The organism is Rhodococcus sp. FG69 (assembly GCF_057808915.1).
This window is the reverse complement of sequence record NZ_JBMDIX010000003.1, coordinates 1-57416: the sequence shown is the minus strand read 5'-3', so window position 1 is coordinate 57416 and position 57416 is coordinate 1. Positions and strand designations below refer to the sequence as shown.

Here is a 57416-nt window from a genome sequence, read left to right as displayed (position 1 = left end):
TGACCAGGGCGCGCGAGGAACTGGTCACCGAACGGTCGACGAAGACGCTCGTCACCGCTGGGCACGCTGCGCGCACCCTGTACGAACAGCACGAGCGGTTCGACATTATCGACGTCGAGCCTGGCGAACCCGGCTGGCTGGAGAAGTTCCGGGCAGCCGCGAGACGAGGCGGCGTCGTGCGTCAGATCCGCTCGGCGAGCCCCGGGTAGTCCAGGACGAATCCATCGGCGTCCACGGTCACGGAGGAGCTGGACACCGGCGACAACACGTGGATCCCATCGGCGCCGCTGCTGTAGGTGAGTGCTGTTTCCTGAATGCTCAAGTCGAGCAGGTTCACGTAGACCACAGGGACCTGGACGTCGGTCGAATCGGTGTGCAGTCCGAGGCGGCGGATCGGCAGGGTGTTGAAGAACGGGCTCAGCACGACGTCGACGTCGAGTGCACCGTTGTAGGTGGAGCGCTGGTGATTGGACGAGTTTTCGATCATCCAGTAGCCCTCGTCGTCGCGACTCACCGATGCCTGCTTCTCGCCGCCCGCGACCGAAGTGCGCAGCGAGAGCCGTCGGGTGACGCCGTTCTCGTCGGTCACCAGGTCGTACGACGCGCTGAACGCCGGGTGTTCCGAGCAAGCGCCGCCGATGATCCGCCCGGCGGCCTTGATGCGGTTGCCGTTGAGCTGGACGCGAACCGACTCCATCCGGGGAGCATCGTGCGCGCGCCACGTCAGGATCGCCGGCCAAGTCTGCGTGGACGAGGCTGGAGCCGCTGTGGGAAGGCCCGACGGGTCTGGGGTGGAGGCCGTTTCTACACCCGATGTTGGAGTGGTCACTTGACTACGGTAAGCGACAGCGGGGCCGACAGATCAAGCGGTGCTGATTTTTCTCCCGTCAGCGGTCCAGGCTTACCCTGAACGGAGCTCCACCCAACGGCGAAACGACGGGTTTCTCGCCGGGTTCACGTGACGTCCGTTACAGGTGAACATCTGTCTTCAACTCCTCACCCTCACTAGTCTGGCCGTGTGACTGGAGGTGGCTTCGACTTCGCGCACTCCGAGCAGGCCGCGAAAAGTCGACAGGACAAGGCGACGGCACTCGCGCGCTACATCTGGGAGCGAGGCATCGACGGCCCCGAGCTGCTGGCCTTGACCGACGCCGTGCGGCGCAAACTCGCAAGGGCAGCCGACATCACTCCCCCGAGCAGCATGGAGACGTGGTCGATGGCCGCGGAACTGCTCGTCAGCAAGAACGAGTGGGCATCGGCGAACCCGACGCACCCGTCCGCGTCGCCACAGCACGTGGACGAGAAGATCATGTGGGTCAAGCCGCCGATCAAACCCTGGTAGGAACCGCCCGCCGTCACTACTCACGCACGGCAGACGACCTGCGCATCGGCCACCAGAACACCCGCCCTTGCAGCGCCGACAGGCTCGGCACCAGCAGCGGCGCCATCAGCAGAGCCGCAATCGTCACACCCACCGCGACGCCGAACCCCAGCTCGGCCAGGTTCGCCAGCCCCGTCAGCATGAGCGACGCGAACGTCAGCGCCAGGATCACACCGGAAGCGGCAACTGTCGGCGCGTCGTTCGCGACGGCTTCTCGCGCAGCCTCGCGCGGTGAATGTCCGTTCTGGAATTCCTCACGCAAGCGGGACCCGATCAGGATGTTGTAGTCGGTTCCGATCGCGACGACGAACAGATACAGCACGATCGGTATGGAGAAGTCGATGCCGTCGTATCCGACGAACCGCAAGAAGACCAGCACGACGCTGCCGAGCGTCGCGGCGAAGGTGAGAGCAACGCAGACGAGCAGATTCAGCGGTGCGATCACTGCTGTCAGCAACAGCGCAAGAATGATCGCGATGATCACGGCGGCTACGGGGAAGACGAGGCGAGTATCGGCCTGCAACTGCTCGCGCACATCGACGAAGGTCGATGTCTGGCCGCCGACGAGTACGTTCACTCCGGGGACAGCGGCGCTGTGCGCGGCGTCGCGGACCGGCCCCTCCACGAGGTCGAGAGCGTCGTTGGAGTACGGATCGTCCTGCAGCACAGCGCTGATCACCGCAGCAGTGCCGTCCTGACTGATTCTGGGCGGCGACACCGACGACACCCCCGCCACCTGTCCGACGTCCGACGAGATCGCGCCGAGTACCTGTTGGGACACCGGGCCGTCCCCGGTCACGTAGATCTGAGTGGGGCTGAGAGCACCCGCGGGGAACGATTGATTCAACGTGTCGAACGCTTGCTGCGAGGACGTGCTCGACGGCAGCTCGTCGAGCGTGTTGTACGTGGAGGTGTATCCCGAGGAGAACACCGCGAGTACGACGAGCACCAATCCGATGGCCCCCGCGATCAGTCCTGGTCGCCGCGCGATAATTTCACCGACCGAGTCGAACGGTGTTCTGGCGCTGCTGTGTCCGTGCCCGAGCGGCCAGAAGAGATGTCGACCCAGCACGGTGAACAATGCGGGCACCAACGTCAGTGCCGTGATGAGCATGACCGCAACCGCGATGATCAGGCCCGGCGCAAGTGTGCTGAGCGAGCCGAGTTGGGCCAGCAGAAGGGCCGCGAACGCGCCGATCACCGTCAGCGCCGAGGACGCGACGACCTTTCCCACCACCGTCACCGCGAACAGCAGAGCCTCGGTGTGCGTGTCACCGCTGCGGAGCCGTTCTCGGTAGCGGAACAGCAGGAACACCACGTAGTCGGTTCCGATGCCGAACAACACGACCACCAGGATCGAGCCCAGCGTGGTACTGACCTCGAATCCGAACAGTGCCGCGACATCCGCTGTCAACGCGGTGACGACCAGCAACACGATGCCGATGACGAGCACCGGAATGACGGCGATGATCGGACTCCGGAAGATCAGGCCCAACAACACGAGAATGACGATGACCGTCGCGATGGTGATGATCTGGTCGGCCCTGTCGTATGCCGCTGTGGTGTCGACGCCGATCGCCGCGTTCCCGGTCAGTCCGCTCACCAGATCGGATCCCTGCAATGCCGCGTCGGCGTTGTCACGGACGACGGGTACCGCGGCGTCGACGATCTCGTCGCCCGGCTGGCCGGCGAACGACACCTGAAGCGCCGCGGCCCGTCCATCCTGGGACAGCGACTGGGGCGTGGCGCTCACGCTCACGACGCCCGGAATGTTCTCGTTCTGCAGCGTTGTTGCCAATCCTGTCGCGGCCTGTTGATCCTCCGGAGACAGCGCTGCCCCGTCGGATCGCGTCACCACCAGGCTTCCGGTTGCACCGGCCAGCGTCGGAAAGTACTCGTTGCCCGCTGCCTGGGCCTGCGAGGACTCGAACGAACTCGGCAGGAACGTCTGCTGATTTCCCGTCGTGTAGTCCTCGAGGCTGGGCGAGAACACGATGGCTGCTGCGGCGAGAACCAGCCAGGCAGCGATGACCTTCCACGGGTTGGACACGACGAACCGGGCCAAGGAAGCGAACATCATTCCCCGCTTCTGGAGAACATTGCCGGGCATCGAGCGTGGGTGACAGTCCCGGCATGCCTGCCACCGATCGCTGAAGCGCACAATCGAAGCTTGTGCCGTTCGACCAGGTCATTATGCTCCAAGCGCATCGACGCCCGCAGGACTTCGCCTGACGTGACTACCCGCCCGCGGGATGTCCAGCGGCGCTCAGCTCCCAGGCATCGTGAAGACCCGCGAATCGCCCGTGCACCGCGATGAGATCTGCAGGCGATCCGTCCTCGACGATTGCGCCGTCCTCCATCACCAGTACACGGTCCGCGATGGCGACGGTCGACAACCGGTGCGCGATGATCAGCGCGGTCCGGCCCTGCAGAATCGTCTCGAGAGCTCGCTGAACCAGCCGCTCGCTCGGAATGTCGAGGCTCGAGGTCGCCTCGTCGAGCACGATCACCGCGGGCGCCGCGAGGAACACCCGGGCGAATGCCACGAGCTGGCGTTGACCCGAGCTGAGCCGTCCACCGCGTTTGCGAACATCGGTGTCGATTCCGTCCGGCAAGGTCGCGATGAACTCCGTCAGCCCGACGGCTTCTGCGGCAGCGGCCACTCGGCATCGGTCGCCGACGGTTTGCCGAGCCTGATGTTGTCGGCGATGGAACCGGAGAACAGGAACGATTCTTGCGTCACCATGACGATGTGCTGACGCATGTTCTCGTCGTCGAGCCTGCGCAGGTCGATGCCGTCGAGGCTGACGGAACCGTCGGTCGGGTCGTAGAACCGGGCGAGAAGTTTCGCCAGAGTCGACTTTCCGGCTCCGGTCGCGCCGACCATCGCCACCACCTGCCCGGCCGGGATGTGAAGCGAGAACTTGGGCAGAACGACGCGTTCGGCGTTGTACGCGAACTGAACGTCATCGAAATCGATGTCGCCTCGCGCCCTGTCCAGCACTATCGGATCCATCGGCGCCTCCACCGACGGCTTCTCCTCGAGGACACCCGAGATCTTCTCGAGCGCAGCAGCAGCCGACTGGTAGGCGTTGAACACCTGAGCCAACTCGTCGAGCGGACCGTAGAACCGACGAAGGTACAGAACGTAGGCCGCGAGAATCCCGATATCCATGTGACCGTTGATCACCCGATAGCTACCGAACACGAGGATGATCGCGAGAGTGACGTTGCCGATCCATCTCACGATGCCGGTGTAGCTCGCCATTCCACGCAGCGCGGACGTCGTCGCATCCCGGTATTCGGTGTCCTCGGCAGCAAGAATTGCGTTGTTGCGCGTCTCACGACGGAACACCTGTACCGCACGGATGCCGCCCATCGACTCGACGAAATGCACGACGACCTTCGCGATCGCGACGCGTGTTCGCCGGTAACCGGCACGCTGCTGGCGCTGCGACCACCGCGTGACCAGCACCAGAGGAACGAAGCCCGCCAACACGATCAGGGCAAGAGGCACATCGAGATACACCAGGATGATGGCGATACTGACGATGGACAGGATGGCGGACAAGGCGTCGTTGAGGGCACTTTCGAGCAGCGTCTGCAGCGATTCGACGTCACTGGTGAGCCGTGAGATCAATCGTCCCGAGGTGTACTTCTCGTGGAACGAGAGGCTCAACTGCTGGGCATGGGTGAACACTCGGCCTCGGAGATCGAAGAGAATCGCCTGGCTGAGGCGGCCTGACACCATCAGGAACGTGTACGTCGTGATCGCTCCGAGTATTCCGAATGCGATGTAGCCGAACACGGTCCACGCCAGCGGCGCCCAACTCCCGTCGGCAGCCGCCGAGATACCGTGGTCCAGCGCGTATGCGATGAACAGCGGGCCCGCAACGAAGGCGAGGTTGTCGACGAGGATGATCGCGAGTGCGAGCAGGGCTTGCTTCCGATACGGCCGAACGAGCGACATCAGCAGTCGCCTCGACCTGCCCGCGAGAATCAGGTTGCCCGTGGAATCGACGGTGGAATCTTCGTTTCCTACTCCCCGCCAATCATTCTCAGCCACCTCTTTCTCAGCCACCTCTTTCTCAGCCATCGATAGATCCCATCACGTGACGGTATTTCGCCGAGGTCGCCAGAAGACGCTCGTGCGTACCCTGTTCCACAACTCTTCCGTTCTCCAGATACAGCACTCGGTCTGCGAGTGCAGCAGTGGACGGCCGATGCGCGACGAGCACTGTCGTCGAATGCGGTAGGACGCGTCGCAGATCCTGCTGAACCAGCGCTTCGGTACCGACGTCGAGCGCCGACAGCGGGTCGTCGAGCACGAGAATGCGAGGCTTGCCGAGTACCGCACGTGCCAGCGCCAACCGCTGGCGCTGTCCACCGGACAGGCTCATGCCCTGTTCTCCGATACGGGTGTCGAGACCCCATGGCAGCGTCTCGACGAATTCGCGTGCGTGCGCAATACCGAGCGCTTCGTCGACATCGGCGTCGGTGGCGTCGGGGCGCCCGAGTGCGATGTTCTCTCGGACGCTGGCCGAGAACAGAACTGGGTCCTCGAACGCAACCGACACGACCGAACGCAGATCCGCCAGCGCCAGCGTCCTGATATCGATGCCGTCGATCGTCACCGACCCCGACGTCACGTCGAACAGCCGCGGAACGAGGTTCGTCAGCGCAGTCTTGCCGCTCCCGGTGACGCCGACCAACGCGACCGTCTCACCCGGTTCGACCCGGAAGTCGACGTCGATCAGCAGCGGCGACGAGGCGTCGGGAAACGTGAATCCGACGCCTCGGAATTCGAGGACACCGCGGATATCACGGGGCAGTGGAACCGGGTGCTTCGGTTCGGTGATCGTCTCCGGGGTATCCATGATCTCCCAGTAGCGATCTGCTGCGGTTCGAGCGTTGTTGAGTTCGGCGAGAAGGAATCCGAAGGATTCGATCGGCCACAGCAGGAACGCCACGATCGCCATGGCGGCGACGAGCATTCCCGCAGTCATGGTGCCCTGCACGATCGAGTAAGCCCCGAACGCCAGCATGACGCCGATGCCGACAGGCGGGATACCGACGATCAATTCCCACACGATGGCGAGGTAGCGAACCTTCTTCATCTCGGTGCCGCGGAGCGTTGCCGCCTCACGCAGGAACCGCCGCCTCAGATGCGCGCTGCGACCGAAGGCCTTGAGCACCCTGATGCCCTGAATGGACTCCTCGACGGTTGTGGTGACGTCGCCCGCCTGATCCTGCGCATCACGTGCGACGACGCGGTAGAGCGTTTCGAATCGCGCGCAGACGATCACCAGCGGGACCGAGGTGACTGCCATGATCAGTCCGAGTTGCCAGGATTGAACGAACAGAACACCCAGTCCGACAACCAAAGTCACGGTGTTGATGATGATGAACGGGCCGACGAACGCGAAGAACCGACGCAGCGACGACAGGTCGGCAATGGCCCGAGAGAGCAGTTGCCCCGACTCCCAGCTCTCGTGCGCCGAGACCGACAGTCTCTGCAACTTCTCGAAGACCGCTGCGCGAGCCGAGATCTCGAACTGACTCGACGGAGCCGACACCAGATAGCGACGGACCCAGATTCCGACCGCGTCGACTGTTCCGAGAAACAGCACGAGCGCCGCGGGCCACCACACGCCGGCGAAATTGCCGTCGGTGATCGGCCCGTCGATGACGCCCTGCAGTACCAGTGGGATCACCAGCCCTGTCAGCGTCGCGATGAGAGAGATGACGATCGACGCCGTGAAGTGCCACCGGTACGGCCTCAGGAACGGCAGTAGCCGGGCCAGCGAGCTCGGTTGCTTGGTGTCGAGGTTCGACTCATCGAGGGTTGTCGGTCGGTCTTCGAGCACACCCGTGGACACTGACTTTCTCCTCACTTGCTGTGGAATGCATGGTTTCACTCCGACAGCCCTTGGACCAACCGATTTTTCTGCGGTCGCATTCCATCGTCGAACCTCGACCATGGTTGATGTCAAGGTCGAGTTCTTCTGCTGCTGGCCGAAATCGTTGCCGCCGACTCTGCACGGGCGGCACGATGGTGTCGATGAGGCTGCTGATGCTGGGAGGGACGCGATTCGTCGGTCGCGTCGTCGTGGACGATGCGCTCGCGCGCGGCTGGGAGGTCACGGTGCTGCACCGCGGACGCACCGGTGTCGCACCGTCCGGCGCCGACGTTCTCCACGTCGACCGCACCGACCCCGGGGCGCTCGCAGATGCCGTCGACGACCGCCGATGGGACGTCGTCGTCGACACCTGGGCTGGCTCTCCGCTCGTCGCCACCGAGGGCGCCAGTGTCCTGAAAGGCCACGTCGAACGCTACGCGTACGTGTCGAGCGTGTCCGTCTACCGATGGGGACAGCACGTCGACGAACGCTCGCCGCTAGTCGATGCAGAATCGACCTCCGACTCCGACGGCGACTACTCCGCGGCCAAACGTGGGGCCGAACTCGGTGTGCTGGCCAGTTTTCCGGACGCGCTGCTGGCCCGAGCCGGGTTGATCCTCGGACCACACGAGGACATCGGACGCCTGCCGTGGTGGCTGCAGCGCATCGCAGCGGGCGGGAGGGTCGTTGCACCCGGTGTCCCGGACCGTCCTCTGCAGTACGTCGACGCGCGAGATGCCGCGTCGTTCGTTCTCTCCGGACTGGCGTCAGGACTCAGCGGCGCATACGACGTCATCAGCCCATCCGGTCACGCCACGACCGCTGAACTGCTGCACGCGTGCGTCGACGCCACGGCGTCCGAGGCCGAGCTGGTGTGGATCGACGAGGATCGTCTGGCTGCCGCTGGAGCGCAACCCTGGACACACCTTCCGTGCTGGGTTCCGCAGACGGGCGAATGGGCCGGCTTTCTCGAAGGCGACACGACCGAGGCCGCCCGCGCAGGGCTCGACAGCCGACCGATCGGCAGTACCGTCCGGGACACTTGGGAGTGGATGCGGCGTGAGTCGATCCTGCCGGCTCAGCGTGCAGACCGTCCTGTCCACGGGCTTCCGCCGGAGATCGAACGGGCGCTGCTGGACGATTGACCGATAGTGGCGATTGACCGATTGCGATCGGCTGGCCGCGTGGTTGGCGAAACCTGTCGGAGTTCTCGAGTAACGTTCTGCACAGAGTTTTGGCTTCGGGAGAGAAGGATGCGCGTGGGTTCGCGATCGATGGTGGGGCTGTTCGCCGGGATCGGCGGGCTCGAGTTGGGGCTCTCCGGGCAGGGGTGGTCGACGGAACTGCTGTGCGAAATCGACCCCGGCGCCGGCGCCGTTCTCGGCGCACGCTTTCCCGACGTTCCTCTGCATCGCGATGTCACAAAGCTGCGCGGTCTGCCGTCGGGCACCGAACTCGTCGCGGCCGGATTTCCATGTCAGGACCTGTCGCAGGCCGGTCGGACGGCAGGAATCACCGGTGCAAGATCAGGACTGGTCGACGAGGTCTTCCGGCTCGTCAAACGCCGCAACGGCCCGCGGTGGTTACTCATCGAGAACGTTCCCTTCATGCTGCAGCTCGGCCGCGGCGCCGCAATGAGGCACATCACCGACGCATTGTCCGACCTCGGTTACATGTGGGCGTACCGCGTCGTCGACGCCCGGTCGTTCGGGCTTCCGCAGCGCCGCCAGCGGGTGCTCATGCTCGCCTCTCGTACCGAGGATCCACGCGACATCTTGTTCGCTCAGGACGAGGGACCTCTTCCCGACGGCGACCCGTCCGAGCAGCCGTGCGGCTTCTACTGGACCGAGGGCACGCGTGGTCTCGGCTGGGCAGTCAACGCGGTCCCGACGCTCAAAGGAGGTTCGTCGATCGGCATCGCCAGTCCCCCGGCAGTTCGGCTTCCCTCCGGGGAGATCGTGACGCCCGGGATCGTCGGCGCCGAGCGGCTGCAGGGCTTCGATCCCGACTGGACGGCTCCGGCCCTCTCGCTTCCCGGGGTCCGCGCTGGGCACCGATGGAAGCTCGTCGGGAACGCAGTGAGTGTGCGCATGGCGTCGTGGGTGGCATCTCAGCTCGATCATCCGCAACCGCACGACCACTCGGACGACGTCCCGATTCTCCCGGGTCAGGCCTGGCCGGCCGCTGCGTGGGGCGCGAAGGGCACGGCGTTCCGGGTGCATCGGTCGACGTGGCCGGTCCACGAACCGTACGAGAACCTCAGTGATTTTCTCGACGACTCGCGGTTGCTGTCGGCGCGCGCTACCGCGGGCTTCCTCAAACGCGCGCAGATGGGCAATCTGCGTTTCGTGCCGGGATTCCTCGACGACGTCGAATCGCACCTCGACCGCATGGGCGGGCACCCGAACCCGAGAGCCGCATGAGCGATCAGCTGTTTCCCGATCCGCCTGCGCTAGCCAGACCTCTCGCGCTGGCGGGGGTCAAACCTGCGCCCGACGCCGACCGAAGCGACAAGAAGAACTACGCGCAGCGGCTGTCCAATCACCTCGCACAAACCGTCGCCGACGCCCTCCGGCCGCACTATCCCAACATCACTCCCGACGCGATGGGCGTCGGGCAGGAAGCGCAGGTCGACGTCGCGAAGGGCCGCAAGAGGCTCGACGTCAAAGCCTTGGATCCGACTCTCGGATTGATCCTCTGCGTATCCATCAAGACGTACAGTTTCCGCGATTTCAGCCCCCGAACCGGCAAGTTCGGCCGCTGGACCAAGAACATCGTCCGCAACGATCACGAGTTGCGCGGTGAAGCGATGGTGCTGCACCAACGCCAGCCGTACAGCGTGCTCGTCGCCGTCATGTTCGAGCCGTTCTTCACCTGCGACGACGGCGACGCCTCCAAGGCCAGTGACATCGGTAAGTCGTCGTTCGCGCATCACGTCACGACGTTGTCGAAGAGGTCGGGACGCGGCAAGCGGGCCGTCGTCGGCGGTACCGGAAAGATGTGGGTCGATCTCGGCGCCGAGGACACTCGGTACGACCTGTTCGAAAAGGTGTTCATCGGGCTCTACGACACCGACGGTGAAGTCCGGTTCTTCGACGTCGACGAGTCCCCTCCTCGCAACGGTCGACCGACCAACGCCCAGACCCTCTCGTTCGAGGAGTTCACCGCGGTCGTGCATGGGGAGGTCGAGCGGCGCAACAAGTTCGCCCCGACCTGGTCCGAACCCGAGGACAGCGAAGACGGGTAGTTTCGCGCTATGTCCAGGCCCTCGACCGATGCTGCGACCAGTGCGCGGCTGAGCAAGCAGCGCCGCCGCGACACCAAACCGGAGGTCGCGCTTCGTCGTGAACTGCACCGCCGTGGGCTCCGGTACTTCGTGGACCGCGCTCCCTTCAAGGGCCTCAGGCGTCGGGCAGATCTGGTCTTTCCGCGGCGAAAAGTGGCCGTGTACGTGGACGGGTGCTTCTGGCACAGCTGCCCCGAACACGCCACCAAGCCCCGCAACAACGCACAGTGGTGGGCCGACAAACTGGCCGCCAACGTCGCCCGCGACCGCAATACCGACGAACGCCTCGAAGCCGAAGGGTGGGCCGTCGTGCGGGTGTGGGAGCACGAGCCGGTCGCCGATGCCGCCGACAAGGTCGTCCGGGCGCTGGGGTGACCGGGCCTGGCTGGTGTCCGCTTGGTGACCGAATGTCTGTTTCGGTCTCCCGAGCGCAGCGAAAGGCTGTTTCGGTCACTCTGAGTGTGCGAATGTCTCATTCGGTCTCCCCGGCGCAGTGAACGGCTGTTTCGGTCACTCTGAGTGTGCGAATGTCTCATTCGGTCACCTCAGCGCAGCGAATGTCTCATTCGGTCACCAACAAGACCCCCGAGCCCCACTACTCTGATACGCGTGGGTCAGGAGTGGAATACCAGCAGAGCATGGGCACCGCGGGCGGTAACCGTGCTGCTGGTCATCGCCGGAGTTCTGTACTCCGCTTGGGTTGCGGAGTTCTTTCTCGACACCGGCCTCGACCCTGCGGTGTCGTTTCTCAGTGAGCTCGACGCAGCCGACCAACCGTATCGACACTTCTTCAGCACCGCGGACCTGCTCACCGGAATCATGCTGATCGCAGCGGCGGCCCTGGGTCTCGCCACGTTCACGCGCAAACGACTGACGGTTACGGGTTGGATCGCGATCGGAATTTTCGGCGCAGCAACGATCGCAGACTCACAGCTTCCGATCGAATGTGTCGCGGCGAACGACCCGTCCTGCCCTGTCGAGCCGAGTGGATTGTTCCCGCAGCTGCACCACATTCACGCGCTGACCAGCACAATCGCGGTGTTCGCCGTCTTCACCGCGATGATCGTCTTCACCGCTGCGGCATTCCGCTACCGAACGCTGCCGCTGCTCCGAACCGTGGGCCTGACCGTGCTCGTCATCACCTCACTGGCCACTGCCTGGCTGATGATCGCCGACAACCTACCCGGCTCGTCAGGCCTCGGGATCGCGCAGCGAATCCAGGTCTCCGGGATGTCGGCATATCTCGTCGCACTCGGGTTGGCAGTTCGGATCCGCAGAGTGGCGCTGACCGGGTAATTTCCTGAGGTATGTCGGGTAAAGATCGAATTCTGAGCTTTCTGAAGACGCACTGGGTGCCGATTCTGCTGGTGATCCTCGCGGCAGTGTTCATCGCCGAGAATCGATACAGCACCACCATCGAGCTGTTCTGGCTGAGGATCACCTCGCCACTGTGGCTGATCCTGCTCGTGCTGTTCGCCGTCGGCTTCGCGGCCGGACGCCTGAGTGGTCGACGGAAGCCGGTCAAGAAATAGACTCGCCCATATGTCGTTCACCGCTACCGCCCTCGAAGGCACGAAAACCGAGCAGTACGCGCAGCTGACGCAGCAGGCCGCCGCGCTCACCGCTGGCGAACCGAACCGGATCGCCAACGCGGCGAACATTTCTGCGCTCGTCTACCACGCCCTGCCCGAGGTCAACTGGGTCGGTTTCTACCTGTTCGACGGCACCGAACTCGTCGTCGGACCGTTCCAGGGACAACCTGCGTGTGTGCGTATCGCACTCGACAAGGGTGTGTGCGGTGCCGCTGCGACGACCCGCGAGACCCAACGCATTGCCGACGTCCACGCATTCGAAGGCCACATCGCGTGCGACGCCGCGACCCGATCCGAACTCGTCGTTCCGCTGTACGACGGTGACACCCTCGTCGGCGTCTTCGACCTCGACAGCCCGATCCCGGACCGCTTCGACGCCGACGACCAGGCCGGTCTCGAAGCTATCGCCCGGGTCTACTTGTCACCGAGCCTCTGACGCAGCCTCGAAGAACCACGCCATCACCAGCGCACCGGGATCTACGACGCCTCGAGCCGCGTCACCTACGTACGACGCGCGTCCTCTGTTGGCGGTAAGGTGCTCGGTTGCCTGAGCCCCGGCCGTCGCGGCAGCGGCTGCGTCGCGTAGACCTTTGTCCAGATTTGTTGCAGCTTCGAGCGCTTCCACTGCCGGGGCGATGGCGTCGACCATCGTCTTGTCACCGATGCGCGCACCGCCGAGGTCTGTGATGGTGTCGAGACCGCTGCGCGCGGCGGCGGTGATCGATTCGAGGTCCACCGATTCGAGGCAGGTGTAGAACTGTCGGAACCAGATTCCGAACAGCGCGCCGGAGGTTCCTCCTGCGTGCCCCAGGTATGCCTCGGATACTGACTCGAATACCGTTTGTGCGGAGTAGGTTTCGCGGATGCTGGCGAGGTCCAGTTGCTCCAGAGCAGAGACCATGTTGGTTCCGAAGTCGCCGTCGCCTGCGCGCCGGTCCAGTTCGGTCAGCGCGGGTTCTTCGGCAAGCACCCGCTCGGCCCACGAGGCGATCCAGGAGGATACGAACCCGTCCTGAGGTGAATCACTCTCGGTCGGAACGAAACTCGGACCGAACCGCTCCCGTACGCCCAGTGTCGATGCACTCGTGGCGGGGGTGTTGGGCCATGCGGGCGCGTCGGTTTGCGCATCCCACAGCTCGAGGATCTCGTCGTCGACGCGCACGAGCGTGATGGATGCGCCACCCATGTTCAGCGCGGTGACCAAACTTCCCACTAGCGGGCGAGCAATGTCGATTCCTTTGTCGGCCAACAGCTCTGCCAGCTCTCCGTACAGGAGATGCAGCTCCATCGGGTGGGTCGCACCGAGCCCGTTCACAAAGGCGATGACGGACTCGCCTCGTTCGAGGTCCAGCGAGTCGACGACCGGCTGGGCCAGCTCCGCAACGATGTCCTGGGCCGACATCGTCGGGACCCGCGTCGTTCCTCGTTCGCCGTGAATCCCGATGCCGATCTCGATTTGACCGTCCGGCAGGTCGAACGAGAACTCGGTGGATCCGGGCAGCACGGACGGTTGCAACGCGACGGCCATGCTTCGTGCGTTGGCGGCGACCCGTCGACCGATCGCGACCACCTGCTCCATCGTGTCCCCACGCTCGGCGGCAGCCCCGCAGATCTTCTCGACGACGACGGTAGCTGCGGTTCCACGTCGGCCCGGGCCGTCACCGTCGGCGCGTTCGGTGGCGACGTCGTCGTCGACCAGGACGAAGCTGGAGTCGATCCCGTCTTCGTGCAACAACTCTCGCGCAATACGGAAGTTCATCACGTCGCCGGTGTAGTTCTTGACGATGTGCACCACTCCACCGCCGACACTGACCGCCCTGGATGCTCGGTGAACCTGCAGTGCGTTCGGCGAGGTGAAAATCAATCCAGGGCACACTCCCGCGAGCATCCCGGCGCCGATGAATCCCGCGTGCATCGGTTCGTGACCGCTGCCGCCGCCCGACAGAAGCGCGACCTGCCCCGCTGGCAGCGGTTCGCGTCGCGTCAGGAATCCCGGATCTGCGTGCCATGCGATGTCGCCGGTGGAGGCGATCAGGCCGCGAACGGCATCGGATACGAAGGTCGAGGGGGAGTTGACGAACATGCCTCCACCCTAGCCAGGCATCGGCGGTGGCGGCAGCCGGTAGCCGACGGGCGTCGCCGAGAAGTCGATCGGGTTCCGCACACCTGCGCTTGCAGCGCCCGGAACCTCCACGCGTGGCGTCAATCCCAGCGATTCCGCGAACGCGAACGCCTCGTCGAGGGAGTTGACGGGACCCGCAGGGACGTGGCGTTCGGACAGCGCCCGGTACCAGTCGTCGGCAGATCGGGTCGCGAAACGCGCCGTCAACTCCGAGACCAGGGCATCGCGATTCGACACCCGCGCGGAGTTGCCAGTGAAGCGTGCATCGCTCGACAACCACGGCAGCGAGACGACGTCCGCCAGAGCGGCGAACTGCTTGTCGTTGCCCACGGCGAGGGCAAGCGGACGATCCGCGGTCTCGAACACTTCGTACGGGACCACCGACGGGTGTTTGTTGCCCATCGCAGTCGGCACGACCCCGGCGCCCAGGTACGCGGCCGATTGATTGCTGAGCGCGGACAGCACGCACGACATCAAGTTCGTGTGCACGTACTGGCCGAGGCCCGACTGCGAACGATGATGCAGCGCAGCAAGTATCCCCGCCAATGCGTGGAGACCGGTGACGATGTCCACCATCGCGACACCGACCTTGGTCGGGGTCTGCGGGTCGGGGCCGGTGACACTCATCAGACCTCCGACGGCCTGGACCAGCAGATCGTATCCCGGTAGTGCAGCCCCTCCACCGGTACCGAAGCCGGTGATCGAGCAGTAGATCAAACCAGGCCATTCGGCCGACAACGCGGTGTACCCGAGCCCGAGTTGATCCATGGTTCCCGATCGAAAGTTCTCGATCAGAATGTCTGCACCGGAGACGATCTCGCGGGCCTCGATCAGTCCAGCCTCGGTCTTCAGATCGATCGCCCGCGAGGTCTTGTTGCGGTTCACCGACGCGAAATAGGTTGCGGTGCCGTTCGAATCGTAGGGTGGGCCCCAGGATCGGGTGTCGTCGCCGTCACCGGGTCGTTCGATCTTGATCACCTCGGCGCCCATGTCGCCGAGCATCATCGTCGCGTACGGGCCCGCGAGGACCCGCGAGAAGTCAGCGACGACGAGGCCTGCCAGCGGACCTTCGATTCTCGGTGATTCAGCCATTCGGCCATGGTGACACAGAGACCTGTCAGGCCAGGGGAACGCCCGTCGCTGCCTCGACCTGTTCCCTGGTTACACCTGGCGCGAGCTCGGCCAACGCCAGTGTTCCGTCGCCCACGACGTCGATGACAGCAAGGTTGGTGACGATTCGGTTCACGACGCCCTGACCCGTCAGCGGCAGCGTGCACGCGTCGAGAATCTTCGGGTTGCCCTCACGGTCGGTATGTTCCATGACCACGATGACCCGGCGTGCGCCGTGAACAAGGTCCATCGCACCGCCCATCCCCTTGACCATCTTGCCCGGAACCATCCAGTTCGCCAGATCGCCGGCACGCGATACCTGCATCCCGCCGAGTACTGCCGTGTCGATGTGGCCGCCGCGAATCATGCCGAACGACAACGACGAGTCGAAGAATGCCGCACCGGAGTTGACGGTGACGGTTTCCTTGCCTGCATTGATGAGGTTCGCGTCGATGTTCTCCTCGGTCGGGTACGGGCCCGTTCCGAGGATGCCGTTCTCCGAATGCAGTACGACTCGGACTTCGGACGTCAGATATCCGGGAATCAATGTGGGCAAACCGATTCCGAGATTGACGTATTCACCGTCGATCATCTCGGCCGCGGTCCGCTCGGCCATCTGCTCACGGGTCCAGCCTGCTACCGCTGTGGTCATGCTTGTCCTCCTACACTGACCGTGCGCTTTTCGATGCGCCTGTCCTGGGGTCCGGTGTTCACGATGCGCTGAACGAAGACGCCCGGCAGATGCACTGCACCCGGGTCGATCTGGCCGGGCTCGACAAGGCGCTCGACCTGGGCGATCGTGATCTTGCCTGCCATCGCAGCGAGCGGATTGAAGTTCATTGCAGTCTTGTCGAACACAAGATTGCCCTCGGTGTCGCCGATCTCGGCGTGGACCAGCGCGTAGTCGGCGTTGATCGCTTCCTCGAGCACGTAGCGCTTGGCACCGAAGACGCGAGTCTCCTTGGGCGGTGACGAGATCGCGATACTGCCGTCGGTGTTGTACCGCCACGGCATTCCCCCGTCAGCGATGGGGCTTCCCACGCCGGCAGGGGTGAAGAACGCTGGAATCCCGGTGCCGCCGGCGCGCATACGCTCGGCCAGCGTGCCCTGCGGGGTCAGTTCGACCTCGAGTTCACCCGCCAGGTACTGCCGTGCGAACTCCTTGTTCTCTCCCACATACGACGCGGTCACGCGTCGAATTCGACCCAGCGCAAGCAGAATTCCCAGGCCGTGGTCGTCGACACCGCAGTTGTTGGAGAACACCTCGAGATCCGACGCGTAGGTCTCCCCGATCGCCTGGATCAAGGCGACAGGAATCCCGCAGAGCCCGAACCCTCCGACCGCCACACTCGAGCCGTCACCGATGTCCGCCACGGCGGATGCCGCTGACTCGTACACCTTCCCTGCCACTGAAGCCTCCTTCTCTGTCCACACAGCGAACGCGCTGCATCACTGCACTCAGTAGACGCTGAACTGTGGATTGCAGGAAGGGGATAACGAGAATCAAGCCGGAAGTGGTCGCGTGGCGAACCATCGGACTATATGCGTTCACTGGGCGGACGCTTGCTAGAGTCGGGATGTGCCCTCGAATGTCGCGCCGAACGTCATCGCCCGCACGGCGGCGCTTCTGCGTGCTGTCGGTGCGGCCGAGCCCGACGGCGGATCCACCACCGAGTTGGCCCGCGCCACCATGCTGGCTCGCCCGACGGCGCACCGACTGCTGACATCCCTCGCGGACGAGGGGTTTCTCGACCGAGATACCGCAACCGGCAGGTGGACGCTCGGGCCGGAGATGTACCTGCTCGGATCGGCCGCCGCGGGCCGCTACGACATCACCGACCAGGCGCGGCGCGTCGTACACACGCTTGCCGCGGTCAGCGGTGAGAGCGCATTTCTGTCCGCACGCCGCGGCGACGAGACAGTCTGTCTACTCCGCGAAGACGGAAGCTTCCCGCTGCGCTCTCATGTCCTGTACGAGGGCATCAGGTTTCCGCTCGGTGTGGCGTCGGCGGGGATGGTGATACTGGCGCACCTTCCCGACCGCGAGGTCGTCGACTATGTGAAGAGAACCGACCTTCAGTCCGAGTGGGGACCGGAACATTCGTCGGAGGCGTTGAGGCGACGTGTCGACGCGACCCGCGTAACCGGGTACGCCGTCAATCCTGCGTTGCTCGTCGAGGGCAGCTGGGGAATCGGCGCGGCGGTGTTCGATCGCACCGGCAAGCCCGCATGGGCGTTGAGCTTGACCGGCGTCGAGACGCGCTTCCGGCCGGAACGCCACCACGAACTCGGCACCCTGTTGCTCGAGCAAGCACACATTCTGACCGGCCTTCTACGGCCCGAACGCTGAACAGGTAGCGACACCTCCCGCGCACGCACTGGCACTTCCGCTGCGCGAGAGCAGCCTCGGTCCCATACTGAGCTGATCTTGCTGCTCGTCCCACGAAAGGCGTATATGGGGATCAGTATCAGTGCGATGGTCGGGTGGGTTCCCGACGACTCGGGACGCGACGCACTTGCGCTCGCCGCGAGGCTTGCGGCCTCGGGGGACGTCGCGGTCCAGACCTGCACGGTCCTCCCGCAGTCGTGGCCGTTCCCGTCGATGGCCAGGGTCGATGCCGAATACCAGCGCTGGCTCGCCGAGCGGGGCGTCGCCGCGGTGAAGGCTGCGGAGAGCGCGATCGGCGAGTTGGGGCTCACGCCCGCCGACCCCGCTGCGTTCTATACCAGCAACACAGCCGAAAGCGCCGGACTGAACGAGGCAGCCAAGCAGTACCACGCGGACATCGTCGTACTGGGTTCCACCGCAGGCACACCGGGACGATTCGCGCCGGGCAGCACGACCGATTCACTGCTGCATTCCTGCGCCGTGCCGTTGGCGCTCGCACCGATCGGCACCCGCGAATCGGTGAAGGCCCTCGATCGCATCAGCTGCGCCTACGTGGGAACGGCTCAATCGGAGGACGCGCTGCGGACGGCGTCGACTCTTGCCGATGCCTGGTCACTCCCGTTGCGACTCATCGCGTTCGCACCCCGCGCCTCCACCACTTTCCCTCCCCTCGGCGGGTACGGCGCCGAGGACGTGGTGAGCGCGCGCTGGAAGGAACAGGCCGACACTCTTCTCGGGCAGGCGCGAGCCGCTCTCGAATCGTCTCGACCCGGCCTGGTCGTAGAGACTGCAACGGTCGCCGGAAACGGCTGGGAGGCAGCGGTCGATGCCGCCGCCTTCACCGACACCGACCTCCTCGTCGTCGGTTCGTCCCGCCTCGGGCCGTTGGCCCGGGTCTTCCTCGGCTCCTCGGCGTCGAAAATCATTCGGTACGCTCGCGTGCCGATGCTCGTCGTACCCCGCGGCAGTTCACTGCATGCCGGCACCACTACGGAGGATCAATGAGTACACTGCTGCGGCGCAAGCCGATCGGCGACATCGCTGCCCTCGAATCCGACCACGGTGGTACGCAACTCAAGCGGAGCATGAACACGTTCCAACTGACGTGCATCGGCGTCGGGTCGACCGTCGGCACCGGTATCTTCTTCATCTTCAGCAACGCGGTGCCGCTGGCGGGTCCGGCGGTGATCTTCTCGTTCATTCTCGCCGCGATCACGGCGGGACTCACGGCCCTCTGCTACGCGGAATTGGCGTCGAGCATCCCAGCGTCGGGGTCGACGTACACCTACGCGTACACGATTCTCGGTGAGTTCGTCGCGCTGCTGGTCGGTGCGTGTCTCATTCTAGAGTACGGCGTGTCCACGGCTGCAGTGTCGGTGTTGTGGAGTCAGTACCTGAACGATTTGTTGAACCGCCTGTTCGGCTTTCAGATTCCAGACGTGCTGAGCCACGCCCCCGGTGACGGCCTCGGATTCGGGATCAACGTTCCGGCAATCGTTCTGGTCGCCCTGTGTGCGCTACTGCTCATTCGCGGCACCAGCGAATCCGCTCGCGTCAACGCGATCATGGTGGTCACCAAGATAGGCGTCCTTGCAATGTTCGCCGTCATTGCATTCTTCGGCTTCGACATCTCCAACCTCGAGCCGTTCGCGCCCTTCGGAGTTGCGGGCATCGGGGCCGCGTCGGGCATGATCTTCTTCACTTTCATCGGACTCGACGCCGTGTCGACGGCGGGCGAGGAGGTCGAGAATCCGAAAAGAACGCTGCCGATCGCGCTCATCACCGCGCTGATCGTCGTCACGGTCATCTACCTGGTCGTCACGTTCGCGGCCATCGGCGCACAGAAGTACACCGAATTCGAAGGCCAAGAAGCCGGCCTGTCGGAGATCCTGCAGAACGTCACCGGTACGGACTGGCCATCGATCATCCTGTCCGCGGGAGCCGTCGTGTCGATCTTCTCGGTCACGCTCGTCACGCTCTACGGTCAGACCCGGGTGCTGTTCGCGATGAGTCGGGACGGCATGATCCCGGAGATCTTCTCCGACGTGAGCCCGAAAACGTTGAGCCCCATCCCCAATACCATCATCGTGGCCATCGTGGTCTCGCTGATGGCGGGGCTGTTACCGCTCGACTTCCTCGCCGATCTGGTGAGCATGGGGACGCTCGTCGCGTTCACGGTCGTGTCTGCGGGCGTCATCATTCTGCGTCGACGTGAACCCAATCTGGAGCGCGGGTTCCGAGTGCCGCTGTACCCCGTGTTGCCAGTTCTGTCGATCCTCGCGTGTTTGTACCTGATCTCGACGCTGCACTGGCAGACCTGGCTGCTGTTCGCGATCTGGCTGGCCCTGACGACGGTCTTGTACTTCACGTACTCGCGGCATCATTCTCGCCTGAACGTGTAGGGATCCGGGGCTCCTGGCCTCCTGCGGCTCCGCCGCAGTGGCGTGGTCAAGCACATCGGGGTGCACTCAACCGTGCCACTGGGCGCGGAGCGCCCCCACTACACAGGTCTTGCCGATCGGTGCTGCTTCAGCAATTCTCGATACACCGCAGCGTTGAGCCCGTTGTGCCCGACCTCCTCCTCGGTGAGTTCACGACGAATCTTGGCCGGCACACCCGCAACCAGAGATCGCGGCGGAACTTGCGTGCCTTCGAGAACGAGAGCACCAGCTGCGACCAAGCTGCCTTCGCCGATGACCGCGCCGTTCATGACGATCGCGCCCATGCCGACGAGGCTGCCGTCGCCGATCGTGCACCCGTGCAGCACCGCGTTGTGCCCGACGCTCACGTTCTTCCCGACCGTCAACGGGAACCCTGGGTCGACGTGCGCGGCCACGCCGTCCTGAAGATTGCTGCCCTCGCCGATCGTGATGTCCTCGAACTCGGCACGCAGTACAGCGCCGTACCAGATTCCTGACGACGCCTCGACGCTCACGCGACCCACTACCGTCGCGGTAGGTGCAACCCAGGCCTCCGGGTCGACCGTCGGGCGTCCTCCCTCGAGCGCCCAGAGCGGTCCTACGGTCATCCGATCATCCGTCATAAGTTGCTTCCCTTCATAGGCAGAGCACTCCGCAATCGCTAGAAACTGCGCAGTCGACGACACTACCGACCCGACTACCGGCCGGCCTGAGGTATCGGTTCGCTCAACCCGCCCCGCGCCTCGTCGAAGATCAACCACGTTCGAGTCGAGCGCACCCCGTCCAGTGCCTGGAGTCCTTCGAGGACCACATGCCGCAGGGTTTCATTGTCCGGGGTGCGCACCAGGACGAGCACGTCGAAATCTCCGCCGAGCAAGCTGAAGTGATCCACGAACAGCATCGACCGCAAGCGGTCCGACACCGAACGCCACGAATCCTGCCTGATGGACATGGCGATGAAGGCCGACGTACCGAGCCCCGCCACCGCGTGATCGACCTGCACCGTGAAGCGTTCGATTACTCCCGAATCCTTCAGGCGGTCCACCCTCGTATACGTATGCGCGCGAGAGAGATTGAGCCGTTCGGCCAGCACTCGCATCGAGACCCGTCCATCGCTCGACAACTCGTCGAGAATTCGGCGATCCACGTCGTCGAGTTCAACTCGTTTTGCCACGTCGTCCATACGTCCGCTCCCACCCGCTCATTCCGGCATTGCACCGGACGATTGTCATCAGTGCCGACCCAATTTCGACCATACGTCTGCAATGCTACGACGCATCGACTCATCGATCTCCAACTGCGCCAGAATCGCTGTACAAAGTCGATACCAGGAGAGTGTTCTATGACGACTGTCGAGACGAACGCGGCCGCGTCGTACCAGCGGTTCATGCCTGCCGAGCACCCGGTGCAGTATCTGGCGCCCGACGGCACCGGCGTCGAGAGCGCGGCACGATACGCACGCGCGTCAGATGATCGATTGCTCGAGATGTACCGCGCTATGGTGCACGGCCGCCGATTCGATCAGCAGGCAACCGCGCTGACCAAGCAGGGAAGGCTGGCGGTCTACCCGTCTGCGCGCGGACAGGAGGCGTGCCAGATCGCGGCCGCGCTGTGCCTGGGCGAGCAGGATTGGATGTTCCCGACCTACCGCGACTCGATGGCCCTCGCGGCACGAGGTGTGAACCAGGTCGAACTGCTCGGAATGCTCGCCGGCTACTGGCACTGCGGGTACGACCCGAAGCAGTATCACGTTGCACCTCAATGCACCCCGCTCGCAACGCAACTGCTGCACGCCACCGGATTCGCATACGCCGAAGCAAAGCAGGGGCGCGACACCATCGCACTGGCCTTCTGCGGCGACGGCGCAACGAGTGAGGGTGACTTCCACGAAGCCCTCAACTTTGCTGCGGTCTTCCGTGCTCCAGTGATATTTCTGGTGCAGAACAACGGGTTTGCGATCAGCGTTCCGCTGGCTCGGCAGAGCGCCGCGCCGTCTCTGGCACACAAGGGCGTCGGTTACGGAATCGGCAGCGAACAGGTGGACGGAAACGATCCGATCGCGATGATGTCCGTCATGGACGAGGCCGTGAGTTACGTTCGCGCGGGACGAGGTCCGGTGGTAGTCGAAGCACACACCTACCGCATGGACGCACATACCAACGCCGATGACGCCACCAGATACCGCAAGGCCGACGAGGTCGAAGGATGGCTTGCCCGCGATCCGCTCTCTCGCCTCGATTCCTACCTCGACGCCAGGGGCGTTCTCACCGACGACCTCCGCGAGCAGATGACCACCTCTGCCGATGCCGACGCGGCGGCGCTTCGTGCCGGAATGAACGTCGAGCAACAAGTCGATCCCGAGGATCTCTTCCGGTTCGTCTACTCCACCCCCACCCCCAACTTGATCGACCAACGGACTCAGGTTGCCGCCGAAATCGCAGCAGGAGAACTGTCATGACCTCGATGACCATGGCGGGAGCGCTCAACGCCGCACTGCGCGACGCCTTGACCGAGGACGAGAAGGTCGTCGTGTTCGGCGAGGATGTCGGAACACTCGGCGGCGTCTTTCGCGTCACCGACGGGTTGACGCGCGATTTCGGCGACGACCGATGCTTCGACACCCCGCTCGCCGAGTCCGGCATAGTTGGTTTTGCGATCGGAATGGCGATGTCGGGGTACAAGCCGGTCGTCGAGATGCAGTTCGACGCCTTCGCGTACCCGGCCTTCGAGCAGATCGTCTCGCACGTAGCCAAGTTGCGGAACCGCACCCGTGGGTCGTTGACGGCTCCGATGGTGATCCGAATTCCGTTCGCGGGTGGAATCGGTGGCGTCGAGCATCACTGCGACTCGTCCGAGGCGTACTACGCACACACTCCCGGACTGAAGGTCGTATCTCCGTCGACCGTCGCGGACGCGTACTCGCTGATGCGGGACGCCATCGCAGATCCCGATCCGGTGATCTTCCTCGAACCGAAGCGGTTGTACTTCTCCAAGGACGATGTCGAATTGGCGCGCACCGAGCCGATCGGTACCGCTGTCGTCCGTCGCCCCGGCACCGATGTGACGATCCTCGCCTACGGACCTACCGTCTCGGTTGCGTTGCAGGCAGCGGAGTTCGCGGCCGAGGACGGACGGTACGTCGAGGTCGTCGACCTTCGATCGCTCAGTCCGTTCGACGACGCCGCCGTCGCCGCATCGGTGCGCAAGACCGGCCGGTGCGTCGTGGTTCAGGAAGCCCAAAGTTTCGGCGGAGTGGGTGCCGAGATCGCAGCACGGGTGCAGGAGCGGTGCTTCCATCATCTGCATGCACCGGTTCTACGGGTCGGCGGGTTGGACATCCCCTATCCCGCACCGAAACTCGAACACTTCCACCTTCCGTCTGCCGATCGAGTCCTCGACGCCATCGAGCGCCTGCAGTGGAACGACACCCCCGACCTCAGCAAGGCGGTATCGGTATGACCGAGCAGGTCTTCATGCTTCCCGACCTCGGCGAGGGCCTTACCGACGCCGTCGTCCTCGAATGGAAGGTCAAGGCGGGCGATACCGTCACGATCGACCAGGTCGTCGTCGAGGTAGAGACAGCCAAGGCATCGGTCGAGGTTCCTTGCCCGTTCGAAGGCGTCGTCTCCGCGTTGCACGGCGCCGAGGGGGATGTGGTGCCGGTCGGGAAACCGCTGATCAGTGTCGCTGGTGTCGCAAGCACCCCGTCAGCGCACGAGCAGTACCGCGAAGAGGAACGCGCCGGCTCTGGAAATGTACTGATTGGCTACGGAACCGGCCACGGGCCCGCCGGAAGGCGTCGGCGCCGCGCGCACGCACCCGAGGCGGCTCCGCCGCAGGCACCCGAGGCGGCTCCGCCGCAGTGGCACGGCAATGCGTCCCAGAGTGCACTTAACCGTGCCACTGGGCCGGAGGCCCAGACCACCGCGGCAAAAGTCCTCTCACCCATAGTCCGCAAGCTGGCGCTGGACGGCGGGCTCTCGCTGGACCACATCGAGACCGCAGGCACACACGGCATCATCACCCGAGCCGACGTCGAGCGCGCACTCGCCACCTCCGTGGACACGGATACCGGAATCACCCGCATTCCCATCACCGGCATTCGTAAGGTCATCGCCGACAAGCTGACTCGGAGCCGGGCCGAGATCCCGGAGGCCACCGTGTGGGTCGATGTCGACGCCACCGCACTCCTCCAGGCACGCCGTGACCTCGATGCGTCGATCGACGGCGTCAAGATCTCCCTGCTGTCGGTGCTGGCGAAACTGACTATGATCGCGTTGGCCAAGTTCCCGGAGCTCAACAGCACGGTGGACACCGCCGCGGGCGAAATCCTCCGGTACGAGGACATTCACCTCGGCATCGCCGCACAGACAGACCGCGGTCTGATGGTTCCTGTCATCCCCCAGGCCGACAAGGCCGATCTGCGCGAACTCGCTGAACGGCTCACTGAAATGACGGATCTCGCACGCACCGGCTCACTTCCGCCGGCGAGACTGACCGGTGGCACCTTTACCCTCAACAACTACGGCGTGTTCGGGGTCGACGGTTCCGCTGCGATCATCAATCACCCCGAGGCTGCGATCCTGGGTATCGGACGCATCATCGACCGCCCCTGGGTCGTCGACGGCGAACTCGTGGTTCGGAAAGTCGCCCAGCTCGCGCTCGCCTTCGATCACCGCGTGTGCGACGGCGGAGTGGCGGGCGGATTCCTTCGCACCGTTGCCGACTACATCGAAAACCCCGTTCTCGCGCTGGGCGGCGTCCGATGAGCGATGTCGACATTGTCATTCTCGGAGGCGGTTCGGGCGGTTACTCCTGTGCTCTGCGGGCCGAACAGCTCGGCTTGTCGGTAGCAATGATTGAGGAGGACAAACTCGGCGGAACGTGCCTGCACCGCGGGTGCATACCGACCAAGGCGCTGCTGCACACCGCCGAGGTGGCCGACGCGGTGCGCGGCTCGGCGCATGTCGGCGTCACGGCATCGTTGACGGGTGTGGATATGCCTGCGGCTCTGGACTATCAGCGCAGCGTGGTCGCTGGTCTGTACGCCGGACTGCAGGGCTTGCTGAAACGTCCGGGCATCGAGATCGTTTCCGGCCGTGGCCAGGTGGTCGGTCCGCGCACCGTCGAAGTGGAGGGTCGACGTATCACCGGGTCATCACTGGTTCTCGCCACCGGGTCGTATTCGCGCACCGTTCCGGGAATCGAACTGGGGCCGCGGGTGCTCACCAGTGACGACGCGTTGTCGCTGGATCGGGTGCCGGAGTCGGTCGTCATCCTCGGCGGTGGTGTCATCGGCATCGAATTCGCCAGCATCTGGGCGTCGTTCGGCGCCAAGGTCACCGTCGTCGAGGCACTCGATCGCATTGTTCCAGGTGAAGACGAATGGTCTTCGAAACAGCTCACCAAGGCATTGCGTAAGCGCGGCATCGATATTCGTACCGGAACCAAAGTCGAGACCGTCACCGAATCTCCCGACGACGTCGCGGTGGCATTGTCATCCGGAGACACCTTCACTGCCGACCTCGTCCTGGTGTCCGTCGGCCGTGGACCCCGCACCGACGGTCTGGGTCTGGCCGAGCAGGGCATCGCCACCGAGCGCGGCTTCGTCACTGTGGACGAGAATCTGCTCACCAGCGCGGAAGGCGTATATGCCGTCGGCGACATCGTGGCGGGCTATCAGTTGGCGCACCGAGGTTTTCAGCACGGCATGTTCGTCGCGGAACACATCGCGGGGCTGAAGCCAGCCAGGATCGACGGTGATCTCGTTCCACGAGTCACGTACTCACACCCCGAGGTCGCGTCCGTGGGACTCACAGAGAAGGCAGCGGAGGAGAAGTACGGCACCATCACGTCCGTGGTCTACGACCTCGGTGGCAATGGCAAGAGTCGGATACTCTCCACCGCAGGCGGAGTCAAGGTGATTCGCGCACGCGAGGACGGCCCGGTAGTCGGCGTCCACCTCGTCGGTGATCGTGTGGGTGAGTTGATCGGCGAGGCGCAACTCGCGGTGGCCTGGGAGGCTTTGCCGTCGGAGGTCGGCAGCTTCGTGCACGCTCACCCCACGCAGAACGAGGCACTCGGTGAGGCGATGATGGCGCTGTCGGGACGGCCGTTGCATACGCACGGATAACTCGAGCTCGAGCGACTGGTCAGCTGCCTACATGCTCTCGATCTTCTCGAACGGGTACGCATCGACCATTGCGACAGGCAGAACATAGAATGCCAGGACGACCAGCTCCCGCGTACTTCGCTCTCGTCGGAGGTCCCAAGAAATCCAGACACCAGGGACGGCATCTATTGGGCTGCAGAATGTTTCAGTGCCCACGTTTAACAGTCGAGATAGTGCTGACGCGCGCCGGGGTCGGCGGCGCCCACCCCGGACTGTTCTTCTATCCCTCTTCACTGTAACTGCGTGATAGGGGCTTGCCGCAAGACCCCCTACGGCGTGCACACTCGTCCGGCACATCAGCACACGAGGGGGCTATCGATGGCAGACATCGCAGACACACCACCGCAGTTCCAGCTACACGAATCGGGCGCGTACTTCCACGGCACCAAAGCCGACCTGCAAGTCGGGGACTTCCTCAGACCGGGGTATCGATCCAACTACCGTTCCGAGCTCATCTCGAACAACATCTACATGACAAGAGTGTTGGACAACGCGGTTCTCGCAGCAGAGATGGCGACCGGACAGGGCCGGCCCCGGGTGTACATCGTCGAGCCGAACGGCGATGTCGAAGACGACCCTAACGTCACCGACAAGAAGTTCCCCGGCAACCCGACTCACTCCTTCCGGAGCCCGAACCCGGTGAAGATAGTCGGAGAAATGCTCGACTGGATCGGGCACTCCACCGAGTACCTCGACCAGTTCCGGGCAGGCCTGGAAGAACTGAGGCGAACGGGAGCCGACATCATCTACGACTAGACACTCAGCCCGCTGCTTGCTAGGTATGGATCGGTACGCGCTGGGTATTTGTTGGCCATATGCTTCGCTGATGGTCTTTCGTCGCTCCAGGCTCGTTTCGCTCGCTTGTGGAGTCGTGGTTTTGGCCGCACTGGGTGCATGCGGAGATGGCCACACTGCAGACGAACAACCCCCAGCAGAAGCCGTTGCCGATCCGTATCTCCGCGGGAACACCTGCGCACCTGATAGTCCCGCGGACGAGAACGTCGACCCGGCTCGTCGGTTGACGGAGCTCTCCCGGACTGCGGGGGAGCTTCTGCTGGTCAACGGCATCGTGCCGGGGCCTGACCTTGCTGTCGATGGGCAGCTTACGTCCAGTCAGGCCGCAGACCGTGCAAGCACTGTCCCCGGTGACGCGTCCATTGCCGAAGCCCTATGGGTAGCGGCTCCCAGCCCGGAAAACGGCTTGGATCCCATTCGCGACACCGCGGAGTACTACGCCGCTGACGCGCGACATATCTCGACGTTCGAGGTCACTGAGCAGAGTCTGAATCAAATGCTCGGACCGAGTTGGTCATCCGTCATCGAGGTGGTCGAAGAGTTCGCCGGCGACGGGTACGAACAATACGTCGAGTCGGTTCGCGATGCACCGCCGATGCGGGTATCGGATGCAGCGGCGATACGTGCCCAACTGCGTGCCGCCGCCGTTGATGCTGGCCTGGAGAGCCAGTGGGAAGCTGCACAATCGATAGTCCCCATCTACTTTCAGTCGTGCACGACGTCATCCGACGTCGCCGGGCACGATATCGACCTGTCCTCGTCGGTCCGCGGTGAAATTCTTGCCGCAGACGCGGTCGGCGCGGCCTTCGCCGAGACCATCGGACCGTCCGAGTTGACCGAACCTTTGACGCGGGGCCTGCAGATCGTCCTTGGTGCCGAGCCGAACTCGGCCGAAACCAGCCAACTGACCAAGGAATACGATCCGAACGAGATTCTGTCGCCCGAGGACGTCGAATTGATGGAGGCGGAAGAACCCAGTCTGGATGGCCCCTGACCGGCCCTACAGCAGTCGGCTGGTCGCCTCTCGTACCTATCCGCTTAGAGACGAAAGCCCCGAAACCATTATGGTTCCGGGGCTTTCGACACAAAATGCGTCAGACGTTCAAATCCTCGTCTCGGCGGTTCTTGATGCGCGAGGTCGCCACGAAGGAGATGGCCGCGAGGATCATCAGGTAGATCGAGATCGACATCGAGGTACCGGTTCCCTTGAACAGCGCCTCGGAGATGGTCGGGACGAACGCTCCACCGAGCACGGTGCCGATGGCGTAGCCGATGGATGCGCCGCTGAACCGGACGGCAGCGGGGAACATCTCGGCGTACAGAGCCGGCTGAGGTCCATACGACAGCCCGAGCCCGACGGCAAACAGTCCGAGGGCCAGGTAGATCCAATGCAGCTCACCGGTGTCGACGAGCAGGAAGAATGGGATGGCGCACAACACCATTGCCGCGTTTCCGAGGTTCATGATGATGGTTCGGGCGTAGCGATCGGACAGATGCGCGCCGAGGAGAGTGAACACTCCCCAGACGATGGCCGCGAACAAGCTTGCCACCAACACGTCCACGCGAGCCAGCCCGTGTTCACGCGTCGAGTAGGCGACGATGAAGCCGCCGACGATGATGTAGCCGTTTCCGTTGGTGCCGATGAACGACAGCGCAGCGAGCATGACCTGCTTCTTGTTGGTGCGCCACAGCGAGCGGACAGGTGTGTGATTGCGTTCCTTGCGCTGAGACAGCTCTTTGAACACTGGAGTCTCCTCGACGCGACGTCGGATGTAGAAGCCGACGAGGATGAGCACGAAGCTGATCAGGAACGGAATGCGCCAGCCCCAGGCCTCGAACTGCTCTTCGCTGAGCAGACCGGTGCACAGCGCCAGAGTTCCCACCGCGATGAGCATGCCGAGCGGGACACCCATCTGGGTTGCAGCGCCGTAGATTCCACGCTTGCCCTTCGGCGCGTGTTCGACAGCCATCAATGCCGCGCCGCCCCATTCACCGCCGGTGGAGAATCCCTGGAGGATACGCAACACGATCAGGATGATCGGGGCCCAGATTCCGATGGTCGCGTACGTGGGGAGCAGCCCCATACCCACGGTGGCAGCACCCATCAGCGTGAGGGTCGCGATGAGTACCTTCTTGCGTCCGATCTTGTCACCGAAGTAGCCGGCGACGATGGCCCCGAGGGGGCGGAAGACGAAGCTGATGCCGATGGTGACGTAGGCGACGAGCTGCCCGGACGACCCCATGGGTGCGAAGAACAACTGGGCGAAGATCAGCGACGCTGCCTGCGCGTAGATGAAGAAGTCGTACCACTCGACAGTGGTTCCGACCATGCTGGCCATCGCGGCGCGGCGATGCTCACGTGACACCCCAGTGGGCGTCTCGACCTGTGTTGACATCGACTTGTCTCGTTTCGTTCTGGCTCCGGCGCTCGGATACAGGAGCGGCGATTCGGAGTGCCGTGAGGCAGGGTAATAGGGTTCGATCACGACCAATCTCGGCGACCGAAAAGCAGATATAACTCACCGTCCATTCGGTCGGTAATCACCGTGACTGTCGACACGATGGTTTGTCAAGGTGTCGCAGGCCATGACGAGCGTGGCGACCTACAAGTTCGTCGAAATCTACCGATCGAAGCACCAGGATTCGTCCGAAACGACGCAGACAGGGGCAGTGACGGAAGCCATACTCGAACTCATGGCTGTGCCGGCAATCCCCGAACTCGATACTGCGATCATCGACGAACTGATGCGTGCGCTCGGCACCGATGCGGTGGTAACCGACCCGGATATCCTCGAGAGCTACCGACACGACTCGGCAGCTCTCTGTGAATCTGCCCTGCCACTGGCGGCGGTACTGCCGACCACGGAATCCGATGTTCAGGCCATCATGAATATCGCATCGGCGCACCGCATTCCCGTCGTCCCACAAGGAGCGTTGACCGGCCTGGCCGGGGCAGCGAATGCCAGCGTCGGAGCCATTGCCCTCAACACCCGGCGCATGAACAAGATCATCGAACTCGACGTCGTCGATCGCGTCGCAGTCGTGCAACCCGGGGTCACCAACAAGGAACTCAAGGAGGCTGCACTACAGCAGGGCTTGACGTATCTGCCCGACCCGTCCAGCTGGGAGGCGTCGACCATCGGTGGCAACATCGCCACCAATGCAGGGGGTCTGTGCTGCGTGAAGTACGGCGTCACTGCGCGATTCGTCCGTGGTCTGCGCGTCGTGCTCGCCGACGGCCGGGCCACCTTCGTCGGTCGACGCACAGTCAAAGGCGTGGCCGGACTCTCCCTGGCAGACCTGTTCGTCGGATCAGAGGGCACGCTCGGCATCATCACCGAGGCCACACTCGGCCTCGACTTCCCGGCCGCCACCCCGCTCACGATGGCCGCGACCTTTCCGTCCACCGTCGCTGCGGGAGAGGCGGTGGCACGCATCCGTGCTGCGGGTATCACGCCGAGCGTGTTCGAGCTGTTGGACCGCACCACCATCGCCGCGATCGACGCGTACGCGCGTATGGACTTCGGTACCGACGCCGCAGCCGTACTGATCGCCCAATCCGATGTCGGCGCAGGCGCGGTGCAAGAGCTGGAACTCATCGCCGCGCTGTGCACCGAATCTGGTGCGACGGATGTTGCTGTCGCCGACGACGAGATCGAGTCGGAGCAACTCGTTCAGGCCCGTCGCTTGGCGTACCCCGCGCTCGAGCGTCTGGGTTCGCCTTTGGTCGACGATGTGTCCGTACCTATTTCGCAGCTAGCCGCGATGATCGACGAAGTAGGACACATTGCCGAGCGCATCGGTACCGTCATCGGCGTCGTCGGCCACGCGGGTGACGGCAACATTCATCCCACGGTCATCGTCGACCCCCTCGACCCGTCATCGTTGGCCAAGGCACACCGAGCATTCGACGAGATCGCAGCCTTCGCACTCTCGCTCGGCGGCACTATCACCGGTGAGCACGGAGTCGGACTGCTCAAACGGGATCTCCTCGAAACCGAGCTCGATTCGGTCGCAGCGGAACTGCAGCGCGGCATCAAGGAACTACTCGACCCGCACTATCTACTCAATCCTGGAAAAGTTCTCACCGCCCGGTCGTGAGCCGTAGCGACATCCACACCAGTAATCGAGTGTCCGCGTCGTCCAGATCGAGACCGAACAGGTCTTTGACCCGCCGCAATCGGTAACGAAAGGTGTTGGCGTGCAGATACAACGATGCCGACGCGGCAGAAACATTCGATTCGTGCGTCAACAGCGCCAGCACCGTCGCGGCGTACTCGGTACCTTCGGCGGCGTCGCAAGCGAGCATTTTCTCGACGGCAGGTATCGCCAACGGTAGGTCCGAGAGTGCATCACCCGCTCTACGGAGAGTGACCGGCACGCGAGTCTGCTCGAAGGTCGTCGTCATCGCGCCGTCGCCGATCGCGTCGAGCACCCAGTGTGCCTGCCTGCGTGCCACTGTGGGCCGGGCCTCGGGGCCGCCGATCGCAAAGGTCACTGGCACGCCGAACGCCGCCTCCGCCTTTCGTCGAACCTCCTCCGCGGCGTCGCGGAAACCGCGTTCGTCCTCCGCCGCCAGCACCAACAAGACAGTGCGATCCTCGATGACACAGCCCGAATCCAGTGCATTGCCGAACGTGAGCTCCAACAGATCCGCCAGCTGCACCAGGAGGGCGTCCGGTTGCACAGAATCGATTCTCGCGGCCAGCACGGTATAGCGACTGCCGGCCGGGGTGACGGTATCGGGATCGGTCAGTAGCGCACGCACCCGTGGATTGTCGGCACCGGCCGGATGACGCCGGGTCAAGAGCAGCGGCACCGCAGCTGCAGCCGCGCGAGTCATTGCCGCCACTGCGCCGGAATCAGGTGGACGTAGGGAAACACCGGTAGCGATACTCCAAATGGAGCCGAGATACTCGGCATCGGCCGACACGGCCACCGCCAGTCGCGGTAGCACTCCGGGAACGTCGACCACCCAGACTTTCGAGCTACGCCGAAAGTCTGGGTCGAGGTGATGCACCATGTACTCGGCCGGGACCTGCTTGCCGAGAATCCCGTCGCGGCGCACGTCGTCGATCGGCTGGCCCGGAACGGACGAGTACGCGATGACGAAGCCCTGTGGATCCATCACCGACACTGCGCCGCCCACCGCGGTGGCGGTTGCGTCCGCCAACGCCGAGAGATCCGCAGTGCTCACCGATTCACAGTACTTCCACGCCTTGTGTCGCTACCGCGCTACGGTGCGACTGTCGCCTCGAAACTCTGCGATCAGCTCGCCTCGACACGTCACCGACACGTCGTACAGGCCGTTCCGGCCGAACCGCGCACGCTCGACGGCGTCCGCGACCAACACGTCACCGGCCTTCGTCGGACGGAGATAGCGGATGTCGCACCGTGCCGCGACGGCCGAGTCGTCGTGAGAATTGCACGCCATCGCGAACGTCGTGTCCGCCAACAGGAAGACGTATCCGCCGTGCGTGATGGCATAACCGTTGACCATGTCCTCCGTGACGACCATCGACATTCTCGCGTGGCCCGGTGACAGCTCGATCAATTCGATCCCGAGTTTGCGTGACGCGGCGTCGACCTCGAACATCTCGCGGGCAATCGTCGAATCGTTCACGGCTGCAACACCGATCGCTCGTTCTGGGTGAACATGACGGCGCCACCGGTCGCGAAGTTGCGCAGGTCTTTGCCTGCGGCCTTCATCTCGGTCGACGCCAATCCGGCCTTCAGCGATGCCTCGTCCGCGAAGAACAGGCTGGCAATCGCGTAGTACGGCGGTGGTGCATCGTCGAGCGAGTCCAGCGTGCCCCAGGTGAAGTCGACCAATCCGGGAACTGCACGAGCCAATGGCACGTGCACATCGGCGTAGTGACGATCGAATGCAACCGGGTCCTCGGGCGCTCCGTAGCAGACGGCCACTCGAATGCTCATGACACAGCCTCGGGCTTCGCGACGAGGGTCAGCACGTCGTACGTGGCAACCGGATCACCCTCTTGGTTGACGACCACGGCATCCCAACGCACTTCGCCGTAGTCTGCGCTCTGACGGGGTGTGATCAGCTTGGCCGTCAAGGTCACCGTGAGCGAATCCTCGGCTTTGACCGGCGTCAGGAACCTCAGGTTGTCGACGCCGAAGTTCGCGAGAACCGGGCCCGGCGCGGGATCGACGAACAGACCGGCAGCAAGCGACACCACGAGGTAGCCGTGAGCAACGATGCCGCCGAACAGCGGATTGGCCGCTGCCGCTTCGGGATCGGTGTGTGCATAGAACGTGTCGCCGGTGAACTCGGCGAAGTGGTCGATGTCCGCACGGGTTACCTGACGGGGTCCACCGACGATGGTGTCCCCGAGCGCGAGTTCGCCGAGGTCCTTTCGGAAGGGATGTACGTCGCCGGTGATGCGCGCCGATCCGGTCACCCATTTGTTGCCCACTGCAGTGAGCACATCAGGCGTGCCTTGAATTGCTGTGCGCTGCATGTGGTGCAGCACTCCGCGCATGCCGCCGAGCTCTTCACCGCCACCCGCACGGCCGGGTCCGCCGTGAACGAGCACCGGCAACGGGGATCCGTGACCGGTCGATTCCTTGGCGTCCTCGCTGTTCAGCACCAGAATTCGGCCGTGGTAGGGAGCCGAACCCAGAACCACCTCGCGAGCGATCGCCGAATCCTTGGTCACCAGCGACGCAACGAGCGAACCTTTGCCGCGCGCAACGAGGTCGAGCAGATCGGACGTGCGCTCGTAGCCGATCACCGTCGACACCGGGCCGAACGCTTCGATCTCGTGCGGCTCAGGAGCCGACGCGTCTCCTGCTTTCAGCAGAACAGGGGCCATGAACGCACCGGGGCGCGGGTCGACCGTCTCCGGATCGCCGAAGACCACCGAGGCGGACTTGGTCAGTCCGCGAACGGACTTCAGGACCTCGTCGCGCTGATCGATGCTGGCGAGCGCTCCCATCGTGACGCCCTCGGTGCGGGGATCACCGACAACAACCTTCCCGAGACGAGCCGACAATGCCTCGACAACCGGGTCGACCATCGACTGCGGAACCAGGACTCGGCGGATGGCCGTGCACTTCTGCCCCGCCTTGACGGTCATCTCGGTGAACACGCCCTTGACGAACAGGTCGAATTCCGGATCACTTCGTGCAACATCGGAACCGAGGATCGACGCATTGAGCGAGTCCGCTTCGGCCGTGAAGTGGACGCCCTCACCGACGACGTTCGGGTGAGCACGGAGAACCGCTGCGGTGTCGGCGGATCCGGTGAACGCGACGGAATCCTGGCCACCGAGGTGATCGATGATGCCCCTCGCACTTCCGCACAGCAGCTGGACCGATCCTTCGGGCAGGATTCCACTTTCGATGATGCGTCGGAACACCAGCTCGGTGAGGTAGGCGCTCTGGCTCGCCGGCTTCACGATCGACGGCACACCGGCGATGAACGCGGGCGCCAGCTTCTCCAGAAATCCCCACACGGGGAAGTTGAATGCGTTGATCTGTACCGCAACACCTTGTCGTGAAGTGTAGATGTGCTGGCCGAGGAACGTTCCCTTCTTGCCGAGCTGCTCGATGTCGCCGTCGAGGTACACGGTGTCGTTCGGCAGTTCCCGACGCGCTTTGCTGGCGTAGCTCAGCACGGTGCCGAAGCCTCCGTCGATGTCGACGCCCGAGTCGCGCGTCGTCGCGCCGGTCAGCGTCGAGACTTCGTAGAACTCGTCTTTGCCCGCCATCAGCGTCAGACCCAGCTGCTTCAGCAGGGCTGCGCGTTCATGGAAGGTCAGTGCAGCAAGGGCTGGGCCGCCGACACTGCGGGCGTACTCGATCATGCCGGCGACATCGAGCCCGGTGGAGGAGATTCGGGCGACCTCCGTGCCGTCGAGCGCGCTGAGCAACGGGGCTCCCTCGTCGCTCGCAGCGAACCATCGTCCTTGTGCGTAGCTTTCCAGCAGTCTGCTCACAGCATCTCCATCTCACCGTACGTTCGGTCGGTAATTACCATCGCCCGTACCCGGGTGCATTGTCAAGAAGGGATTCAGTTCAGCAGACTCGGATGGCCACTGTCGTCGGCAGGGACGGGGTCCGGATCGTCGCTGGTTCCTACGACCACCAGCTGAACCAGCATGAGCCCGGGCCCGCCCTTCTCCCTCGGCATCAACGCGGCGCGAGCGTCGACCACCGCCCAACCACCACCGATACGCCGGAGTCGGATGCCGTCGACCGAGCCGCTCGTGTGCGTCCCCTCGAACAATCTCGATGCTGCCGCGAGGATCCGCTCCACATCATCCGGGTGTGGAGTGTCCCGGTCGTCGACGATGCCCTTCCACTGAATCGAGGGCACCGGATCGGTGAGCCATCTGATGAGCCGGTTGTGAGTGAGATCCATCAACACAAGCGCTACCTGCGGCGACACCTCGCCGAGCGCCGTGAATGCCGCCGATTCCAACCGAGGGGTAGCGACGGAGTCCGATTCCACTGCATGCACCAATCCGAGCCAGTTCGACTGGTCTCCGGTGGCGGTGAACACAAGGTGCAGCCGAGGACTCCTCGCGAGGGCTGGGGCAGTGGCCAGGCCGCTCCACGTGAGCCCGGCCTCGGGCGCAGGAGAAAGCAGAGCGCCGATGGCGCCCATGGCGTCGTCCACATCGACGTAGCGGAACACTTCGGGCGAGGTGAAGCTGGAGCGCCCGCCGATATTCGGATCGCCTACCACGCGCTGCAAGAGTTGCGGATCGACGACGAACGAACGACGCTCTGCCTCGAACGTCACAGCAAGCGCGTCGTGCATCGGGTAGCCGGGAGGGATCGCCTCCGCGTCGCCGACCCACAGGTGCACCCCGTGCACCTGGGCGTTTCGACCGACGACGGGGTGAAGGATGATGCGAGTCCGTCGCGCACCCGTAGGAACAGTCGTGTCCCGACTCTGGCCACCGGCGCGGACGTGCTCGAGAGACCGCGCGACCTCCGCCCAGACCTGCGCCGAGGATCTACCTCCCACCACCGCTTTGATCGCCCGAGACAGCGAAGACATGTCCCTCGATCGGCCACCGAGAGAGACGAGCGACGCACGGCCTCGATACACGGTTTCGACCAACATCCACCGCGGTACGGGGTCATCTTGCGCCTGCACCCGTACTGGTCTTGAATTCACCCGATCCACACTAACTGGATCAAACCGTTCGGAATGACGCGACGAAGGGGGAAAGTGACCAGCAGAATCCTGTCCGCGGACGCCTCCGACAGCGGCCGATGCGCATCCGTTCTGGCCGACGCGTTCAGCGACGACCCACTGATGGCAACCATCTGGCCCGCTCGTGGTCGACGGTATTCCGCGCTGACTGGATACTTCGACGCGTCGTTGCGGCATTTTCACGTGGCCGGCGGCGGAGTTCGGTACGCCGTCACCGACGCGGGTGACATCGCAGCGGCTGCAGTGTGGGACCCGCCCGGCTCTCAGCCGTCGATCACCCGAACTCTGAGAGCACTACCGTCTCTGCTCCCGATACTTCGCGGGCGGACGAGCGCCGCACTCGGCGTGAGATCGACACTCGATGCTCATCATCCGACGCGTCCGCACTGGTATCTGGCCAACCTCGGCAGTTCGACGGCTCGGCGCGGGCACGGATTCGCGGCAGCCTTGATGACGGACCAGCTCGCCCGATGCGACCGCGACGGAGTCGACGCGTACCTCGTCTGCACCTCCCCGGACAACATCGCGTTCTACGAGCAGTTCGATTTCGTGGTCACGGAGAAGTTCGGCCTCGCGTCCGGGTCCGAGATGACGTCGATGTGGCGCGCCTGCGCGGCTCGGTGATCTCGGCTCAGGCCTTGCGCAGACCGTCGAACGTGAGGGCAACGACGGCGTCGGCCAGCGCGTCCGCCGACCCGCCCGTACGCGGCTTGTACCACTCGATGAGTGAGTTGACGGTGCCGAACAGCAGCCTCGAGACCAACGCTGGATCGATATCGGCGCGCAGGTCGCCCTCATCGGCTGCGGAGACGACGAGCCCGGACACGAAGGCGTCGAACTCCCGTCTTCTGGCCAGTGCCCGCCGCTCGACCTCGGTGTTTCCGCGTACGCGCAACAACAGCGTGACGTAGGGCAGCTCGGCAACCAGGATCTCGACGCTGCGCCTGACCAGGTACTCGAGACGGTCGATATAGCGCCCGTCGGTAGCCCGTTCCTCGGTGGTGACGGCGAACAGCGCGTTCAGTGCACGCGACAACGCAAGTTCGAGAAGCTCAGCCTTCCCCGATACGTGGTGATAGATCGACGACTTCGTGATGCCGAGGCGACCGGCGAGGACCTCCATCGACGTGCCGTCGTAACCCTTATCGTTGAAGACCTTCACCGCGACGGCGAGCAACGAATCCAGGTCGTACCCCGGACGCCCTGGGAGCCCGGTTCTGCGCGGGGCGCGTGCCGTTGTCATGAGCATCATCTTGGCAGGCGTCGGACGATTTCACAGCACCGACACTGCCCACCCTTGCGCAACGACCGAATGTTCGGTTATTAATGGACAATGACCCGACAAAGGAGCGAACAGTGCGCGGAGTAGTCCCGATGACAGGCGAGGCGCCGTGAACACCCTCGTCGTGGAGGAGCGCCCCGATCGCGTGGTCGTCACCCTCGCGCGAGAAAAACAGCGCAATGCCATCGACGCGGAGATGATCGGCGAGCTACACGAGGTGTGCGGACTCGTCGAGGAGCATCCTCGAGTTCTCGTGATCAGCGGGCAGGGCGAGCATTTCGCAGGCGGCGCCGACATCAACGAGCTTCGGGCGCGCACGCGCGACGACGCCCTACGCGGCATCAACCGCAACCTGTTCGACCGAGTCGCCTCCCTTCCCCTGCCGACGATCGCAGCGATCCGCGGATATGCGCTCGGCGGCGGAGCCGAACTGTCCTATGCGTGCGACATCAGAATCGCCTCGTCCACAGCGATGTTCGGAAACCCCGAACCAGGTCTCGGGATCATGGCAGCGGCAGGTGCAAGCTACCGACTCCCGACACTCGTCGGCGTGTCCGTCGCCAAACAGGTTCTACTCGGCGGCCGCATGCTCGACGCCGATGCCGCACTCCGGTCGGGCCTGGTCATGGACGTCGTCGACGACCCGCTGAACTCGGCGCACGCACTGGCGGACCGCATGGTCAGGCAGTCACCGCTGGCGTTGAAACTGACCAAGACCATTCTCGACGCACCGGGTTCCCATCCCTGGGCCGACGACATCGCCCAGGCCGTGCTGTTCGAGACCGAGGACAAACAACGCCGCATGACGGCATTCCTGGAGAAACCGTGACATTTCCAGAAGAATCGACAGGCATTCCGTCCAAAGTCGGTGTCGTCGGCGGAGGCCGAATGGGTGCTGGCATCGCCCAGGTGTTCGCGGCCCTCGGCTCGACCGTCGTCGTCGCCGAGGCCGCCGATCAGGAAGCTGCCCTCGGCCGGGTGTCGACGGGATTGGACCGTGCGCACGAACGCGGAAAGCTGACCGAGAGCCCGGCAGACATCCTGGCTCGGGTGACAACCGTCGCCGGGCCCGCCGAGCTCCCGGCCGATCTCGCCCTCGTCGTAGAGGCGGTTCCGGAGATTCCGTCGCTCAAGGTCGAGGTGCTGGCGCTGATCGACAAGGCCGTGTCCGATTCGACCGTGATCGCCTCGAACACGAGCTCCATCTCTATCGCCGAACTCGGAGCGGCACTGCAGGATCCGTCGCGCTTCATCGGGATGCACTTCTTCAACCCCGTTCCGGTGTCGACCCTCGTGGAGATCGTGCGGGCACCTGCGACCTCACCGGCCGTCGTCGAGCAGGTTCGAAACTGGGTCTCGCTGATGGGCAAGACCGAGGTCCTCGTCAACGACTCCCCCGGCTTCGCGACGAGCCGGCTCGGCGTCTGTCTCGGACTGGAAGCGATACGCATGCTGGAGGAAGGCGTCGCCGACGCCGAATCCATCGACCGGGCAATGGAACTCGGTTACAAGCATCCGATGGGACCACTCCGATCGACCGACCTGGTCGGGCTCGACGTACGCCTGGCTATCGCCGAACAACTCGCCTCCACGCTCGGCGATCGCTTCGCCCCACCACAACTGCTCCGCGACAAGGTCGCGCGCGGCGAGATCGGCCGAAAGTCCGGCATGGGATTCTACGATTGGACGAACGCATGACCGTACGACTGAACATCGCCGATGGACTGGCGATCATCACCCTGCAACGCTCCGCGCTGGACATCGCGACCAAGGTGGCGTTCCAGGAAGCCGTCGACGGAGCAGCCCACGATGACGTACGAGCCGTTCTCATCACCGCCGAGGGCAAGAACTTCTGCGTCGGCCAGGATCTCGGCGAGCACGTCGGTGCGCTCGAGGCGGATCCTGCCACCGCGATGGACACCGTGGCAGTGCACTACAACCCGCTGATCCGGTCGATACAGAAGCTTTCGGTACCGGTCGTCGTTGCTGTGCCGGGAGCGTGCGTCGGCGCGGGCCTCGGAATCGCCCTGGCCGGAGACATTCGCGTCGCAGGGACCACGTCGTCGTTCGCGACGGCGTTCACCGGCATCGGGCTGGCCAGTGACTCGGGCCTGAGTTATGCGCTGGTCGAGGCGCTGGGCAGCAGCCGGGCCGTTGGGCTGATGCTGCTCGGCGACAAGGTGACCGCAGAACAGGCGCTGGAATGGGGCCTGGTCCATCGGGTCGTGCCCGACGACGAGGTTCTCGCTGTCGCCGAGTCGCTCGCCAGGAAGCTGGCCGCTGGGCCGACCGAGGCGTATCGCCAGGTCAAGTCTCTGGTCCGTGCATCGGCGTCGGGGCTGCTCGACGCGCTTGATCGGGAATCGGCGGCGCAGAAGCATCTAGGACAGACGGTCGATCACAAGGCTGCGGTCGACGCGTTCCTGGCCAAGGAGAAGCCGGTGTTCGCGGGGCGCTAGGCCGCCGCGACCCGAGCCCCCTATCTTGTGCCCCGAGTCACTTCCATGCATACTTGTTACCAACCGATCATTCGGTAATGAAAGTAGGACATATGACCATGTCGAACACCCTGGAACCGCTACAGGAAACTTTCGACGCGACCATCGCCTCCGAGCAACGAGTCGAGCCGCGGGACTGGATGCCGGACGGCTATCGCAAGTCCCTCATCCGTCAGATCGCCCAGCACGCGCACTCCGAGATCATCGGTATGCAGCCGGAGGGCAACTGGCTCACCCGCGCGCCGTCGCTGCGCCGCAAGGCGATCCTGATGGCCAAGGTCCAGGACGAAGCAGGTCACGGTCTGTACCTGTACTCGGCCGCCGAGACCCTGGGTGCGGATCGCGCGGACCTGACGGACAAGCTCATCGAGGGCAAACAGAAGTACTCCTCGATCTTCAACTACCCGACCCTGACCTACGCCGACGTCGGCACCATCGGTTGGCTCGTCGACGGCGCCGCGATCTGCAATCAGGTGCCCCTGTGCCGCAGCAGCTTCGGACCGTACGCACGTGCGATGATCCGCGTCTGCAAGGAAGAGTCCTTCCATCAACGCCAGGGCTACGAGCTGCTCGCGACCATGATGCGCGGCACCGACGAGCAGCGCGCGATGGTGCAGGAATCGGTGAACCGCTGGTGGTGGCCGGCATTGATGATGTTCGGCCCGCCCGACGACGAGTCCCCCAACACCGAGCAATCGATGAAGTGGGGCATCAAGCGTCACACCAACGACGAGCTGCGCCAGCGCTTCGTCGACATGTCCATCCCGCAGGCCGAAGCACTCGGAGTCACGTTCCCCGATCCGGACCTGAAGTGGAACGACGAGCGCACGTCGTACGACTTCGGCGAGCCCGACTGGGCCGAGTTCATGCAGGTGATCAAGGGCAACGGCGCATCCAACGTCGAACGTCTTGCCAACCGGCGGGCAGCGCACGAGGACGGCGCATGGGTCCGCGAGGCCGCGACCGCTTTTGCCGAAAGGAATGTTTCATGAGTCAGTTCACTGCCGAGGGTGGCCACGGAGCAGTTCCGACCGACAACGTCCCCGTCGAGCCGAAAAGGGAGTCTGTCAAAGCGGATTGGCCACTCTACGAGGTCTTTCTTCGCGGCAAACGCGGGCTGAATCACGTGCACGTCGGGTCACTGCACGCAGCCGACGATCACATGGCGCTGCGTCACGCACGCGACGTCTACACCCGTCGCAACGAGGGCGTCAGCATCTGGGTAGTGAAGTCCAACTCGATCGTCGCGTCCTCGCCCTCGGAGAAGGACCCGTTCTTCGCCCCGAGCGGAGACAAGGTGTACCGACATCCGACGTTCTACGAGATCCCCGACAACGTTCCCCACATGTAAGGCCTGACACCCATGACTGATCACGACAACGCCTACGACGGCCTCGTCAACGAAGACACACACGGGCAGTGGGCATTCGGGACGAGCTTCGACGACCCACTTGCCGGCGTCGACACCACCGTCCCCGACGACGTCGACCTTCGAGCCCTTGCCGCATACTGCCTCATGCTCGGCGACGATGCGCTGATCAGCTCACAGCGTCTTGCCCAGTGGAGCACTCGCGCACCGGAACTCGAAGAGGAAGTCGCGCTCGCGAACGTCGGACTCGACCTACTCGGGCAGGCCAGGTTGCTGCTGGCGCGCGCTGCGGCCGCGGACTCCACAGTGGTCCCGCGCATCTCCGACACCTCACCCACACCGCCGGAGGACGCCCTCGCGTTCTTCCGCGACGAGGCGAACTTCCGCAACGTACGGCTCACCGAACTCGACAACGGCGACTTCGCCAAATCGCAGGTGCGCCTGTTGGTGTTCTCGACGTGGCGATTGGCCGTGTTCACCAGGCTCCGCACCTCACGTGATCCGGTCCTCGCCGCTGTCGCGGACAAGGGCGTCAAAGAGCTGACGTACCACCGGGATTACGCGGCCCGCTGGGTCGTGACGCTTGGGTGCGGAACCGAGGAATCGAAGCGACGGGTTCACGACGCCATCGCGCGGATCTGGCCGTACGTGTCCGAGCTGTTCGTCCCCACCGACGAAGAGATCGCGCTCGCACAGGTGGGCGTCGCCGTCGACCCTCGCGATGTGCGTGAAGAGTTCGATTCCGTTCTCGCCCAGGTTCTGCACGCGGCAGAATTGGAAGCGCCGGACGGCAAGGCCGTCGGGACGATCGGCGGCCGCGGCGGCAGGCGAGGGATTCACACCGAAGCATTCGGGCCACTGATCGCCGAGATGCAGGTCGTGGCGAGGGCCCATCCGGAGGGAGTCTGGTGACCACACTGGAACGAACGGCGCGCGAGATCGCCGCCACCGTCATGGACCCCGAGATGCCACTGCTCACACTCGACGACCTCGGCGTCCTGCGTGACGTCGAGGTCCGTAAGGACGGCAGCGTGCTCGTCACCATCACTCCGACGTACTCGGGATGCCCGGCGATGGCGACGATGCGTGACGACATCGAACACACGCTGCACGACAACGGCTACGACAGTGTCGAGATCGTCACCAGCCTCAGCCCCGCGTGGAGCACCGACTGGATCTCCGAGGAGGGCCTGCGCAAACTGCGCGAGACCGGCTACTCCGTTCCGGGACCTGCCCCCGCCCGGGCGTCGGGCCCGGTTCCCCTGACCCTGACCGTCAAGCCGCGGCAGCTCACCTGCCCGCAGTGCGGTTCGACGAACACACGCTTGACCTCGGAATTCGGCGCCACGCTGTGCAAGGCCCAGTACCGGTGCGACAGCTGCTTCGAGCCCTTCGACCACGTGAAGGAGATCTGATGACCATCACCGCCGACGCTGTCGTCACCGCGAACCGAAAGAAGCCGTTCCATACGCTGACCGTCGCCGACGTCGAATCGCTGTGCGACGACGCCGTCGCCGTCACGTTCGACGTACCCGGGCACCTGACCGACGAATTCGACTTCCTCCCAGGTCAATCCCTGATGCTCAGCCGCACGGTCGACGGCGTCGAACATCGTCGTTCCTACTCCATCTGCGCACCCGCAGGTACCCGTCCTCGGGTCGGTGTGCGTGAAGTCAGCGACGGACTCTTCTCCTCCTGGCTCGTCCACGAGGTCAAGGCCGGCGACCGCATCGACGTCCAGGGTCCGAGCGGCACCTTCCATGCAGACCCCGCCGCCGGCGGCAGGCACGTATTGATCGCCGCGGGATCCGGAATCACTCCGATGCTGTCCATCGCTGCGTCGGTGCTGGCCAATCCGGACGCCGAAGTCGTGCTGCTGTACGGCAATCGGCGCACGCGCTCGGTAATGTTCGCCGAGGAGATCGCAGACCTGAAAGACCAGTACGGCAGTAGGTTCGACGTCATCCACGTTCTCTCTCGTGAACCTCGCGAGGTCGAATTGTTCAGCGGCAGACTCGATGCAGCGCGCCTGCGCGACATCCTCGACACCGTAATCCCGACGCCCGACATAGACCACTTCTGGCTGTGCGGACCGTTCGGCATGGTCACCGATGCGCAGCAGGTCCTCGGCGACCTCGGTGTCGCCACGAGCAGCATCCACCACGAATTGTTCTATGTCGACGACATCCCCCCGCCGCAGGAGAAGCACCGCGAACCGGGGGTCGTCGGCCCGAGCAGCGAGGTCACCATCGTTCTCGACGGTCGCAGCGTCACAGGCGCACTCCCGCAGGACGAGTCGATTCTCGACTCTGCCGAGATGCTTCGATCCGACCTTCCTTTCGCGTGCAAGGGTGGTGTCTGTGGCACCTGTCGCGCGAAGGTGACCAGCGGCGATGTGGACATGCGTCGCAACTACGCGCTCGAGGACAGCGAGGTCGATGCCGGCTTCGTCCTCACCTGTCAGACATTCCCACTCAGCGACACCGTCACCGTCGACTTCGACGCCTGAGACCACAAGAGAGCAACCATGACCAGTGTGCTGTCCACCCCCACCGACACACCCGACATCGAATTCGCGTCGCGCGATCGTATTTCGGCACTCCAGCTCGAACGCCTCCAATGGTCGCTGAAGCACGCGTACGACAACGTGCCGCACTACCGAAAAGCGTTCGACGACGCCGGGGTTCATCCAACCGACCTGAAAGATCTCTCGGATCTGGCCAAGTTCCCGTTCACCGCGAAGAAGGATCTTCGCGAGAACTACCCGTTCGGGATGTTCGCGGTGCCCCAGGACAAGGTCTCCCGTATCCATGCGTCCTCGGGCACCACGGGGAGGCCGACCGTCGTCGGCTACACCGCGAACGACATCAGCAACTGGGCCGATCTGATCGCCCGCAGCCTCCGCGCGGCTGGCGTGAAGCCTTCCGACAAGGTGCATGTCGCCTACGGATACGGGTTGTTCACCGGTGGGCTCGGTGCGCACTACGGTGCAGAGCGATTGGGCTGCACCGTCATCCCGATGTCCGGTGGCATGACCGAACGCCAGATCCAGCTCATCGAGGACTTCGAGCCCGACGCGATCATGGTCACACCGTCGTACATGCTCACGATCGTCGACGCGATGATCAAGAAGGGCATCGACCCGTCGAAGACGTCGCTGAAGACCGGGGTGTTCGGTGCCGAGCCGTGGACCGAGGAGATGCGCAAGGAAATCGAGAAGACCCTCGACATGGATGCCGTCGACATCTACGGCCTGTCGGAGGTCATGGGGCCCGGCGTCGCAATGGAATGCGTCGAAACCAAGGACGGACTGCACATCTGGGAGGATCATTTCTACCCGGAGGTCATCGACCCGGTGACCGGCGAAGTTCTTCCCGACGGCGAGGAGGGTGAGTTGGTCTTCACCTCGCTGTCGAAAGAAGCGATGCCCATCATCCGCTACCGAACGCGTGACCTGACGCGACTGCTTCCGGGAACCGCTCGCACGATGCGTCGTATGCAGAAGGTCACCGGCCGCACCGACGACATGATCATCCTGCGTGGGGTGAATCTGTTCCCGACGCAAATCGAAGAGCTGATTCTGACGGTTCCCGCGCTGGCTCCCCAGTTTCAGTGCGTGCTCGCCCGGCCCGGCCGGATGGATTCGTTGACGGTACTCGTCGAGGCTCGTCCGGGCGCCTCACCGGAGGTCCATCCCGTTGCAGCAGCAACATTGAAGAAGCTGGTCAAGGACCGTATCGGGGTCAGCGTGCAGGTCGACGTCGTGGCGCCTGCCGCACTCGAACGTTCCATCGGCAAAGCGCGACGCTTGATCGACAATCGACCGCACACGTGAGGTGACCTGAGGTGGCAGAGGACTTCGAGCATTGGCGCGAATCCGTTTCGACGGCGTTCGTGCCGCTCGACGCCGTCTCCACCGGGTCGTCGTTGTTCGAAGGCGGGCTGCGCTCCTCGACGCTCGGCGCTTTGCAATTGAGCGAGGTGGCCGGGTGCGAAGTAGATGTTCGACGCACGCGCGCGACAATCAAACGCGCCGACCCTGGCCTCGTCAAGGTCGGCCTTCAGGTCACCGGACACGGAGTCGTCACCCAACGCGACCGCCAGGCAGTTCTCGCTCCGGGTGACTTCGCCGTCTACGACACCAGCGAACCGTACGACCTCCACTTCGGTGAGGCGTTCTCGATGTTCGTCGTCATGCTTCCGCGCGACACGCTGCGTATCGGCTCGCAGGAATTGTCGACTGTGACAGCCCGGCGCTTTCACGGCAGCCAGGGCGTCGGCGCGTCCGTGTCCCCGTTCCTCGCCGGGCTACGAAAGAACCTGGTCGAGAACGACCTACCCGTCACCCCGATGTTCGCCGACGCGGTTCTCGAGCTGCTGTGCGCAGCGCTGGACGAGGAAGCGCCGCGTCGAACAGCAGGGTCGACGTTGCTCATCGAGGCGGAGTCGCTCATCGAGGCTCATCTGGGTGATCCGACGCTGTCCACGGCTTCCCTCGCCGGACGCCTCCATGTCTCCACACGGTACCTGCAGCGGCTGTTCGAATCGGACGGGCGGACCGTGGCCGGCTGGATCAGATCCAGGCGCCTCGACCGATGCCACCGCGACCTCGGGGATTCGCGGTTGCTCTCGGAGAGCATCGGTGCGATCGCAGCCCGTCACGGTCTAGTGGATTCCTCGTCGTTCTCCAAGCAGTTCAAGGACACGTACGGTCTGTCGCCGCGCGCCTATCGCGCCACCCGTGCGTCCTAGCGTGCACGGGTGGCGAACCTTGTCAAAGAACTATCGTGACGACCTTCTCCTCGGTGTTGGCCTCGATGCCTGCCCAGCCGAGTTCGCGGCCGGTGCCGCTGGTCTTCATACCGCCCCACGGGAGTGCGGGATCGATGGCTGCCCATCCGTTGACCCACACGGCCCCGGAGCGGACCTGCGCCGCCAGTAAGTGCGCGCGTGAGACGTCACGTGTCCAGATACTCGCTGCCAGTCCGTAATCCGTCGCGTTGGCGATGGTGATCGCCTCTTCGGGAGTGTCGAACGGGATGACAGTACCGACGGGACCGAAAATCTCCTCCTGGGCGATCTTCATGTCGTTGTGCGCGTCGGCGAAGATCGTCGGCTCGACGAAGAAGCCGTCACGATCGGGACGTCCGCCACCGGCCGCGACGCGTGCGCCACCGTCGCGCCCGGCCTGGATGTATCCGAGAACCGAATCGCGCTGCTTGGCGTTGACCAGAGCGCCCATCGTCGTCGCCGGGTCGAACGGATCGCCGAGCACCTGCGCCGACGCTGCAGCCGACAGCCCGTCGACCACCTTCGAGTACAACGAACGATGAACCAGCACACGAGTTCCCGCCGCGCACACCTGCCCCTGGTTGAAGAACAACCCCATCGCGGTGCCGTTGATCGCCGCCTCCAGGTCGGCGTCCTCGAGGATGATCTGCGGCGACTTGCCGCCGAGCTCGAGAGTGGTGCGCTTGAACGTATCGGCTGCCTTCTTGGCGATCAGTCGACCGACGCGCGGGCTTCCGGTGAAGCTGACCTTGTCCACGTCCGGATGTCCGACGAGGGCGTCGCCCGTGATCTCACCCAGTCCCGGAACGACATTGACGACGCCTGCGGGAACACCTGCCTCCTCGATCAGCCGCGCGAGGTGCAGTATCGACAGCGGCGCGTCCTCCGGCGGCTTCACCACCAGGGTGTTCCCCGCTGCCAACGCGGGAGCCAACTTCCATGCCGCGATCATCAGCGGGGTGTTCCACGGGATGATTGCGCCGATGACACCGACCGGCTCGCGAACGGTGTACGAGTGCGTCGGCTGTCCGAAATACCCGGCCGTCGGAATGGTCGCGCCCTGGATCTTGTCGGCCCAACCCGCAAAGTGCCGGAAAGTTGCTGCCGCATTGGGGATATCGAGCATCGCGGGCTGACCCACCGGCTTGCCGATGTCGTGGGCCTCCAGACGGGCAAGCAGGTCACCGTCGCGTTCGATGAGGTCGGCCACGCGATTGAGAAGCTTTCCGCGGGTGACGCCGGGCGTCGATCCCCATTCGCCACCGAGCTGAGCGCGTGCCGCGCGAACCGCCGCATCGACGTCCTGCGCCGTTGCCGAGGCGATGTCGACGAGCGGCTGTCCGGTCGTAGGGTTCAGATCGGTGAACGTGCCGCCGTCCGATGCGCCACGCCACTGGCCGGCGACGAAAAGCTGCGTTGCGGTGTTCTGGGGCAGAGACGTCGTTGCCTCGTGTACTGCAGTCATTTCTCGGGCCTTTCTAGTACAGGATCAAGCCGCGGACGTTCTCGGCGTTGCGCATGGCCTCGTAGCCGTCGTTCACCTGATCGAGTGTGTATGTGCGCGTGATCATCTCGTCGAGCTTCAGCTGGCCCTCCATGTACAGGCGCAACAGGTGCGGGATGTCGAAGCGGATGTTGGCGTTGCCGAACCAGGCGCCCTTGAGGGTCTTGCGCATAGCCGTGAGATCGAACAGGGACAGCGACACATCGGTCGCGGTGATGTCGCCGACGGAGACGTTGACGCAGGTCCCACCCTTCGCGACCAGACTCATCGCCGGTGCGATGATGGCGCCGCTCGCCACGTCGATAGTGATGAGCACCTTGTCAGCGAGTGCGCCCCATGTCAGATCATTGACCAGAGGTAGCGCCTCGTCGATCGAGGCCGCGGTGTGCGTTGCCCCGAAGATCTTGGCCTGCTCGCGTTTGAACGGCGACGGATCCACCACCACGACGTGGCGGGCACCGGCGAGCGCCGCGCCCTGAACAGCGCCACATCCGACGCCGCCCATGCCGAGGATCACGACGGTTTCCCCTGCGGACACTCCCGCGGCGTACACGGCGGAGCCCCATCCGGTGGTGACACCGCAGCCGACCAACGCGGCCTTGTCGAGAGGGATGTCGTCGGTGATCTTGACGCACGAGGCCTCGTTGACGACGGTGTGTGGCGCGAATGTGCCGAGTAGGCATTGGATTCCGGCGTCCTGGCCACGCACGTGATGACGGGCGGTGCCGTCGGAAACCTGGTAGCCCTCGAGCAGATGCGCGCCGAGATCACAAATACTGGACTGGCCGTTCGCGCAGGCCCGGCAGCGTCCGCAGGCAGGAATGAACCCGAGAGCCACATGGTCACCGACTGCGACCGAGTTGACGCCTGGACCGATCTCGGTCACGACACCGGCGCCCTCGTGACCCCCGATGAACGGGAGCAGGCCGACCGGAACGCTGCCGTCGCGCACATGCTCGTCCGAGTGACACAGCCCTGACGCTGCCAACTCGACCTTCACCTCACCGTACTTCGGGGCGTCGAGAACGAGGTCCTCGATTTCCCAGGGCTGGCCGGCTTCCCACAGAACTGCTGCTTGCAATGTCACGTCTGACCTTCTTTCGAGTGTGTCCTAGGTCATAGCTTGACCCGTGACGCCCTCGAAAGACTTGTCGCTGAGCGCACAGTAGTTGTCCGTATGCGCACACGGCGATATCGACCAGAAGGCCGGCCTCCCCGTTGACGGGCAGGCCGGCTCGTGGTGAAAGGACTATTCGACGATCGCCGGCTCGTCGTCCTCTACCACTTCGGGTTTGGTCTTGGCCGACGGCAGCTGCGAGTACGCGAGGCACACAATGCCGAAGAACAGATATCCCAGTGCTACTTGTGGATTCGCAGCCCATCCGACTTCATGGGAGTGAATGAGTCCGATCCAGCACAGCACTGCTCCGACGCCGCTGGCGGTTGCCGCGGCGAGGAATCGTTTGTCCAGAATGAACGTGACGATCGTGCCGAGCACCAGACCGGCGAGCACAGCTCCTTCGCCGAAGGTCCTCAACCCGTCGTATACGACGCCGGCCTGCCCGAGGGCTTCGTTGCCGACTTCCGACGCGGAAGTTCCTGCCGCACTGAGTGCGTTGTCGATCAGCCCGACCGCCCATTCGGCAAGGTTCGGCAACAGTGCGACGACGACAGCGATCGCGTGCAGTCGCGGGACCGCCTGGAATGCCTGGGCGCCGATCAACAGACCGATGTACAGCAGGATCGGCACGATCGCAGGTATCGGTAGCAGCGTGGCAAGCAGTCCGAAAAGCCCGAGGAAGCACATCAGCCCGATCGCTATGCCGGATGCCAGGGAGTACCCGCTGCGGCCGCCCGCGTCCTTCCATCCCGGGTGGCCGATGTAGACGGCGGGAGGGAACGGAGAACCGAAGGCCGAGCCGATGACTGCACCCAAACCGTCAGCCAGCAGCACACTGCGTAGGTTGTAGTTGTCCCCTGCGGCAGAGGCGCTTTCGACGTTGCTCATCGCCTCGGTGAAGTTGTAGACCCCGAGGGGAATAGCGGTCGCGAGCAGCGGCGCCAGGTTCCCGAGCCCGTCGAGAAGCAGATCCACACGCAGATCCGGTAGGCCGAGCGCGATGTTGCTGGCTGCCTCGGTCACATCGGGTACGGACATGTACCCGCCGATCCATCCGATCGCGGTACCCACCAGCAGTGCAGCGAGACCGACAGGGATGTTGCCCGGAAGCTTCACGTCGGTGAAGAATCCGACGAGTATGATTGCGAGAACCGGCAATCCGATCCAGGCCGCATCCCACATCTGCGCGGCGGGCCGCATCGCGATGAAGGTGATAGAGATTCCGGCGAGAGTGCCGAGCATCGCCGCCCGAGGGGTGATCTTACGAATGTAGGGCCCGACGAATGCACCGATCATGACGATGATGCCGATCATGAACGCCCACGCCAAACCGGCGGCCCACGCCTGCAACGCATCCCCGGTACTGAGGTACACCGGCAGCATCACCACGAACACCACGATGAACATGTGCGGCACACTCGGGCCGTAGGGCAGCGCGGTGACGTCGGTTCGGTTCTCGCGCTTGGCCAGTCGACGCGCGAGGATCATGTAGTACAGGTTGCCGAGCACCAGCGCCACGCCGAGTGCAGGTAGCAACGTACCGAGCACGTCGTCGCCGGGTATGCCGACTACCGCAATACTCAGAGTCGTCAGGGTCAGTACGTTCACGAGGATGTTGAACCCGAGGCCGAAGAAGGCGTTGGTGTCCCCTCGCGTCCACCACGGCAGGACGAAAGAGCTCGGCGCGGTCGAATCCTTCACTTCGGTAGTCATGTCAGATCCTGTTCGTGTGGAGGGCAGGTGATGGAGTGAGCTGACGTAGTGCGGCGATGACGTCGTCCGACGGCGATGTCCAGCCGAAGATTCCGCCCTGCGCTGCGATCATGTCGAGGCCGACCCGCTGAAACTCCGGGAAATACGAACCGACACAGTCGGATACGACGAGGCACTCGTAGCCTCGATCGTTGGCTTCGCGAACGGTGGTGTGCACGCACACCTCGGTGGTGACGCCTGTGACGAGGAGTGTCGTGATGCCCGCGTCTTCGAGGACTTCGGTCAGTTCCGTGGCGTAGAAGGCGCCCTTGCCCGGCTTGTCGATGACGGTTTCGCCGTCGATCGGCGCGAGCTCGTCTACGATGTCGTGCCCGTACTCGCCTCGGATCAAGATGCGCCCGAACTCACCAGGATCTCCGATGCGCTGCGACGGCATGCCTCGGTTCAGTTTGGCGGGAGGGCAGTCGGAGAGGTCGGGCAAGTGTCCCTCCCGGGTGTGGATCACCGGGACGCCGCTCTCCCGCGCCGCCGCGATGAGCGCAGCCAAGGGCTCGATGACGCTGCGGAGCATGTTCACGTCGTTGCCGAGACTCTCTCCGAAACCTCCTGGCAGCAGGAAGTCTCGCTGCATGTCGATGACGAGAAGCGCCGTCTTTCCGGCGGGGACGGTGAACGGCGTCGGTGACGCACCCGATACATACGATTCGCTCATGAGACCTCCTGTGCTGTCGGTGTACTGATCGCCTGGGAGTACGCGCGCCAGCCGCCGAACTCGCTGATGTCTTCGACGGGAGAGTCCGCCGCCCCGGTCTGAACTGCGACGTCGCAGACATAGCCGAGAGCGGACGATCCGTCGGCCAGATGCACCCGTCCCAGAGCGAGCACAGCCGGCATTCTGCCCGCGAGTACAGCCAGAGCGGCGGCGGGCAGGCGCCACCGCTCCACGTCCTGTGCAGTGCCACCGGCCCGAACGCGCATCAGACCGGGTGTCGGGTCGTCCGCGCCGATGCGCAGCAACCGGTAGGTCGGCGCGGTGGAGGTGGCCTCGGCCAGAACGCCGCCCAGCTCGATCAGCTGACTGTTGGCACGTTCGCCGGCCAGGTGATGCCCGGCGACGATGATGTCGACGGTGTCCCCGCCTGCTGCGGGGCGCGGTTCTCCCAGTAACCGGGCCGCGACCGCCAGCACGATATCGTCGGACAGCGCCGGTCCGACCACCATCAGACTGAACGGACGGCCATCGGCGGTGAGCCCGGCGGGGACAGCGACGGCGCTGAGATCCAGCAGGTTTCCGAAGTGGGTGTAGTGCCCCAGCTTGGTGTTGCACCCGATGGGATCGGCCTGGACTTCGGGAACGGTGAACGTGGTTCCGATCGTCGGGACGATCATCACGTCCATCGAATCCCACATTCCCGACACCTCACTGCGCAGCTCCTGCAAGTGCTGCAACGCCCGAAACGCGTCGACCGCGGTGTACTTTCGGCCGCCGAGAAAGATCTCCCGAACCACGGGCACGATCGCATCCGGGCGCTCGTCGAGGAAGGTGTCGAACTCGACGAGTCGCTCCGCAACCCAGGGCCCCTGATAGAGCAGTGATCCGGCGTCGAGAAACGGCTCGAGTGACACGGCGGTCGTGGTGAATCCTCTGCTGTTCAGTCCTTCTCGCGCGGCGACATGAGCCTGGGCCATGGCGTCGTCGCCGAAGAAGTCGAGTTGGCTCGGATCGGGCAGCCCGATCCGGAGGTCGCGGCCGTCGTACTTCGGCCCTCGACCTCGGGACCAGCCGTCACGCGGATCGATGCCGCTGATGACGTCGAAGACCAGATCGAGGTCCGCGACGGACGCGGCCATCAACGTGATGCAGTCGAGTGATTTGCAGGCAGGTACGAGGCCGACGGTGCTGATCAGTCCGCGTGAGGGTTTGTATCCGACAATCCCGTTGAGTGCAGCGGGAACTCGACCGGACCCCGCGGTGTCGGTGGCGACGCAGAACGGAACCTGTCCGAGTGCGACCGCCAATGCCGATCCGGAACTCGATCCGCCCGAGATCATGTCGTTGCCGTACACGCTTCTCGGGATCGTGTGGGGCGTGCGCGTTCCGTTGAGGCCGGTCGCGAACTGGTCGAGACTGGTCTTGCCGACGAACAGGGCGCCCGCGTCGAGCAGAGCTTGCACTGCGGGCGCCGTCGACTCTGCGATGTAGCCGTACTCGGGGCAGGCGAGCGTCGTCGGGAAGCCTGCGACGTCGATGCTGTCCTTGACGCCGAACGGGATTCCGTAGAGCGGCAGCTCCACGGCTCCGGGGCGCGCTTCCAGTTCGGCGGCCGCGCGTAGTAGATCGTCTCGTCCCAGCACAGTGATCCAGGTGCCATCGTCGCCGCGTGATTCGATGGCGTCGGCGAGGCTGCCGACGGTGTCCGTCGGGGTCGCCGTGTCATCTCGGTACGACGCGAGAAGCTCGGAGATGCTCGGGCCTGCTACTGGACCAGTCATACCGTCGATTGTCGACAGTTTTGTGTTACTGCAGGTAGATAGCGTGTTTCGACTCTGTTAGCAAATACTCTCGAGGTGTAGGTAAGTCAGCTCGCCGTGTTCTTTCAGTGCAGCCGACGCCGTCGCCGGATCGTTGGACTCCACTGCCTCCAGCAGCACTGCGTGGCGTCGGATGCCGTCGACCGGCCGGGCCAAACGCGCTTCTTCACGCAGGTTGCGCGCCATCGGCAGCTGCAGCTTGAGCAGGATGGGCGCGTACGCGAGATCGAGCTGATGGCTCCCCGCCAGTGCGACGATCGCCTCGTGGAAGCGTCGATGCGCGTCGTCTTTCTCGAGCGATTCGCCGCGCGCATCTGCGTCGCGCATGTCGTCGAGGGCCGCACGTACGGTGACGAACGGATCCCCGTGTGCAGAATCGAGCGGGAGGGCACGCCTGATCGCGTGCTGTTCGAGAACCTGTCGGAGCTCGAACAGCTGGAGAATATCGGCCGAGGACCACACGGTCACCCGGAACCCCCGACGCGGCAGGTGCTCGACCAGACCCTGCTGCGCCAGCAGTCTCAGTGCCTCACGTACCGGTGCCCGGCTGATGCCCAAACGCGCGCACAGGGTCTCTTCGACCACGCGGGACCCGGGTTCGAGCGCGCCACTGAGCACCTCGGATCGGACCTGCCGGGTGGCCATCTCGACGAGACTCAGCGGCAACGCAGCCTTGTTCGTCGGTGAGGTCATGTCGGCCAGTGTACGAACACGACGGGGAGCAGTGGAGGAATGCTCCGTTTCGGCCGCGTCGGATGCGTAAGTGTTCGACCTACTGGCGCTCCGCTCACGCGAGTGCCACCAAGTTCAGCGGGTCCGACAACAGCGACGCTATATCGGACAGGAATCGAGAACCTTGTTCGCCGTCGACGAGTCGATGATCGAACGACAGGCTCAGAGTCGTCATCGAACGCAGCGCGATCTCGCCCTCGAACTCCCAGGGTTGTCGACGAATCGCCCCGAAGCACAGGATCGCAGCCTCGCCCGGGTTCAGGATGGGCGTTCCCGAATCGACACCGAACACGCCGACATTGGTGATCGTGATCGTCCCGTCGGCCAAGTCTTCCTGGCCCGTGTTTCCGTCCTTGGCCGTCGCGGTCAGTACGTTCAACGCGTGCGCGAGATCCTTCAACCCGAGCTTGTGCGCATTCTTGATGTTCGGGACCATCAGCCCCCTCGGAGTCGCGGCAGCAATACCGAGATTCACGTAGCCCTTGGTCACGATCTCCTGGTTCTTCTCGTCCCACTCCGAGTTCAGGCTGGGGTTTGCCCGCAGCGCAACCAGCAGCGCTTTGGCCACCAGTGCGAGCGGTGTCAGTCGAATATCGCGGAAGTGCTCGGTAGCGCGCAACTTCTCCAGCAGTTCGACACTCGGCGTCACGTCGACGGTGATGAACTCGGTGACGTGGGGGGCTGTGAACGCACTCGACACCATCGCTGCGGCCGTGTGCTTGCGGACGCCTTTGATCGGGGTGCGTGTCTCGTTCTTGTCTTCGACAGGCGCGACCGGTGGCTCCTCGACGCGGCTCAGGAACGCAGCAATGTCCGCGCGTGTCACCTCGCCGTGAGCGCCCGACGCAGGTACCTCGGCGAGGTCGATCCCTTCCCGCTTGGCGACGAACCTGACCGGAGGCGACGCCAGCGGCCTCGAACTCTGCACTGCTACCGAAGCATCGGAAGCTGCTGTTGCAGTTCGGTTCCCGCGGCGGCTGGCCCCCTCGCCCACAACGCCGTACCCGACGAGCACGGGGACACGCTCTGCGGCATCTGATTCATCCGCGGTATCGGATTCGTCGGCGATGTCGATGATCGCGGTGCCGACCTCGACGGTCGCGCCTTCCTCCGCATGCAAGGCGGTGACCGTGCCCGCATAGGGAGACGGCAATTCGATGGAGGCTTTTGCGGTCTCGACCTCGGCGATGACCTGGTTCAGTTCCACGGTATCCCCGACCTTGACGAGCCAGGTGATCAATTCCGCCTCGGTAAGGCCTTCCCCTAGGTCGGGTAGCCGAAAGCTCTTGGTCATACCCGACAACTCCTGTCCACCGCGTCGAGGATCCGGTCGGCGTCCGGGAGGAAGTACTCCTCCAGCTTTGCCGGTGGGTACGGGATGGTGAATCCGCCGACACGCTGCACCGGGGCTTCGAGGCTGTAGAAACACTGGTCCTGAACGCGCGCAGCGATTTCAGCGCCGATCCCCATGAACGTTGCCGCCTCGTGCGTGACGACGAGGCGTCCGGTCTTACGCACCGACGCCGCGATGGTGTCCATGTCCAATGGCGACAGCGACCTCAGATCGATCACCTCGAGTGAACGCCCCTCCCCTGCCGCGACGTCGGCAGCCTGCAGCGCCGTCGCGACGAGCGGCCCGTATGCGACGACGGTGGCGTCGGTTCCCGCGCGCACGACACGTGCCTTGTGCAGCGGGTACGCGCCGTCGATCGAAGCAGTGACGTCGACCTCGCCCTTCTGCCAGTAGCGTCGTTTCGGTTCGAAGAACAGAACCGGATCGTCGGACGCGATCGCCTGCCGCAGCATCACGTTGGCGTCGGCGGCGTTGCTGCAACTGACCACTCGAAGTCCTGCAGTCTGTGCGAAGTACCCTTCGGGCGACTCCGAGTGATGCTCGACGGCACCGATTCCGCCGCCATACGGAACACGAATGGTGATGGGCATCTTGACGCTTCCACCGGTGCGGTAGTGCAGTTTGGCCACCTGCGAGACGATCTGGTCGAACGCCGGGTAGATGAAGCCGTCGAACTGTATTTCGACCACCGGCCGGTATCCGCGGAAAGCGAGTCCGACTGCGGTGCCGACGATTCCGGACTCAGCCAGTGGGGTGTCGATGACGCGGGTGGGCCCGAAGTCCTTCTGCAACCCGTCGGTGATGCGAAAGACACCACCCAGTTTGCCGATGTCCTCGCCGAGTAGTACGACCTTGGCGTCATCTTCCATCGCCCGCCGTAGCCCTGCGTTGAGAGCCTTGCCGAGCGGGAGCGTCACGGGGGCAGCAAGTGCCGCAGCGGCGGCCAGTGTCGCAGCGGCGGCAAGTGTGGCGGTCATGGCTTTTCGGCTCCTTCGAATCCGGCGAGATACGCGGCATATGCCTCGCGCTCTTCCGTAATCAGGGGATGCGGATCGGCGTAGACATTGTCGAACAGCGACATCGGGCCCGGCTCCACGGTGCCGAGGCATCCTCGACGCAGGTCTGCTGCGGTGGCGTCGGCACGTTCCTCGACGCGTTCACGGAAGGACTCGTCCATGGCACCCTCACGTTCGAGAAGCCGTTCGATACGGTCGATCGGGTCCTTGCGCCGCCATTCCTCGTCGAGGGCGGCGGGACGGTACCGCGACGGGTCGTCGGACGTGGTGTGCGGTCCCATCCGGTATGTGACGGCTTCGACGAGTGTGGGTCCGCTGCCTTCGCGTGCCCTCACCAGTGCAGTTCTGGTGGCGGCGAGTACGGCAAGAACGTCGTTTCCGTCCACTCGCATTGCTGGAACTCCGAAACCCCGACCGCGCTCGGCGATCGTGATGTGAGTCTGCACCGTCACCGGTTCGGAGATCGCCCATTGGTTGTTCTGACAGAAGAACACCACCGGCGCTCCGAAGCTCGCCGCAAATCCGAAGGCCTCCGAGATGTCTCCCTGACTCGTCGCACCGTCGCCGAAGTAGGTGATGACGGCGCCCTCGGCTCCGTCGAACTTCATGCCGAGTCCATATCCCGTGGCGTGCAGAGCCTGGGAGCCGACGATGATGGCTGGCGTCGTCATGTTGTATTCGTATGGATTCCAACCGGATTGCGTCGATCCCCGCCAGAACCGGAGCATCTGCGTCGGGTCGACCCCGCGGCAGTACGCGACGCCGTGCTCCCGGTAGCTGGCGAAGACGAAATCGTCGTGCTCGAGCGCTCTGGCAGAACCGACCTGCGCGGCCTCCTGGCCCAGCAGCGGCGCCCAGAGTCCGAGTTCACCCTGGCGCTGCAGTGCGGTCGCTTCGGCGTCGATGCGACGCACCACGACCAAATCCTCGTACAGGTCGCGCAACTGCTCGGCGGCGATGTCATCGACTAGCTCGCTGTACATGGTCGGCTCGGTACGCACACCTTCCGGTGTGACGATCTGGATGAGCGTGTCCTCGACCGTTGCGGAATAGGCGGTGCCCATGTCGACCTCCGTACAGGCTGCACTGTTACCTAGTAGTACTTTGTTAGGTTGGGAATCTGTGGTGGCAGTGCGGGCAGGTTCCGA

General features: G+C 64.2%; 55 protein-coding genes and 1 pseudogene (1 of these 56 running past the window's edge). 30 read left to right on the top strand and 26 right to left on the bottom strand.

The window, feature by feature from the left end; all coding sequences use genetic code 11:
• Window positions 1-209, top strand: the final stretch of a protein-coding gene (locus ACODSO_RS03950) for a prephenate dehydrogenase (protein ID WP_489035191.1). The gene continues 745 nt to the left of window position 1, outside the view; only the last 209 of its 954 coding nucleotides appear in the window; its start codon lies beyond the left edge, outside the window; its stop codon occupies window positions 207-209.
• Here ACODSO_RS03950 and ACODSO_RS03945 read toward each other — a convergent pair.
• A complete protein-coding gene (locus ACODSO_RS03945) occupies window positions 182-697 on the bottom strand; it encodes a putative glycolipid-binding domain-containing protein (protein WP_489035436.1) in 516 nt (171 codons plus the stop codon). The two genes, ACODSO_RS03950 and ACODSO_RS03945, sit on opposite strands and share 28 nt — an antisense overlap.
• Before the next feature lie 321 nt (window positions 698-1018).
• On the opposite strand from ACODSO_RS03945, the gene ACODSO_RS03940 reads away from it, so the two are divergent.
• The gene (locus ACODSO_RS03940) at window positions 1019-1342 is read left to right on the top strand and encodes a hypothetical protein (RefSeq protein WP_489035190.1); all 324 of its coding nucleotides are present in this window, start codon (window positions 1019-1021) and stop codon (window positions 1340-1342) included.
• 16 nt (window positions 1343-1358) lie between these two features.
• Here ACODSO_RS03940 and ACODSO_RS03935 read toward each other — a convergent pair whose 3' ends face one another.
• The 3 genes and pseudogenes from ACODSO_RS03935 to ACODSO_RS03925 all read right to left on the bottom strand — a co-directional run bounded on the left by ACODSO_RS03935 (window position 1359) and on the right by ACODSO_RS03925 (window position 7260).
• Window positions 1359-3491, bottom strand: coding sequence for an MMPL family transporter (locus tag ACODSO_RS03935; protein WP_489035188.1), 2133 nt, complete (start codon window positions 3489-3491; stop codon window positions 1359-1361).
• 127 nt (window positions 3492-3618) lie between these two features.
• Window positions 3619-5477, bottom strand: a pseudogene (locus tag ACODSO_RS03930) (ABC transporter ATP-binding protein).
• Window positions 5470-7260 carry an ABC transporter ATP-binding protein gene (locus tag ACODSO_RS03925; protein WP_489035187.1) on the bottom strand — a complete coding sequence of 597 codons (1791 nt, stop codon included), beginning with the start codon at window positions 7258-7260 and terminating at the stop codon, window positions 5470-5472. Before ACODSO_RS03925 ends, ACODSO_RS03930 begins: the two are co-directional and overlap by 8 nt.
• Before the next feature lie 182 nt (window positions 7261-7442).
• Here ACODSO_RS03925 and ACODSO_RS03920 point away from each other — a divergent pair, with 182 nt between their 5' ends.
• The 7 genes from ACODSO_RS03920 (at window position 7443) to ACODSO_RS03890 (ending at window position 12595) form a co-directional block, all read left to right on the top strand.
• Window positions 7443-8426, top strand: coding sequence for an NAD-dependent epimerase/dehydratase family protein (locus ACODSO_RS03920; RefSeq protein ID WP_489035186.1), 984 nt, complete (start codon window positions 7443-7445; stop codon window positions 8424-8426).
• A gap of 129 nt (window positions 8427-8555) precedes the next feature.
• Complete coding sequence (locus tag ACODSO_RS03915) at window positions 8556-9704, top strand: DNA cytosine methyltransferase (RefSeq protein WP_489035434.1); 1149 nt, start codon at window positions 8556-8558, stop codon at window positions 9702-9704.
• Window positions 9701-10528, top strand: a complete 828-nt coding sequence (locus ACODSO_RS03910; RefSeq protein ID WP_489035185.1) for a hypothetical protein — start codon at window positions 9701-9703, stop codon at window positions 10526-10528. Before ACODSO_RS03915 ends, ACODSO_RS03910 begins: the two co-directional genes overlap by 4 nt.
• Window positions 10529-10537: 9 nt before the next feature.
• On the top strand, window positions 10538-10942 hold the full coding sequence (locus tag ACODSO_RS03905; protein WP_489035184.1) for a very short patch repair endonuclease: 405 nt from the start codon (window positions 10538-10540) through the stop codon (window positions 10940-10942).
• Between the two features lie 234 nt (window positions 10943-11176).
• Window positions 11177-11863 carry a DUF998 domain-containing protein gene (locus ACODSO_RS03900; protein ID WP_489035182.1) on the top strand — a complete coding sequence of 229 codons (687 nt, stop codon included), beginning with the start codon at window positions 11177-11179 and terminating at the stop codon, window positions 11861-11863.
• A gap of 11 nt (window positions 11864-11874) precedes the next feature.
• Entirely contained in the window at window positions 11875-12099 is a 225-nt protein-coding gene (locus ACODSO_RS03895; protein WP_068375132.1) for a hypothetical protein, read from the top strand.
• 10 nt (window positions 12100-12109) lie between these two features.
• Window positions 12110-12595, top strand: coding sequence for a GAF domain-containing protein (locus ACODSO_RS03890; RefSeq protein ID WP_489035180.1), 486 nt, complete (start codon window positions 12110-12112; stop codon window positions 12593-12595).
• Here ACODSO_RS03890 and dhaL read toward each other — a convergent pair.
• Genes dhaL through ACODSO_RS03870 form a run of 4 tightly spaced genes read right to left on the bottom strand, consistent with a single transcriptional unit; the run spans window position 12581 to window position 16801 of the window.
• The gene (gene dhaL, locus ACODSO_RS03885) at window positions 12581-14242 is read right to left on the bottom strand and encodes a dihydroxyacetone kinase subunit DhaL (protein WP_489035178.1); all 1662 of its coding nucleotides are present in this window, start codon (window positions 14240-14242) and stop codon (window positions 12581-12583) included. The genes ACODSO_RS03890 and dhaL overlap by 15 nt on opposite strands.
• Before the next feature lie 9 nt (window positions 14243-14251).
• Entirely contained in the window at window positions 14252-15373 is a 1122-nt protein-coding gene (locus ACODSO_RS03880; RefSeq protein WP_489035177.1) for a CaiB/BaiF CoA transferase family protein, read from the bottom strand.
• 25 nt (window positions 15374-15398) lie between these two features.
• Window positions 15399-16043 carry a 3-oxoacid CoA-transferase subunit B gene (locus tag ACODSO_RS03875; RefSeq protein WP_489035175.1) on the bottom strand — a complete coding sequence of 215 codons (645 nt, stop codon included), beginning with the start codon at window positions 16041-16043 and terminating at the stop codon, window positions 15399-15401.
• Window positions 16040-16801, bottom strand: coding sequence for a CoA transferase subunit A (locus ACODSO_RS03870; protein ID WP_489035174.1), 762 nt, complete (start codon window positions 16799-16801; stop codon window positions 16040-16042). The genes ACODSO_RS03875 and ACODSO_RS03870 overlap by 4 nt, the downstream gene beginning before the upstream one ends.
• A 169-nt stretch (window positions 16802-16970) precedes the next feature.
• Here ACODSO_RS03870 and ACODSO_RS03865 point away from each other — a divergent pair, with 169 nt between their 5' ends.
• The 3 genes from ACODSO_RS03865 to ACODSO_RS03855 all read left to right on the top strand — a co-directional run bounded on the left by ACODSO_RS03865 (window position 16971) and on the right by ACODSO_RS03855 (window position 20182).
• Entirely contained in the window at window positions 16971-17741 is a 771-nt protein-coding gene (locus ACODSO_RS03865) for an IclR family transcriptional regulator (RefSeq protein WP_489035172.1), read from the top strand.
• Window positions 17742-17846: 105 nt separating this feature from the next.
• Entirely contained in the window at window positions 17847-18785 is a 939-nt protein-coding gene (locus ACODSO_RS03860) for a universal stress protein (protein WP_489035170.1), read from the top strand.
• Window positions 18782-20182 (top strand): amino acid permease, encoded by a 1401-nt coding sequence (locus ACODSO_RS03855; RefSeq protein ID WP_489035168.1) that lies wholly within the window; start codon window positions 18782-18784, stop codon window positions 20180-20182. Before ACODSO_RS03860 ends, ACODSO_RS03855 begins: the two co-directional genes overlap by 4 nt.
• A gap of 98 nt (window positions 20183-20280) precedes the next feature.
• Here ACODSO_RS03855 and ACODSO_RS03850 read toward each other — a convergent pair whose 3' ends face one another.
• Together ACODSO_RS03850 and ACODSO_RS03845 are read right to left on the bottom strand one after the other, a co-directional pair.
• A complete protein-coding gene (locus tag ACODSO_RS03850; RefSeq protein ID WP_489035167.1) occupies window positions 20281-20808 on the bottom strand; it encodes a gamma carbonic anhydrase family protein in 528 nt (175 codons plus the stop codon).
• A gap of 89 nt (window positions 20809-20897) precedes the next feature.
• A complete protein-coding gene (locus ACODSO_RS03845) occupies window positions 20898-21383 on the bottom strand; it encodes an Lrp/AsnC family transcriptional regulator (protein WP_489035165.1) in 486 nt (161 codons plus the stop codon).
• Window positions 21384-21542: 159 nt separating this feature from the next.
• Between ACODSO_RS03845 and pdhA (ACODSO_RS03840) the strand changes: the two genes are divergently transcribed.
• From pdhA (ACODSO_RS03840) to ACODSO_RS03815, 6 genes are all read left to right on the top strand, one after another.
• Window positions 21543-22658 carry a pyruvate dehydrogenase (acetyl-transferring) E1 component subunit alpha gene (pdhA, locus tag ACODSO_RS03840; RefSeq protein ID WP_489035163.1) on the top strand — a complete coding sequence of 372 codons (1116 nt, stop codon included), beginning with the start codon at window positions 21543-21545 and terminating at the stop codon, window positions 22656-22658.
• Window positions 22655-23659, top strand: a complete 1005-nt coding sequence (locus ACODSO_RS03835) for an alpha-ketoacid dehydrogenase subunit beta (RefSeq protein ID WP_489035161.1) — start codon at window positions 22655-22657, stop codon at window positions 23657-23659. The genes pdhA (ACODSO_RS03840) and ACODSO_RS03835 overlap by 4 nt, the downstream gene beginning before the upstream one ends.
• A complete protein-coding gene (locus tag ACODSO_RS03830) occupies window positions 23656-24969 on the top strand; it encodes a dihydrolipoamide acetyltransferase family protein (RefSeq protein ID WP_489035159.1) in 1314 nt (437 codons plus the stop codon). The genes ACODSO_RS03835 and ACODSO_RS03830 overlap by 4 nt, the downstream gene beginning before the upstream one ends.
• The gene (gene lpdA / locus ACODSO_RS03825) at window positions 24966-26333 is read left to right on the top strand and encodes a dihydrolipoyl dehydrogenase (protein ID WP_489035157.1); all 1368 of its coding nucleotides are present in this window, start codon (window positions 24966-24968) and stop codon (window positions 26331-26333) included. Before ACODSO_RS03830 ends, lpdA begins: the two co-directional genes overlap by 4 nt.
• Before the next feature lie 357 nt (window positions 26334-26690).
• Window positions 26691-27128, top strand: coding sequence for an NAD(+)--rifampin ADP-ribosyltransferase (gene arr / locus ACODSO_RS03820; RefSeq protein WP_489035156.1), 438 nt, complete (start codon window positions 26691-26693; stop codon window positions 27126-27128).
• A 70-nt stretch (window positions 27129-27198) separates the two neighbouring features.
• Window positions 27199-28161, top strand: a complete 963-nt coding sequence (locus ACODSO_RS03815) for a hypothetical protein (RefSeq protein ID WP_489035154.1) — start codon at window positions 27199-27201, stop codon at window positions 28159-28161.
• 100 nt (window positions 28162-28261) lie between these two features.
• Here ACODSO_RS03815 and ACODSO_RS03810 read toward each other — a convergent pair whose 3' ends face one another.
• Entirely contained in the window at window positions 28262-29563 is a 1302-nt protein-coding gene (locus ACODSO_RS03810) for an MFS transporter (protein ID WP_489035152.1), read from the bottom strand.
• A gap of 298 nt (window positions 29564-29861) precedes the next feature.
• Here ACODSO_RS03810 and ACODSO_RS03805 point away from each other — a divergent pair, with 298 nt between their 5' ends.
• A complete protein-coding gene (locus ACODSO_RS03805; protein WP_489035432.1) occupies window positions 29862-31268 on the top strand; it encodes an FAD-binding oxidoreductase in 1407 nt (468 codons plus the stop codon).
• Here the strand turns inward: ACODSO_RS03805 and ACODSO_RS03800 are convergent.
• The 5 genes from ACODSO_RS03800 to ACODSO_RS03780 form a co-directional block, all read right to left on the bottom strand.
• Window positions 31252-32364, bottom strand: coding sequence for a PucR family transcriptional regulator (locus tag ACODSO_RS03800; RefSeq protein ID WP_489035151.1), 1113 nt, complete (start codon window positions 32362-32364; stop codon window positions 31252-31254). The two genes, ACODSO_RS03805 and ACODSO_RS03800, sit on opposite strands and share 17 nt — an antisense overlap.
• Window positions 32365-32394: 30 nt before the next feature.
• Window positions 32395-32763, bottom strand: coding sequence for a hydroxyphenylacetyl-CoA thioesterase PaaI (gene paaI, locus ACODSO_RS03795; RefSeq protein WP_489035430.1), 369 nt, complete (start codon window positions 32761-32763; stop codon window positions 32395-32397).
• Window positions 32764-32786: 23 nt separating this feature from the next.
• Entirely contained in the window at window positions 32787-33104 is a 318-nt protein-coding gene (locus ACODSO_RS03790; protein ID WP_489035149.1) for an EthD family reductase, read from the bottom strand.
• Window positions 33101-35128, bottom strand: a complete 2028-nt coding sequence (gene paaZ, locus ACODSO_RS03785) for a phenylacetic acid degradation bifunctional protein PaaZ (protein ID WP_489035147.1) — start codon at window positions 35126-35128, stop codon at window positions 33101-33103. Before paaZ ends, ACODSO_RS03790 begins: the two co-directional genes overlap by 4 nt.
• A 74-nt stretch (window positions 35129-35202) precedes the next feature.
• Window positions 35203-36318, bottom strand: a complete 1116-nt coding sequence (locus tag ACODSO_RS03780; RefSeq protein WP_489035145.1) for a GAF domain-containing protein — start codon at window positions 36316-36318, stop codon at window positions 35203-35205.
• Between the two features lie 54 nt (window positions 36319-36372).
• Between ACODSO_RS03780 and ACODSO_RS03775 the strand changes: the two genes are divergently transcribed.
• The gene (locus ACODSO_RS03775) at window positions 36373-36981 is read left to right on the top strand and encodes a GNAT family N-acetyltransferase (RefSeq protein ID WP_489035144.1); all 609 of its coding nucleotides are present in this window, start codon (window positions 36373-36375) and stop codon (window positions 36979-36981) included.
• Between the two features lie 7 nt (window positions 36982-36988).
• On the opposite strand, the gene ACODSO_RS03770 is transcribed toward ACODSO_RS03775, so the two are convergent.
• Complete coding sequence (locus ACODSO_RS03770) at window positions 36989-37600, bottom strand: TetR/AcrR family transcriptional regulator (protein ID WP_489035143.1); 612 nt, start codon at window positions 37598-37600, stop codon at window positions 36989-36991.
• Window positions 37601-37748: 148 nt separating this feature from the next.
• Here ACODSO_RS03770 and ACODSO_RS03765 point away from each other — a divergent pair, with 148 nt between their 5' ends.
• From ACODSO_RS03765 to ACODSO_RS03720, 10 genes are all read left to right on the top strand, one after another.
• On the top strand, window positions 37749-38468 hold the full coding sequence (locus ACODSO_RS03765) for an enoyl-CoA hydratase/isomerase family protein (RefSeq protein WP_489035142.1): 720 nt from the start codon (window positions 37749-37751) through the stop codon (window positions 38466-38468).
• The gene (locus ACODSO_RS03760) at window positions 38465-39337 is read left to right on the top strand and encodes a 3-hydroxyacyl-CoA dehydrogenase family protein (RefSeq protein ID WP_489035140.1); all 873 of its coding nucleotides are present in this window, start codon (window positions 38465-38467) and stop codon (window positions 39335-39337) included. The genes ACODSO_RS03765 and ACODSO_RS03760 overlap by 4 nt, the downstream gene beginning before the upstream one ends.
• A complete protein-coding gene (locus tag ACODSO_RS03755; protein WP_489035139.1) occupies window positions 39334-40098 on the top strand; it encodes an enoyl-CoA hydratase-related protein in 765 nt (254 codons plus the stop codon). Before ACODSO_RS03760 ends, ACODSO_RS03755 begins: the two co-directional genes overlap by 4 nt.
• Before the next feature lie 92 nt (window positions 40099-40190).
• The gene (paaA, locus tag ACODSO_RS03750; protein WP_489035137.1) at window positions 40191-41129 is read left to right on the top strand and encodes a 1,2-phenylacetyl-CoA epoxidase subunit PaaA; all 939 of its coding nucleotides are present in this window, start codon (window positions 40191-40193) and stop codon (window positions 41127-41129) included.
• Window positions 41126-41488, top strand: a complete 363-nt coding sequence (gene paaB, locus ACODSO_RS03745; protein WP_068375047.1) for a 1,2-phenylacetyl-CoA epoxidase subunit PaaB — start codon at window positions 41126-41128, stop codon at window positions 41486-41488. The genes paaA and paaB overlap by 4 nt, the downstream gene beginning before the upstream one ends.
• A gap of 12 nt (window positions 41489-41500) precedes the next feature.
• The gene (paaC, locus tag ACODSO_RS03740; RefSeq protein WP_489035135.1) at window positions 41501-42418 is read left to right on the top strand and encodes a 1,2-phenylacetyl-CoA epoxidase subunit PaaC; all 918 of its coding nucleotides are present in this window, start codon (window positions 41501-41503) and stop codon (window positions 42416-42418) included.
• Window positions 42419-42459: 41 nt separating this feature from the next.
• Window positions 42460-42921, top strand: a complete 462-nt coding sequence (gene paaD / locus ACODSO_RS03735) for a 1,2-phenylacetyl-CoA epoxidase subunit PaaD (RefSeq protein ID WP_489035428.1) — start codon at window positions 42460-42462, stop codon at window positions 42919-42921.
• Entirely contained in the window at window positions 42921-44015 is a 1095-nt protein-coding gene (paaE, locus tag ACODSO_RS03730) for a 1,2-phenylacetyl-CoA epoxidase subunit PaaE (RefSeq protein ID WP_489035133.1), read from the top strand. Before paaD ends, paaE begins: the two co-directional genes overlap by 1 nt.
• Before the next feature lie 18 nt (window positions 44016-44033).
• Window positions 44034-45341, top strand: coding sequence for a phenylacetate--CoA ligase PaaK (paaK, locus tag ACODSO_RS03725; protein WP_489035131.1), 1308 nt, complete (start codon window positions 44034-44036; stop codon window positions 45339-45341).
• 11 nt (window positions 45342-45352) lie between these two features.
• Window positions 45353-46258 (top strand): AraC-like ligand-binding domain-containing protein, encoded by a 906-nt coding sequence (locus ACODSO_RS03720; RefSeq protein ID WP_489035130.1) that lies wholly within the window; start codon window positions 45353-45355, stop codon window positions 46256-46258.
• A 22-nt stretch (window positions 46259-46280) separates the two neighbouring features.
• Here ACODSO_RS03720 and styD read toward each other — a convergent pair whose 3' ends face one another.
• The 9 genes from styD to pdhA (ACODSO_RS03675) all read right to left on the bottom strand — a co-directional run bounded on the left by styD (window position 46281) and on the right by pdhA (ACODSO_RS03675) (window position 57332).
• Window positions 46281-47762 carry a phenylacetaldehyde dehydrogenase StyD gene (styD, locus tag ACODSO_RS03715; protein ID WP_489035129.1) on the bottom strand — a complete coding sequence of 494 codons (1482 nt, stop codon included), beginning with the start codon at window positions 47760-47762 and terminating at the stop codon, window positions 46281-46283.
• A 13-nt stretch (window positions 47763-47775) separates the two neighbouring features.
• Complete coding sequence (locus tag ACODSO_RS03710; protein WP_489035127.1) at window positions 47776-48888, bottom strand: NDMA-dependent alcohol dehydrogenase; 1113 nt, start codon at window positions 48886-48888, stop codon at window positions 47776-47778.
• Window positions 48889-49050: 162 nt separating this feature from the next.
• Window positions 49051-50634, bottom strand: coding sequence for a SulP family inorganic anion transporter (locus tag ACODSO_RS03705; RefSeq protein ID WP_489035126.1), 1584 nt, complete (start codon window positions 50632-50634; stop codon window positions 49051-49053).
• A gap of 1 nt (window position 50635) precedes the next feature.
• Window positions 50636-51346, bottom strand: coding sequence for a cysteine hydrolase family protein (locus ACODSO_RS03700; RefSeq protein ID WP_489035124.1), 711 nt, complete (start codon window positions 51344-51346; stop codon window positions 50636-50638).
• Window positions 51343-53127 carry an allophanate hydrolase gene (gene atzF / locus ACODSO_RS03695; protein WP_489035123.1) on the bottom strand — a complete coding sequence of 595 codons (1785 nt, stop codon included), beginning with the start codon at window positions 53125-53127 and terminating at the stop codon, window positions 51343-51345. Before atzF ends, ACODSO_RS03700 begins: the two co-directional genes overlap by 4 nt.
• A gap of 57 nt (window positions 53128-53184) precedes the next feature.
• Entirely contained in the window at window positions 53185-53859 is a 675-nt protein-coding gene (locus ACODSO_RS03690; RefSeq protein WP_068375012.1) for a GntR family transcriptional regulator, read from the bottom strand.
• A 94-nt stretch (window positions 53860-53953) separates the two neighbouring features.
• A complete protein-coding gene (locus ACODSO_RS03685; protein ID WP_489035121.1) occupies window positions 53954-55192 on the bottom strand; it encodes a dihydrolipoamide acetyltransferase family protein in 1239 nt (412 codons plus the stop codon).
• Complete coding sequence (locus tag ACODSO_RS03680) at window positions 55189-56229, bottom strand: alpha-ketoacid dehydrogenase subunit beta (protein ID WP_489035119.1); 1041 nt, start codon at window positions 56227-56229, stop codon at window positions 55189-55191. The genes ACODSO_RS03685 and ACODSO_RS03680 overlap by 4 nt, the downstream gene beginning before the upstream one ends.
• Window positions 56226-57332, bottom strand: a complete 1107-nt coding sequence (gene pdhA / locus ACODSO_RS03675) for a pyruvate dehydrogenase (acetyl-transferring) E1 component subunit alpha (protein WP_489035118.1) — start codon at window positions 57330-57332, stop codon at window positions 56226-56228. Before pdhA (ACODSO_RS03675) ends, ACODSO_RS03680 begins: the two co-directional genes overlap by 4 nt.
• Window positions 57333-57416 lie beyond the last annotated feature (84 nt).

Coding starts and splice junctions, on each gene's coding strand:
- lpdA (WP_489035157.1), top strand. CDS start 24,966: ATGAGCGATGTCGACATTGTCATTCTCGGAGGCGGTTCGGGCGGTTAC.
- paaE (WP_489035133.1), top strand. CDS start 42,921: ATGACCATCACCGCCGACGCTGTCGTCACCGCGAACCGAAAGAAGCCG.
- ACODSO_RS03860 (WP_489035170.1), top strand. CDS start 17,847: ATGGGGATCAGTATCAGTGCGATGGTCGGGTGGGTTCCCGACGACTCG.
- paaB (WP_068375047.1), top strand. CDS start 41,126: ATGAGTCAGTTCACTGCCGAGGGTGGCCACGGAGCAGTTCCGACCGAC.
- ACODSO_RS03705 (WP_489035126.1), bottom strand. CDS start 50,634: ATGACTACCGAAGTGAAGGATTCGACCGCGCCGAGCTCTTTCGTCCTG.
- ACODSO_RS03845 (WP_489035165.1), bottom strand. CDS start 21,383: ATGGACGACGTGGCAAAACGAGTTGAACTCGACGACGTGGATCGCCGA.
- ACODSO_RS03850 (WP_489035167.1), bottom strand. CDS start 20,808: ATGACCGTAGGACCGCTCTGGGCGCTCGAGGGAGGACGCCCGACGGTC.
- ACODSO_RS03920 (WP_489035186.1), top strand. CDS start 7,443: ATGAGGCTGCTGATGCTGGGAGGGACGCGATTCGTCGGTCGCGTCGTC.
- ACODSO_RS03855 (WP_489035168.1), top strand. CDS start 18,782: ATGAGTACACTGCTGCGGCGCAAGCCGATCGGCGACATCGCTGCCCTC.
- ACODSO_RS03805 (WP_489035432.1), top strand. CDS start 29,862: ATGGCTGTGCCGGCAATCCCCGAACTCGATACTGCGATCATCGACGAA.
- ACODSO_RS03770 (WP_489035143.1), bottom strand. CDS start 37,600: ATGACAACGGCACGCGCCCCGCGCAGAACCGGGCTCCCAGGGCGTCCG.
- ACODSO_RS03835 (WP_489035161.1), top strand. CDS start 22,655: ATGACCTCGATGACCATGGCGGGAGCGCTCAACGCCGCACTGCGCGAC.
- ACODSO_RS03755 (WP_489035139.1), top strand. CDS start 39,334: ATGACCGTACGACTGAACATCGCCGATGGACTGGCGATCATCACCCTG.
- ACODSO_RS03945 (WP_489035436.1), bottom strand. CDS start 697: ATGGAGTCGGTTCGCGTCCAGCTCAACGGCAACCGCATCAAGGCCGCC.
- ACODSO_RS03875 (WP_489035175.1), bottom strand. CDS start 16,043: ATGACCACAGCGGTAGCAGGCTGGACCCGTGAGCAGATGGCCGAGCGG.
- paaD (WP_489035428.1), top strand. CDS start 42,460: ATGGACCCCGAGATGCCACTGCTCACACTCGACGACCTCGGCGTCCTG.
- ACODSO_RS03790 (WP_489035149.1), bottom strand. CDS start 33,104: ATGAGCATTCGAGTGGCCGTCTGCTACGGAGCGCCCGAGGACCCGGTT.
- ACODSO_RS03680 (WP_489035119.1), bottom strand. CDS start 56,229: ATGACCGCCACACTTGCCGCCGCTGCGACACTGGCCGCCGCTGCGGCA.
- ACODSO_RS03815 (WP_489035154.1), top strand. CDS start 27,199: ATGGTCTTTCGTCGCTCCAGGCTCGTTTCGCTCGCTTGTGGAGTCGTG.
- ACODSO_RS03810 (WP_489035152.1), bottom strand. CDS start 29,563: ATGTCAACACAGGTCGAGACGCCCACTGGGGTGTCACGTGAGCATCGC.
- paaI (WP_489035430.1), bottom strand. CDS start 32,763: ATGTTCGAGGTCGACGCCGCGTCACGCAAACTCGGGATCGAATTGATC.
- ACODSO_RS03910 (WP_489035185.1), top strand. CDS start 9,701: ATGAGCGATCAGCTGTTTCCCGATCCGCCTGCGCTAGCCAGACCTCTC.
- pdhA (WP_489035163.1), top strand. CDS start 21,543: ATGACGACTGTCGAGACGAACGCGGCCGCGTCGTACCAGCGGTTCATG.
- ACODSO_RS03690 (WP_068375012.1), bottom strand. CDS start 53,859: ATGACCTCACCGACGAACAAGGCTGCGTTGCCGCTGAGTCTCGTCGAG.
- ACODSO_RS03890 (WP_489035180.1), top strand. CDS start 12,110: ATGTCGTTCACCGCTACCGCCCTCGAAGGCACGAAAACCGAGCAGTAC.
- styD (WP_489035129.1), bottom strand. CDS start 47,762: ATGACTGCAGTACACGAGGCAACGACGTCTCTGCCCCAGAACACCGCA.
- paaC (WP_489035135.1), top strand. CDS start 41,501: ATGACTGATCACGACAACGCCTACGACGGCCTCGTCAACGAAGACACA.
- ACODSO_RS03685 (WP_489035121.1), bottom strand. CDS start 55,192: ATGACCAAGAGCTTTCGGCTACCCGACCTAGGGGAAGGCCTTACCGAG.
- ACODSO_RS03915 (WP_489035434.1), top strand. CDS start 8,556: ATGGTGGGGCTGTTCGCCGGGATCGGCGGGCTCGAGTTGGGGCTCTCC.
- paaA (WP_489035137.1), top strand. CDS start 40,191: ATGACCATGTCGAACACCCTGGAACCGCTACAGGAAACTTTCGACGCG.
- atzF (WP_489035123.1), bottom strand. CDS start 53,127: ATGACTGGTCCAGTAGCAGGCCCGAGCATCTCCGAGCTTCTCGCGTCG.
- ACODSO_RS03935 (WP_489035188.1), bottom strand. CDS start 3,491: ATGCCCGGCAATGTTCTCCAGAAGCGGGGAATGATGTTCGCTTCCTTG.
- ACODSO_RS03905 (WP_489035184.1), top strand. CDS start 10,538: ATGTCCAGGCCCTCGACCGATGCTGCGACCAGTGCGCGGCTGAGCAAG.
- dhaL (WP_489035178.1), bottom strand. CDS start 14,242: ATGTTCGTCAACTCCCCCTCGACCTTCGTATCCGATGCCGTTCGCGGC.
- arr (WP_489035156.1), top strand. CDS start 26,691: ATGGCAGACATCGCAGACACACCACCGCAGTTCCAGCTACACGAATCG.
- ACODSO_RS03880 (WP_489035177.1), bottom strand. CDS start 15,373: ATGGCTGAATCACCGAGAATCGAAGGTCCGCTGGCAGGCCTCGTCGTC.
- ACODSO_RS03830 (WP_489035159.1), top strand. CDS start 23,656: ATGACCGAGCAGGTCTTCATGCTTCCCGACCTCGGCGAGGGCCTTACC.
- pdhA (WP_489035118.1), bottom strand. CDS start 57,332: ATGGGCACCGCCTATTCCGCAACGGTCGAGGACACGCTCATCCAGATC.
- ACODSO_RS03895 (WP_068375132.1), top strand. CDS start 11,875: ATGTCGGGTAAAGATCGAATTCTGAGCTTTCTGAAGACGCACTGGGTG.
- paaK (WP_489035131.1), top strand. CDS start 44,034: ATGACCAGTGTGCTGTCCACCCCCACCGACACACCCGACATCGAATTC.
- ACODSO_RS03700 (WP_489035124.1), bottom strand. CDS start 51,346: ATGAGCGAATCGTATGTATCGGGTGCGTCACCGACGCCGTTCACCGTC.